General features: G+C 69.7%; 49 protein-coding genes and 2 pseudogenes. 28 read left to right on the forward strand and 23 right to left on the reverse strand.

Going from position 1 to position 55,239, the window contains the following annotated elements; translation table 11 throughout:
- A pseudogene (locus ABR571_RS18500) lies at positions 1-431 on the forward strand (hypothetical protein); the annotation flags it as partial.
- Positions 432-441: 10 nt separating this feature from the next.
- Here ABR571_RS18500 and ABR571_RS18505 read toward each other — a convergent pair.
- The gene (locus tag ABR571_RS18505; protein WP_409454684.1) at positions 442-777 is read right to left on the reverse strand and encodes a hypothetical protein; all 336 of its coding nucleotides are present in this window, start codon (positions 775-777) and stop codon (positions 442-444) included.
- 82 nt (positions 778-859) lie between these two features.
- Here ABR571_RS18505 and ABR571_RS18510 point away from each other — a divergent pair, with 82 nt between their 5' ends.
- Positions 860-1,861 carry a DUF3048 domain-containing protein gene (locus tag ABR571_RS18510; protein WP_409454685.1) on the forward strand — a complete coding sequence of 334 codons (1,002 nt, stop codon included), beginning with the start codon at positions 860-862 and terminating at the stop codon, positions 1,859-1,861.
- Here ABR571_RS18510 and ABR571_RS18515 read toward each other — a convergent pair.
- Together ABR571_RS18515 and ABR571_RS18520 are read right to left on the reverse strand one after the other, a co-directional pair.
- Positions 1,839-3,158 (reverse strand): cytochrome P450, encoded by a 1,320-nt coding sequence (locus ABR571_RS18515; protein ID WP_409454686.1) that lies wholly within the window; start codon positions 3,156-3,158, stop codon positions 1,839-1,841. The genes ABR571_RS18510 and ABR571_RS18515 overlap by 23 nt on opposite strands.
- Positions 3,155-3,472: a hypothetical protein gene (locus ABR571_RS18520; RefSeq protein WP_409454687.1), complete on the reverse strand. Its 318-nt coding sequence runs from the start codon at positions 3,470-3,472 to the stop codon at positions 3,155-3,157. Before ABR571_RS18520 ends, ABR571_RS18515 begins: the two co-directional genes overlap by 4 nt.
- Before the next feature lie 176 nt (positions 3,473-3,648).
- On the opposite strand from ABR571_RS18520, the gene ABR571_RS18525 reads away from it, so the two are divergent.
- The 6 genes from ABR571_RS18525 to ABR571_RS18550 all read left to right on the forward strand — a co-directional run bounded on the left by ABR571_RS18525 (position 3,649) and on the right by ABR571_RS18550 (position 8,875).
- The gene (locus ABR571_RS18525) at positions 3,649-4,824 is read left to right on the forward strand and encodes a sensor histidine kinase (protein ID WP_409454688.1); all 1,176 of its coding nucleotides are present in this window, start codon (positions 3,649-3,651) and stop codon (positions 4,822-4,824) included.
- Complete coding sequence (locus ABR571_RS18530; RefSeq protein WP_409454689.1) at positions 4,821-5,489, forward strand: response regulator; 669 nt, start codon at positions 4,821-4,823, stop codon at positions 5,487-5,489. The genes ABR571_RS18525 and ABR571_RS18530 overlap by 4 nt, the downstream gene beginning before the upstream one ends.
- A 240-nt stretch (positions 5,490-5,729) precedes the next feature.
- The gene (locus ABR571_RS18535; protein ID WP_409454690.1) at positions 5,730-6,728 is read left to right on the forward strand and encodes a hypothetical protein; all 999 of its coding nucleotides are present in this window, start codon (positions 5,730-5,732) and stop codon (positions 6,726-6,728) included.
- Positions 6,729-6,830: 102 nt separating this feature from the next.
- Positions 6,831-7,223: a VOC family protein gene (locus ABR571_RS18540; protein ID WP_409454691.1), complete on the forward strand. Its 393-nt coding sequence runs from the start codon at positions 6,831-6,833 to the stop codon at positions 7,221-7,223.
- Positions 7,220-8,281 (forward strand): RNA polymerase subunit sigma-70, encoded by a 1,062-nt coding sequence (locus tag ABR571_RS18545; RefSeq protein ID WP_409454730.1) that lies wholly within the window; start codon positions 7,220-7,222, stop codon positions 8,279-8,281. The genes ABR571_RS18540 and ABR571_RS18545 overlap by 4 nt, the downstream gene beginning before the upstream one ends.
- Before the next feature lie 84 nt (positions 8,282-8,365).
- Positions 8,366-8,875, forward strand: a complete 510-nt coding sequence (locus tag ABR571_RS18550) for a DUF4395 domain-containing protein (RefSeq protein ID WP_409454692.1) — start codon at positions 8,366-8,368, stop codon at positions 8,873-8,875.
- Positions 8,876-9,066: 191 nt separating this feature from the next.
- On the opposite strand, the gene ABR571_RS18555 is transcribed toward ABR571_RS18550, so the two are convergent.
- On the reverse strand, positions 9,067-10,740 hold the full coding sequence (locus tag ABR571_RS18555) for a M28 family peptidase (RefSeq protein WP_409454693.1): 1,674 nt from the start codon (positions 10,738-10,740) through the stop codon (positions 9,067-9,069).
- A gap of 195 nt (positions 10,741-10,935) precedes the next feature.
- On the opposite strand from ABR571_RS18555, the gene ABR571_RS18560 reads away from it, so the two are divergent.
- Positions 10,936-11,964 carry an alkaline phosphatase family protein gene (locus ABR571_RS18560; protein WP_409454694.1) on the forward strand — a complete coding sequence of 343 codons (1,029 nt, stop codon included), beginning with the start codon at positions 10,936-10,938 and terminating at the stop codon, positions 11,962-11,964.
- On the opposite strand, the gene ABR571_RS18565 is transcribed toward ABR571_RS18560, so the two are convergent.
- Complete coding sequence (locus ABR571_RS18565; protein WP_409454695.1) at positions 11,961-12,764, reverse strand: SAM-dependent methyltransferase; 804 nt, start codon at positions 12,762-12,764, stop codon at positions 11,961-11,963. The two genes, ABR571_RS18560 and ABR571_RS18565, sit on opposite strands and share 4 nt — an antisense overlap.
- A 23-nt stretch (positions 12,765-12,787) precedes the next feature.
- The gene (locus ABR571_RS18570) at positions 12,788-14,335 is read right to left on the reverse strand and encodes a DHA2 family efflux MFS transporter permease subunit (protein ID WP_409454696.1); all 1,548 of its coding nucleotides are present in this window, start codon (positions 14,333-14,335) and stop codon (positions 12,788-12,790) included.
- 80 nt (positions 14,336-14,415) lie between these two features.
- Here ABR571_RS18570 and ABR571_RS18575 point away from each other — a divergent pair, with 80 nt between their 5' ends.
- From ABR571_RS18575 to ABR571_RS18600, 6 genes are all read left to right on the forward strand, one after another.
- Positions 14,416-15,060 carry a TetR/AcrR family transcriptional regulator gene (locus tag ABR571_RS18575; protein WP_409454697.1) on the forward strand — a complete coding sequence of 215 codons (645 nt, stop codon included), beginning with the start codon at positions 14,416-14,418 and terminating at the stop codon, positions 15,058-15,060.
- Between the two features lie 133 nt (positions 15,061-15,193).
- On the forward strand, positions 15,194-15,718 hold the full coding sequence (locus ABR571_RS18580) for a SigE family RNA polymerase sigma factor (protein ID WP_409454698.1): 525 nt from the start codon (positions 15,194-15,196) through the stop codon (positions 15,716-15,718).
- Positions 15,711-16,148, forward strand: coding sequence for a hypothetical protein (locus ABR571_RS18585; protein ID WP_409454699.1), 438 nt, complete (start codon positions 15,711-15,713; stop codon positions 16,146-16,148). The genes ABR571_RS18580 and ABR571_RS18585 overlap by 8 nt, the downstream gene beginning before the upstream one ends.
- A 95-nt stretch (positions 16,149-16,243) precedes the next feature.
- Positions 16,244-16,612, forward strand: coding sequence for a hypothetical protein (locus tag ABR571_RS18590; RefSeq protein ID WP_409454700.1), 369 nt, complete (start codon positions 16,244-16,246; stop codon positions 16,610-16,612).
- Positions 16,613-16,668: 56 nt separating this feature from the next.
- Positions 16,669-17,274, forward strand: a complete 606-nt coding sequence (locus ABR571_RS18595) for a class F sortase (RefSeq protein WP_409454701.1) — start codon at positions 16,669-16,671, stop codon at positions 17,272-17,274.
- 52 nt (positions 17,275-17,326) lie between these two features.
- Complete coding sequence (locus ABR571_RS18600) at positions 17,327-19,174, forward strand: GMC family oxidoreductase (RefSeq protein ID WP_409454702.1); 1,848 nt, start codon at positions 17,327-17,329, stop codon at positions 19,172-19,174.
- A gap of 9 nt (positions 19,175-19,183) precedes the next feature.
- Here ABR571_RS18600 and ABR571_RS18605 read toward each other — a convergent pair.
- From ABR571_RS18605 to ABR571_RS18650, 10 genes and pseudogenes are all read right to left on the reverse strand, one after another.
- Positions 19,184-20,912 (reverse strand): annotated as a pseudogene (locus tag ABR571_RS18605) (DUF3556 domain-containing protein).
- 10 nt (positions 20,913-20,922) lie between these two features.
- Positions 20,923-21,603, reverse strand: coding sequence for a sterol desaturase family protein (locus ABR571_RS18610; protein ID WP_409454703.1), 681 nt, complete (start codon positions 21,601-21,603; stop codon positions 20,923-20,925).
- Positions 21,600-22,322 (reverse strand): FadR/GntR family transcriptional regulator, encoded by a 723-nt coding sequence (locus ABR571_RS18615; RefSeq protein WP_409454704.1) that lies wholly within the window; start codon positions 22,320-22,322, stop codon positions 21,600-21,602. The genes ABR571_RS18610 and ABR571_RS18615 overlap by 4 nt, the downstream gene beginning before the upstream one ends.
- Before the next feature lie 46 nt (positions 22,323-22,368).
- The gene (locus tag ABR571_RS18620; RefSeq protein ID WP_409454705.1) at positions 22,369-23,040 is read right to left on the reverse strand and encodes a DUF6629 family protein; all 672 of its coding nucleotides are present in this window, start codon (positions 23,038-23,040) and stop codon (positions 22,369-22,371) included.
- 48 nt (positions 23,041-23,088) lie between these two features.
- A complete protein-coding gene (locus tag ABR571_RS18625; protein WP_409454706.1) occupies positions 23,089-24,096 on the reverse strand; it encodes an alpha/beta hydrolase in 1,008 nt (335 codons plus the stop codon).
- A gap of 129 nt (positions 24,097-24,225) precedes the next feature.
- Positions 24,226-25,806 carry a TIGR03767 family metallophosphoesterase gene (locus tag ABR571_RS18630; RefSeq protein WP_409454707.1) on the reverse strand — a complete coding sequence of 527 codons (1,581 nt, stop codon included), beginning with the start codon at positions 25,804-25,806 and terminating at the stop codon, positions 24,226-24,228.
- Positions 25,803-26,798, reverse strand: coding sequence for an ABC transporter ATP-binding protein (locus ABR571_RS18635; protein WP_409454731.1), 996 nt, complete (start codon positions 26,796-26,798; stop codon positions 25,803-25,805). Before ABR571_RS18635 ends, ABR571_RS18630 begins: the two co-directional genes overlap by 4 nt.
- A 79-nt stretch (positions 26,799-26,877) precedes the next feature.
- Complete coding sequence (locus ABR571_RS18640) at positions 26,878-27,804, reverse strand: ABC transporter permease (RefSeq protein WP_409454709.1); 927 nt, start codon at positions 27,802-27,804, stop codon at positions 26,878-26,880.
- A 22-nt stretch (positions 27,805-27,826) separates the two neighbouring features.
- Positions 27,827-28,819, reverse strand: coding sequence for an ABC transporter permease (locus ABR571_RS18645; RefSeq protein ID WP_409454710.1), 993 nt, complete (start codon positions 28,817-28,819; stop codon positions 27,827-27,829).
- Positions 28,819-30,012: an ABC transporter substrate-binding protein gene (locus ABR571_RS18650; protein ID WP_409454711.1), complete on the reverse strand. Its 1,194-nt coding sequence runs from the start codon at positions 30,010-30,012 to the stop codon at positions 28,819-28,821. The genes ABR571_RS18645 and ABR571_RS18650 overlap by 1 nt, the downstream gene beginning before the upstream one ends.
- A 276-nt stretch (positions 30,013-30,288) precedes the next feature.
- Here ABR571_RS18650 and ABR571_RS18655 point away from each other — a divergent pair, with 276 nt between their 5' ends.
- From ABR571_RS18655 to ABR571_RS18680, 6 genes are all read left to right on the forward strand, one after another.
- On the forward strand, positions 30,289-30,624 hold the full coding sequence (locus ABR571_RS18655) for a DMT family transporter (RefSeq protein WP_409454712.1): 336 nt from the start codon (positions 30,289-30,291) through the stop codon (positions 30,622-30,624).
- A 50-nt stretch (positions 30,625-30,674) separates the two neighbouring features.
- Positions 30,675-32,333 carry a choline dehydrogenase gene (betA, locus tag ABR571_RS18660; RefSeq protein ID WP_409454713.1) on the forward strand — a complete coding sequence of 553 codons (1,659 nt, stop codon included), beginning with the start codon at positions 30,675-30,677 and terminating at the stop codon, positions 32,331-32,333.
- Entirely contained in the window at positions 32,330-33,811 is a 1,482-nt protein-coding gene (locus ABR571_RS18665; RefSeq protein WP_409454714.1) for an aldehyde dehydrogenase family protein, read from the forward strand. The genes betA and ABR571_RS18665 overlap by 4 nt, the downstream gene beginning before the upstream one ends.
- Before the next feature lie 82 nt (positions 33,812-33,893).
- Positions 33,894-34,940 (forward strand): glycine betaine/L-proline ABC transporter ATP-binding protein, encoded by a 1,047-nt coding sequence (locus ABR571_RS18670; protein WP_409454732.1) that lies wholly within the window; start codon positions 33,894-33,896, stop codon positions 34,938-34,940.
- Positions 34,937-36,970: an ABC transporter permease gene (locus ABR571_RS18675; protein ID WP_409454715.1), complete on the forward strand. Its 2,034-nt coding sequence runs from the start codon at positions 34,937-34,939 to the stop codon at positions 36,968-36,970. The genes ABR571_RS18670 and ABR571_RS18675 overlap by 4 nt, the downstream gene beginning before the upstream one ends.
- Positions 36,971-37,024: 54 nt before the next feature.
- Positions 37,025-38,065: an ABC transporter substrate-binding protein gene (locus ABR571_RS18680; RefSeq protein WP_409454716.1), complete on the forward strand. Its 1,041-nt coding sequence runs from the start codon at positions 37,025-37,027 to the stop codon at positions 38,063-38,065.
- 79 nt (positions 38,066-38,144) lie between these two features.
- Here ABR571_RS18680 and ABR571_RS18685 read toward each other — a convergent pair whose 3' ends face one another.
- The 4 genes from ABR571_RS18685 to ABR571_RS18700 all read right to left on the reverse strand — a co-directional run bounded on the left by ABR571_RS18685 (position 38,145) and on the right by ABR571_RS18700 (position 43,405).
- Positions 38,145-39,122, reverse strand: a complete 978-nt coding sequence (locus ABR571_RS18685; protein WP_409454717.1) for an electron transfer flavoprotein subunit alpha/FixB family protein — start codon at positions 39,120-39,122, stop codon at positions 38,145-38,147.
- On the reverse strand, positions 39,119-39,874 hold the full coding sequence (locus tag ABR571_RS18690) for an electron transfer flavoprotein subunit beta/FixA family protein (protein WP_409454718.1): 756 nt from the start codon (positions 39,872-39,874) through the stop codon (positions 39,119-39,121). Before ABR571_RS18690 ends, ABR571_RS18685 begins: the two co-directional genes overlap by 4 nt.
- Before the next feature lies 1 nt (position 39,875).
- On the reverse strand, positions 39,876-42,392 hold the full coding sequence (locus ABR571_RS18695; RefSeq protein ID WP_409454719.1) for an FAD-dependent oxidoreductase: 2,517 nt from the start codon (positions 42,390-42,392) through the stop codon (positions 39,876-39,878).
- Between the two features lie 236 nt (positions 42,393-42,628).
- A complete protein-coding gene (locus ABR571_RS18700; RefSeq protein ID WP_409454720.1) occupies positions 42,629-43,405 on the reverse strand; it encodes an IclR family transcriptional regulator in 777 nt (258 codons plus the stop codon).
- Between the two features lie 75 nt (positions 43,406-43,480).
- On the opposite strand from ABR571_RS18700, the gene purU reads away from it, so the two are divergent.
- Positions 43,481-44,338 carry a formyltetrahydrofolate deformylase gene (gene purU, locus ABR571_RS18705; protein WP_409454721.1) on the forward strand — a complete coding sequence of 286 codons (858 nt, stop codon included), beginning with the start codon at positions 43,481-43,483 and terminating at the stop codon, positions 44,336-44,338.
- Between the two features lie 29 nt (positions 44,339-44,367).
- Here purU and ABR571_RS18710 read toward each other — a convergent pair whose 3' ends face one another.
- On the reverse strand, positions 44,368-45,807 hold the full coding sequence (locus ABR571_RS18710; protein WP_409454722.1) for a trimethylamine methyltransferase family protein: 1,440 nt from the start codon (positions 45,805-45,807) through the stop codon (positions 44,368-44,370).
- Positions 45,808-45,883: 76 nt separating this feature from the next.
- Here ABR571_RS18710 and ABR571_RS18715 point away from each other — a divergent pair, with 76 nt between their 5' ends.
- The 5 genes from ABR571_RS18715 to ABR571_RS18735 are packed head-to-tail and all read left to right on the forward strand — an operon-like array spanning position 45,884 to position 50,681.
- Positions 45,884-46,645: an IclR family transcriptional regulator gene (locus ABR571_RS18715; RefSeq protein ID WP_409454723.1), complete on the forward strand. Its 762-nt coding sequence runs from the start codon at positions 45,884-45,886 to the stop codon at positions 46,643-46,645.
- A gap of 2 nt (positions 46,646-46,647) precedes the next feature.
- Positions 46,648-47,313: a corrinoid protein gene (locus ABR571_RS18720; protein WP_409454733.1), complete on the forward strand. Its 666-nt coding sequence runs from the start codon at positions 46,648-46,650 to the stop codon at positions 47,311-47,313.
- A complete protein-coding gene (locus tag ABR571_RS18725; RefSeq protein WP_409454724.1) occupies positions 47,310-48,194 on the forward strand; it encodes a dihydropteroate synthase in 885 nt (294 codons plus the stop codon). Before ABR571_RS18720 ends, ABR571_RS18725 begins: the two co-directional genes overlap by 4 nt.
- Positions 48,191-50,101, forward strand: a complete 1,911-nt coding sequence (locus ABR571_RS18730) for an ASKHA domain-containing protein (RefSeq protein ID WP_409454725.1) — start codon at positions 48,191-48,193, stop codon at positions 50,099-50,101. The genes ABR571_RS18725 and ABR571_RS18730 overlap by 4 nt, the downstream gene beginning before the upstream one ends.
- The gene (locus tag ABR571_RS18735) at positions 50,034-50,681 is read left to right on the forward strand and encodes a DUF1638 domain-containing protein (RefSeq protein WP_409454726.1); all 648 of its coding nucleotides are present in this window, start codon (positions 50,034-50,036) and stop codon (positions 50,679-50,681) included. The genes ABR571_RS18730 and ABR571_RS18735 overlap by 68 nt, the downstream gene beginning before the upstream one ends.
- Here the strand turns inward: ABR571_RS18735 and ABR571_RS18740 are convergent.
- A complete protein-coding gene (locus tag ABR571_RS18740) occupies positions 50,678-51,544 on the reverse strand; it encodes a methylenetetrahydrofolate reductase (protein ID WP_409454727.1) in 867 nt (288 codons plus the stop codon). The genes ABR571_RS18735 and ABR571_RS18740 overlap by 4 nt on opposite strands.
- Positions 51,545-51,667: 123 nt before the next feature.
- Here ABR571_RS18740 and ABR571_RS18745 point away from each other — a divergent pair, with 123 nt between their 5' ends.
- On the forward strand, positions 51,668-52,642 hold the full coding sequence (locus ABR571_RS18745; RefSeq protein ID WP_409454728.1) for an aldo/keto reductase: 975 nt from the start codon (positions 51,668-51,670) through the stop codon (positions 52,640-52,642).
- Positions 52,643-52,649: 7 nt separating this feature from the next.
- Here ABR571_RS18745 and ABR571_RS18750 read toward each other — a convergent pair.
- Positions 52,650-55,239, reverse strand: a 2,590-nt coding sequence (locus ABR571_RS18750) for a calcium-binding protein (protein WP_409454729.1), incomplete at its 5' end; no start/stop codon positions are given.

Below are 55,239 nucleotides of genomic sequence, written 5' to 3' on the forward strand. Positions count from 1 at the left end.
AGCTGGCGACGCTGGGCCCGAGTACCGACATCATGCGCTGGGTGTGGGGACTGGCCGCCCGAGCTGCCCACGAGCTGGGTGACCTGGCCGCGGAACGGGAACTCCTGGCCCCGCTCGAGCCCTACCGCCCTGGTCAACTCGGTCGTCTGTTGAGCGCGGAGCGGGATCTGTGTATCGCCCGCCTCGCCGTCGGCAGTGAGACCGACGCGCTCTTCGGAGCGGCGATCGCGGGTTTGCGCGACCGCAGCACGCCGTACCACCTGGCGCACGGCCTCCTCGACCACGCCACGGCGCTGACCGCCGATGATCGAGGCGACGAAGCGGGGCCGCTGATCGACGAGGCCCGCCGCATCGGCGAGGACCTCGGCGCTGCTCAGGTGCTCGAACGCGTCCGATCCGCGGCACCTGAGTCGCTGCCGACACCGGCGTAGCCGGCGGTCGTCAGCTCGCCGCCGAGAGTCGAGAGGCCTGCAGCAGTGGGGCGGATTGCTCCGGCGCGAGCGCGACCGGCGTCCACACGGCGAGTGCGCGCCGCGGATTGGCCGGGTCGGGAATCGTCGTCCGCGCCCCGTGCCCGTCGCGGATCTCGAACAGGTACTCCATCCGCGCGACGTCGGGCAGCTCGACGTCGAGGCGCCAGACACCGGCGGTGCGGACAAAGTCGAGCGGCTCGGCCAGCCCGATCTCCTGGGCCAGCCGGACGCCGGCGGGACGGCCGGGGCGGTCGGCCAGTTGGAAGGCCGCCGTCCGCCTGAGCGAACGCGTTTCCTGCGGCACACCCCGACCCTAGGGCCGGCGTCACAGGTGCGGGTAGCGCCGCGGCCTGACGGGTATATGCCGCGCGACGAAAGGAACGGTTGTGTCTCGATCCCGATGGACGGTGAGCGCTGGTGTGGTGGCGGGGATCCTCGCGCTGAGCGCTTGCTCCGGCAGCTCTGGCGGGACCAAGTCCACCGCCGCCGCATCCTCGAGTTCGGCGGCCCCGGCCGTCAGCCCGCTCACGGGTATGCGAGCGTCGGGCAGCCCCGTCGTCGCGGTGAAGATCGAGGACACCGCGAACGGCCGCCCGCAGGCCGGCACCGACAAAGCCGATCTCGTCTACATCGAGCAGGTGGAAGGCGGCCTGACTCGCCTGCTCGCCGTCTTCAACAGCTCATTGCCGAAGACCGTCGAACCCGTGCGCAGCGTGCGGGCGAACGATCCGGAACTGGCGTCTGAATTCGGCAACATCATTTTCGTCGCATCGGGCGGGTCCGCACGCGGCCTCGGCCCACTCCTGCGTTCCTCGCTGAGACCGGTGATCAACGACCGCAACGGTCCCGGGTTCAGCCGCGACAACAGTCGCCCGGTGCCCTACAACCTGCGCGCCGATCTCACGACGATCGCGGACAAGGTACACGGCCCGAAAGCCGCCGACATCGGTTTGAACTGGTCGGCCCGGCTCACCGCGGCGCAGACTGCGCAGACCAAGCCCGGGCCTCAGGTCGCCACCCGCGTCGGCGCAACGTCGGTCGGCTTCCGGTGGGATGCGAAGTCCGAGCGTTACGTGCGGATCATCGACGGTCGGGTTCAGAAGACAGTGGACGGCAGCGTCATCGACACGCCCAACGTGATCGTTCAGTTCTGCCACGTCCGAAACGGGGGCGGCCGCGATGCGGCCGGCAACTCCACCCGGTACACGTCGACCATCGGCCACGGCCGAGCCGTCGTGTTCCGCAACGGACGCCGCATCGAGGGCACCTGGAGCCGCCCGGCGGCCGGCGATGGCACCAAGCTGACCACGTCCGACGGCAAGCCGATCCCGTTGACGCCGGGCGGGGCCTGGTTCGCGTTGGTGGCTACTGACGCTCCGCTGTCCTGACCCGTGCCGCGGCGGCGACCGGGAACCGCTCGAACCCGTGCAGCACACGGGTCCGGCGGCGTGTCGGCGGCGCCGTCGTCGCGAGCTCCGGAAAGCGCGCGAACAACGTCTCCAGGGCGATCGCGGCTTCCAGGCGAGCCAGCTGGGCGCCGAGGCAGTAGTGGATGCCGGCCGAGAAGGCCAGGTGCAGCCGCGCCTCCGGCCGCGTCACGTCGAAGCAGTCGGGATCGGCGAAGACGTCGGGATCCCGGTTGGCCGCGGCGAGGTGCAAGATCACCCCGCGTCCGGCCTTGACGGTCTGGCCGGCCACCTCCGTCGTCCTCTGGGCGACGCGGACCGTCATTTGCACCGGCGAGTCGAAGCGCAGCACCTCCTCAACCGCGTTCGGCCACCCGTCCGCATCAGCCAGCAGCCCGGCCAGCTGATCGGGGTGCTCGAGCAGCAGCGCGACCGCGTTGCCGATGAGGTTCACCGTCGTCTCGAAGCCGGCGCCCAGCAGCAGCAGCGTGTTCACCCGCAGTTCGGTGTCGGTCAGCCGGTCGCCGTCCTCGCTGATCATCACCAGCTCACCGAGCAGGTCGTCGCCGGGCCGGCGGCGGACGTTGGCGATGTGCTCGTCGAGCATGACGCCGGCCCGGCGGATGGCGGCGTCGGCCGCCCGGAAGTCGCGCCAGGTCAGGGCCGGGTCGAGCGTCATCGCCGCGTCGTTGCCGATGCCGAGCAACTGATCGTGCTGTTCGGCCGGGATCCCCATGATCCGTGCGATGACGGTGACCGGCAGTTTGGCGGCGTAGTCGTCGACGAGGTCGAACTGGCCGCCGCGCGCCGCGACCCGGTCGAGAAGGCCGTTCGCGATCTCACGGATCGTGTCCGTGTAGCCGGCGATGGCGCGCGGCGTGAAGGCGTGAGTGACCAGGCGGCGGATGCGGTTGTGCTGCGGTGGCTCGATCGCGAGTAGCGACGGTGCGTCGACGGGTCCGAGCGCGCGCGGGTCGATCGCGGCCAGCATGACCTTGTTCAGCCACTGCGTCGGCGCGCCGCCGGGGTCGGCGCGGAACGCGTCATCGCGAAGGATGGAGTTGACGACGCCGTGCCGGGCCGTCGCCCCGACCAGGCGATTGCCGCCCAGCGGGCCGAGCGCGCGCAAGTCGGCGTAGAGGCGGGCCGGATCGTCCATGGCGGACGGGTCGGCGGCGGCGCGGGCGATCAGGTCGCCGCGGCGGGCGGCCGTGCGGATGGCGAGTCCGGGCAAGCCGTAGCGGATCCCCCAGACGACGGCCGAACGGGCCGGCGTCATGCCGCACCCGCCACCAGGTCGGCGGCCGGCTGCGTCGCGGCCGCCCGGCTGAGCGCCCGGACCAGGCCCGGGTGCGCCGCGGCCAAGGCGCGCACCGCGCCGGCCGGACCCCCGTCGGCCGTGACGACGTCCTCCACCTGCGCCTGGACGAGCGTCCGCCACCGCGTCCCCAACGCGAGCAGCACCCGCTCGGGCGAGCCGAAGATGTCGGCGTACTCGGGGCGCCAGATGACCTGACCGTCGGCGGTCCAGTTCAACTGGGCCTCGACGGCGCGGAGTGCCTCGTTGTAGCGGTGTGCGTCCTGCCAGCTCATCGCCGCCTCCTCTTCGTCCGGATTCCGTCGTCGGGAATCGTCGACCTGAACGCTAGGAGCTCAGACCGGCGGCCGCGTCCGGCCGGGGAAGGCACTTTCGTCTCCTACCTGGGGAGGACATCTCTGCCCCCCTGAGCCGGATGGCGGCCGGCCCGAATCTCCCTACAGTGAGACCTGTGATTGCGTTGCTCCGCCGCATTCAGGAACGCATCGAGGTGAGCTGCGCCCGCCTCGGGTTGAGCTACCCCTGGTGGATTCCGGCGTACTCGACGCTGGCCTGTATCGCGATCACGATCGCCGCGCTCGCCCAGCGCGGCGCCCATGCCGGCTCGCCGGTGATCATCGCGGCGCTGGTGATGACGCTGCTGCCGACGGCGATCTGGTCGGTACGCGGATGGCTGGTGCAGCCGTGGATCGAGGCCGTCGTGACGTCGGTTGCGGTGGCGCTGTACCTGACGCATCCGGTCGAGCCCGACTTCGCCCCACTGCTCTACCTGATCATCGCCGGCGAGGTCGCCGCCACGATGAAGACGTGGATCGCGATGCTGGTCGCGTCGCTGCAGATCGTGATCCTGGTCGTAGCCGCCGAGAGCGGCCATCTGCACAGCGCACCCCTGTACGTGATCGGCGTCGTCCTGGGCGCCGACGTCGGCATCGCGCTGCGGTGGCAGATGCGGGCGCTGGCCGCCGAGCGGGCCAACACGGCGATCGCGCGCGAGCAGGCGATGCTCGCCGAGCGGCAGCGCCTCGCCCGCGAGGTGCACGACGTCATCGGGCACTCGTTGAGCATCAACCTGCTGCATGTGACGGCGGCGCGGCATGCGCTGCAGCAGCACGGCGACGTCGAGGACGCGCTCGAGTCGCTGCGCGAGGCCGAACAGGTCGGCCGGACGGCGATGGGCGACCTGCGCCGCACCGTCTCGGTCTTGAGCTCGGGAGCGTCCGACCCGCAGGCCCTGCCGGGCATCGGTGACGTTCCTGCGCTCATCGAGCAGTGCCGCTCCGCCGGCCTCCACGTCCGTTACGAGACGGTCGGCCAGTGGGACGACGTGGGGGACGTGACCGGCCTCGGCGTGTTCCGCATCCTGCAGGAGTCGCTGGCCAACATCGCGAAGCACGCGCCGACGTCGTCGGCAACCGTGAACCTCGCCGCCTGTCCGGAAGGCCTGCACCTGTCGGTACGCAACACGTTGCCCGACGGCCGCCCGCGGGAGGGCAACGACGGCAGCGGGCTGCCGGGCATGGCCGCGCGGGCCGGCCAGCTGGGCGCGCAGCTGCGAGCCGGTATGGACGCCGATGACTGGCTGGTTGACCTGATCGTCCCGATTCCGACGGGCGTCGCCGCGCGATGACCTCGGACGACGCGGTCCGGGTCGTCCTGGTCGACGACCAGGAGCTGGTGCGGTCCGGGCTGCGCCGCATCCTGCGCCGGCGCGACGGCTTCGCCATTGTCGCCGAATGTGCCGACGGCGAAGAGCTGCCCGCAGCGCTGGCCGAACACGACGCTGACGTCGTCGTCATGGACCTGCGGATGAAGTCCGTCGACGGCATCGAAGCGACCCGCCGGCTGCGGGCGGCGAACGATGCACCGCCGGTGCTCGTGCTCACCACCTTCGACGACGACGAGCTGCTCTCCGGCGCCCTTCGGGCCGGAGCGGCCGGCTTCCTGCTGAAGGACTCCGGCGCCGAGGACCTGATCCGAGCGGTCCGCAAGGTTGCGTCCGGGGAGAGTTGGCTCGACCCGGCCGTGACCGCGCGGGTTCTCGCGACATATCGCAGCGCCGCGACTGCGCCCAGGGCGGCCGCGGCGATCGGCGCGCTGACCGCCCGCGAGCGTGATGTGCTCGGCGCCATCGGCCGGGGCCTGTCGAATCCCGAGATCGCCGAGGCACTCTTCATCTCCGAGCTCACGGTGAAGAGCCACATCGGGCGGATCTTCGCCAAGCTCGGGCTGCGCGATCGCGCCGCGGCCATCGTCTACGCGTTCGACCACGGGTTGGTCACACCGTCCGCGTAAAGGACGTGTGATATTTCCTGTCAGGCGGGCAAGACTCCTGGTGCCGGTAATTCACGCCTTGGGTGCGCGTTGACGCGCGCCGTGGAGGTCCTTCGAGTGTCAGCCACAGAGTCGCCTCGCCGTCCGAGGCCGCGCCGTCCCACGCCCCACCCTGGTCCGACCGACACGGCCCGCAGCTGGGCCTCCTGGCCCCGTCTCGTTCCCCGGGTTGCGGCCGCCGGTCTGGCCGCCGCATTGGCGGTGAGCACGCTTGTCGCCTCAGCCACCGTGCCGGTGTCGAAATCGACTGCTCGCCCCCGCACCCCGGCCTACCTACGGCCGACCGGCGAGCTCGTGCACCGCCACTTCGTGCCGGGACCGCTTCTTTCCGGGGACGTCGGCACGGTCGGGGTTCCGGCCGGGACACCGCACGTGCCCAAGGCGGTGAACCCGAACGTCGCGGCCCAGCAGGCGCCGGCGATCGCCCGGTTCCAGGGCACGCCCGGGACGCTCAGCCCGGCGGCCATAGCCACGCTGGCCCTGGAACACGGCTGCGCGCCCGGCGCTGCCGTGATCGCAACCGCGATCTCGATGGCCGAGTCCGGCGGCAGCCCCGGCGCCCAGGGCGACATCGGGCTGATGACCCCCGTCTGGGACTGGTCAGCCGGTCTCTGGCAGATCCGCGGCCTACGGTCGGAGCGCGGCATCGGCGCCCTGCGCGACTCGATCGCCAACCAGGACGTGAACAAGAACGCAGCCGCGATGTATGCGATCTCGCGTGGCTGCAGCGATTGGACCCCGTGGTCGACTTATACCAACGGCGCGTACCAGCCCTACCTTTCGCTGGCCCAACGCGCGGTGGAGTACGTGGTCGGCTACGTCGACGCGCACGGAGGCCACTACCCGTCCGTCCCGGCGCCCGACCCCAACGCGACGATCCCCGTGCAGAGCAGCGGGGGCGGTGCTTCGGCGGCGGCGGCGCAGGCTGGGCCCGCGCCGGAGCGGACGTCAACACCCGCGAAGCGCACCCGCTCGACGGCCGGACCTTCGGGCACGAGCACTGCGGCGCCCGGCAGAACGACCGTGGCCGCACCCGCGGCGACCTCGGGCGCCCAGCCATCGAAGTCGTCCGGTCCGGTCCCCTTGGTGCCGCTGCCGACCAAGACGACGATCGTGCCGCTGCCGACGGTGAAGCTGCCCCTGCCGTCGACGACACTGCCGGTGCCGTTGCCGACCCTGACGTTGCCCGCGCTGCCCTAGGTGCCCGGACCGGGCCGGCCGAAAGTTTTCGCCCGGACCGATACATTCCGGCAACGTTCCGAGTCATACCGGTGTAGGCAATTCCCCAACAGGAGGTACACCATGAGCGCCACGACAACGACCGGGCTCCGCGGCATCACCCTCGTCTGCGTGCCCACCCGCGAGCAGGACAAGGCTGTCGAGTTCTACGAGTCCCTCGGCTTCGAGAAGCGGGTGGACGAGCCGTTCGCCGGCGAACTCCGCTGGATCGAGGTCTACCTGCCGGAGGGTTCGACCGGCATCGCCCTCGCTCCCCCGCCGAACGCCGACGCCATCGAGTCGATGCAGACGGGCATCACGCTCAACACGTCCGACATCGACGCGACCCACGCCGAACTGAAGGCCCTCGGCATCGATGTCGACGCGGAGGTGTCGCGGATGGGTGACCCGGTGCCGCCGTTGTTCTGGTTCCGCGACACGACCGGTCACACGCTGATGGTGGTCGAGCAGCCCTGACGACCGAGCCCGATGCAGCCGGCCGCGACTTCGCGGCCCTCATCGAGCTGCACCGAGCCGAGCTGCACGCGCATTGCTATCGGATGCTCGGCTCGGTGCACGACGCCGAGGACGCGCTGCAAGAGACACTCATCCGCGCCTGGCGCGGCGCCGCCGGACTGCGCGACGGCGCCTCCGCCCGGTCGTGGCTCTACGCGATCGCCACGAATGTCTGCCTGACCGAGATGGAGCGGCGCCGCAAGCGGAGCCTGCCGCACGACTTCGGCGCAGCGTCCGAAGGCCAGGTTCCGCCCGGGCGTCCGCTCCTCGAAACCGACTGGCTCGAGCCGTACCCGTCGGCCGGGATGGCGGCCGGCAAGGCGTCACCCGAGGCGCGCTACGAACAGCTCGAGAGCATCGAGCTGGCCTTCGTCGCGGCGGTGCAGCACCTCGGCGCCAACCAACGCGCAGTGCTCATGCTGCGTGATGTGCTCGGATTCAGTGGGCAGGAGACGGCCGACATGCTGTCGACGTCGCTCGCCTCCGTGAGCAGCGCGCTGCAACGGGCGCGGACCACCCTTGCCGAGCGGGTGCCCGCAGCGACCCAGCAGGCGTCACTGCGAGCGCTCGGCTCGGGCGAAGTCGCCGCACTGGTCGACCGCTACGTGCAGGCGTGGGAGCGCAACGACGTGCCCGCCTTCGCATCGATGCTGGCCGAAGACGCGACGTTCTCGATGCCGCCGTTGAGCATCTGGTACTCGCCGCGGTCAGCGGTCGTCGAGTGGGCGGCGCGGTACTCGATCAACGGCGAATGGGGGTGGAAGGCGGTGGTGACGACCGCCAACGCGCAGCCGGCGCTGGCCTTTTATGCCTGGGACGCCGCCGCCGCGGCGTACCTGCCGTTCGCGTTGAACGTGCTGAGTGTGCGCGATGGGTTGGTCACCGACGTGACCGCCTTCATCGTGCGCGGGACGGACGCGAAGGAGGACGACGCCTACGTCCGTTTCCCCGATCAGCCCATGCACGAGCGGCTGGGCGACCTGTACCGGATCTTCGGCCTGCCCGACCGCATCAGCTGACCGTTCGACGGATTTCCGAATTCCGGCATTTACCGGCCACCTTCCGGCGTTAGAGCCGTAAGCGAACTCGACAGGCAGGAACAGATGGCCGGCATCATCGGATTTCCGAACTCCGTGAACGAGAAGGCCGCTCGCACGGTCGCGGGTGGTGTGCTCGTGCTCAGCATCGCAACGCTGCTGCTGAGCGTGACCGCCGGGACCGCTTGGCTGTGGATCGTCGCTCCGATGGCGCTGGGCTTCTACGCCCGGGTCCTGACCGGGCCGAAGCTCAGCCCGCTCGGCCAGCTGGCCACTCGGGCGGTCGCGCCGCGGCTCGGCGAACCGCGCCTGGTGGCCGGGCCGCCGAAGCGGTTCGCCCAGGCGATCGGCGCGACGGTAACGACCGCAGCGGGAGTCTTCCTCGCCGCCGGCCACCCGCTGGGCGCCCAGGTGCTGCTCGGGCTGATGGTCATCGCCGCCGGTCTGGAGTCGATTGCCGGCTATTGCATCGGCTGCAAGATTTTCGCCGGTCTCATGCGGTTCGGCGTCATCCCGGAAGAGGTGTGTGCCGCCTGCGCCGACATCTCGCTGCGGCACAAGTCGGTCAACGCGTGACATCCGTGTGAGGACTGCTGCGTTTGTGGGAAGCCTTTGGCCATGTATATCGGACTCGGAACAGTCGTCCTCATCCTGATCATCGTCGCGATCGTCCTGCTGCTGCGCCGCCGCTAGCGGTCGCCGTCGCGAGTTGTCCGCGCTATACCGGCACGCGAGCCGGCGTAGCGCGGACAACTCTTGGCGACTGACTACTTGGTCGACCCCCGTTCCGGCTCGGCCTCCCGCACCGACTTCACCGAGGCTCGTGCCGTAGCCGCCCTGGTCGCCGCTGCCTGCGAGCCGTACATGGTGGTCGTGTCGAAGGCCATGCGCAGCACCATCGTGGCGAACGCCTTGCTCATGAACGTCAACACATCGGGATCGTTGTTGGCCAGGTTGTCGCACCACCGGAACGGGTTGTCGACGCACCCGCCGTCGGTCGTTCCGATGTTTCCCTCGTAGTTCCCGGTGGACCCGCCGAACAGGTCGACCTCTTCCTGCGTCTTGCAGCAGTCCTGTCCGGTCAGCAGGCCACTGGCCGGCACACCGGCGAGATTGAACTGCTGGGCATCGGTCCCTATCGGCGAGAAGAACATGTGGTTCTTCCCGATGGAGTTGAAGTAGTTCACCGCCTCGTCGCGGGCCACCGTGGACGGCGCGTACACGTTGGCCGGGAACTGGGTGGACACTGTCCGGCCGAAGAAGTCGACCGCCGCGGGGTCGAGCACGCCGATCGTGTAGTTCGGCGTCGCCGTCACGTCGGAGTCGAGGTCGTAGCCGATTTGGCTCAGCTCGGCGGCCGAGAGGTTGTTGACGTAATATTTCGAGCCGAGCTCGCCGAGCTCCTCGCCGCCGAACCAGATGAAGCGCAGCCGGTTCGTCGGGTGAACCTTCTTCATCAGCCGCCCGATGTCGAGAATCGTCGTCGAACCCGACGCGTTGTCCAGCATGCCGGCGCCGTAGATGGCATCGAGGTGCGCGTCGACCACGACGGTGTGGTTCGGGTCGCCGCTCTTCGAGTCGGCGATGACGTTGTAGTCCTCGCGGTTCGGGTCATGGATCCCGTGGATGCTCAGGGACATCGTCGGGAGCGCAGTTCCGTTGTGGACGGCCTGCTGGTACTGGTTGTACAGATCCGCGCCGGCGGCGTACGGAATGAACGCCACGGGGATCGTCGGGATGGGGTTGAGACTTCCCGAGAGGCCCCCGGACCGGGCCGGCGTGTTGCCCTCGTTGAAGATGATGACCCCTGTCGCACCCGCCGCCTGCGCGTTCGCGACCTTCTGCGAGAAGGTGCAGGTGCCGCGCTGGATCAGCGCGATGTTGCCCGCGGTGAAGCCGCTGAAGTCCGAGGCGGCGCAGCCGCTCGTCGATCCGCCGGGCGAGGGGATGAGCGTGCTGCCGACTCCCTGCAGACTCGCGATGCTGCTGCCCATGCTCCGACCGGGATTCCATTCCGTCACGAGCTGGTAGTCGTGGGCAGTCGGAGACACCTCGCTCATCTGCGGGACGCCTTGATACGCGAAGTAGTCGAAGGTGTAGGTCTGGATGCTGACGTTGTAGCCGGCGTTGCGCATGATGTTGGCGACGTACTGGGCCGAGGCCAGATAACCAGGCTCGCCGGAGTTACGGGACGCGTGCCCGTCCGGGCCGGGGTTGGCGTCGGCGATCGCCTGGAAATCCTGCATGTAGCGCCAGAGCTCGTCCTTGCGGATGCACGGCAGCAGGGTGTCAGCGCTGTCGTTCACCCGCTTGTCGCACGCCGTGGCTGAGCCGCCGGCACTCGGCGGAGCGCCTCGGCTGGGACCGGCCGGCCCTACAGCGACGGCCAGAGCCAGTGCGGTGAGCGGGACGAGTGCTAGACGCAGTGCGCGATGGGACATGGAACCGACCTCCAAAGGGTCTGTTGGCGGCGTTGCCAAATCGGTCCAACACGACACACGCTCTCACAGCGGATTCCGATCACCAAGAGGTCATTTCCGCCCAATCGAGCGCCGGCCACGCAAGGTTCGCTGCTAGCCTCGGAAGGCTTGCGGCACCTGCGCCGGGCTGGCGCCACGTCGAGGCGAGGAGCGGTCATGCGGGCACGACCTCTGGCGATCTGGATCGCGGCATCGGCGATGGTCGGCAGCTTCGGCTACGGCATCGCGAGCAGCCCGGCGGGCACGCCCACCGCGCGGTGGGCGGGCACGCCCACCGCGCGGTTGGCGGCGAAGGCCAAGCCGGTTTCCTGCGGGCACGGGCACAGCACGTGCACCACAACGCCGGCGCCGACGAGCTCGACGGCTACGAGCAGCAGCGCGTCCACCCCGCCCCCGCCGAACGGGCACAAGGTCATGGTGATCGTCGAGGAGAACCACAGTCAGACCGAGGCGGTGACCCTCATGCCGCACCTGGCCGGGTGGGCCGACACCTACGGCAAGGCCACGGCCTACACCGCGGTGACCCACCCGTCGCTGCCCAACTACCTGGCCATCGCCGGTGGCAGCACGTTCGGCATTGCCGACGACAACGCACCCAGCTCGCACCCGATCAGCGGGGACTCGGTGTTCGATCAATCGGTCAGCGGTGCCGCGTCCGCGAAGACCTACGCCGAGGGCATGACCAGCAATTGCATGCTCAGCAACACCGGGCGGTACGCCGTCAAGCACAATCCGTGGGCGTACTTCAACGGCGCGACGCAGCGCGCGAACTGCAACACCGGCGACGTACCGCTCGGCACGACCAGCGCCGGCAACCTGCACGACGACATCGCCGCCGGCGCCCTGCCGAACACCGGCATGATGATTCCCGACCTGTGCAACGACGCCCACGACTGCCCGCTGAGCACCGCGGACGACTGGCTGGCCGCATGGGTACCGCAGCTGATGGGCGGCGTGGACTACAAGTCCGGCAACCTGACCATCGTCATCACCTTCGACGAGGACGATTCATCCGCCGGCAACAACGTCGCCTTCGTCGTCATCGATCCGCGGTTGTCCGGCAAGGTGGTGAGCAGCGCGGCCAACCACTACAGCCTCACCAGGTGGCTGGACGCCAACGTCGGCGCGCCGCTGCTGCGCAGCGCCGCCACCGCCCCCGATCTGAAGGCTGCGTTCGGGCTCTAGTCGAACCCTCGCATCGCCGCGGTGACCGTGAACGAACCCCGGTGGATCGACACGATCCCGTTTGCGATGGCCGCCGCGTAGTTGAACATGCGGGTCGGTCCGTCATCGAGCAGCCCACGCAGCGACGCCTCCCCGCCCTCAGCGGCCGCGCGGCGGGCGGCGCCGGCGAACCACTGGCGAACCCATTCGGTCTCGTCGACCCACTCGACGAGATCGAAGCCGGACGACTCGATCGTGCTCCGTAGCTGGTCCGGCGTTACCAGGTAGCTGTCCGTACCGTCGATCGACCACGGCAGCGGCGGCTGCGGTTCGGCCGCGCCGGCACGGCAGACCTCGAAGACGGCCAGCCGGCCTCCGGGACGCAGCCGCGCGGCAATCTCGGCGAAGAACGTCCGCTTGTCCGCCACGTTCATCTGGACGTGCATCGTGTACGCCGCGTCGAAGCCGGTCGGCTCGAGAGCTGCGACGTCGGTGCACTCGAAATGGACGCGGTCGTCGAGGCCAGTGTTTTCGGTCAGCTCCTGCGCGGCCTGCACGTACGCGGGCGTGATGTCGACGCCGACTACAGTGCACCGCGCGCTTCTCGCGACTTGCCGAGCCGGTCCGCCCAGCCCGCACCCCACATCAAGGACGGTCATCGCCGGTCCCAGTCCGAGGTGCGGCAGCAACCGGCCGACCGCCTCCGCCCCACCGGCGTGGAACTGATCGAACTGGTCTCGTTGCTCGTCGGTCAGGGCCGCCAGTTCACGGCCGGAGAGACGTGCTATCGAGGCGACGAGATTGACTTCGGCGTACGTCATCGGAACTCCTTGTCGATCGGGCATCACGCGGCGACGGCCGCGGGCTCGGGCACGGCCGGCCCGGCGGTAGCGCGGGACGCCCGGCCAGGCAACAGCAAGGCACCGGCCGCACCGGCCACGCACACCGCGGCCGCCACGACACAGGCGATGTGGAAGCCGCTCATGAACGACGCCTGCAGCCCGTCCAGCAGGTGTTGTCGCTGGCGGGACGTGTGGAGGACGGTGGCCAGTCCGGCCGCCACCGAGTTCTGCGACGCCGAGACGACGGGCGCGGGCAGGCCGGAGAACGATGACGTGGCCAGGTGGCTGGCGTAGAGGCTGGTGAAGATGCTGCCGAGCACCGCGACACCGAGCGTGCCGCCGAGTTCGCGCGTGGCGTCGTTGACTGCCGAGCCCACACCGGCCTTCGCCGGCGGCAGAACGCTGAGGATCGACTCGGTCGCCGGTGCGGTCGTCAAACCGAGACCGAGACCCATGAGCACCATCTGCCCGACGATCTGCTCGTAGGACATGAACGTCGGCGACAGCGCGATCCAACCGAACGACGACCCCAGCAGCAGCAGACCGGTGCTGACCACGGCGCGTGTGCCGACCCGGCCGGCGAGCACAACGCCCCCGACGGAGCCGATGGCGATGGTCATCGCGACGGGCAATATCCGCGTGCCGGTCGACAGGGCGCCGTAGCCGCGCAGGAACTGGAAGTACTGCGTGACCAGGAAGATGAATCCGAACAGCGCGAAGAACGCCACGGTGACCGACGCGCTCGCGGCCGAGAAGGCCGGCGTGCGGAACAGCGTGATGTCGATCATCGGGCGCTCGCGGCGCCGCTCCACCGCCACGAAGGCGGCGATCAGGACGGCGGCACCGGCGAAACCGAGCAGCGTCAGGGAATCGCTCCACCCCCGTCCGGATGCCTCGATGATCGTGTAGACGAGGACGCCGATGCCGGCCGAAGACAGAACGAGTCCGGGCAGATCCAAGCGCGCCTGCGACGCGTCACTGGACTCCGGTACCCACAGCCACGTCGCGACCATCGCCACCACAGCGATCGGGATGAGCGCGACGAAGACGCACGGCCAGCCGAAGTGGGCGAGCAGCAATCCGCCGCTCACCGGTCCGACGGCCACCCCGAGGCCCGTCACGGCACCCCAGACGCCGATGGCCTTCGCGCGTTCGCGCCGGTCGGGAAAGGCGTTGGCGATGATCGAGAGCGTGGTCGGGAAGATGACGGCCGCACTCGTGCCCATCACGAACCGGACCGCCACCAGGGCGGACGCCGAGTCGACCATCGCGCCGGCCGCGCTGGACACCGCGAAGCCCGCCAGCCCGAGTAGCAGCGCGGGTCGGCGCCCGAACCGGTCGCCGAGGGAGCCGGCCGTCAGCACGAGGGCCGCGAAGGCCAGGTTGTAACCGTCGACGATCCACTGCAGGTCACGCGTGGTCGCGCCCAGCTGCCGCCCGAGGTCCGGCAGGGCCACGTTGACGATGGTCGTGTCGATGTTGATCGCGAATGCGGCCAGGCAGACGGTCGCCAGGACGAGCATCCGCCGCCGTGCAGTGAGTTCAGGCATCACAGCTCCAAGTCGTGGGCAATGTGGCCAGTGGCCACATTTATTTGACGAGACTGGCACGCCAAGTGGACACTGTCAACATGATTGGGTCGGCGGGCAGTGGAGAGCGGGCCTACCACCACGGCAACTTGCGCGAGGCACTCGTCGAAGCGGGACTCCAGTTGGCCCGCACGGGCGGACCCGGCGCGGTGGTGCTGCGGGCGGCGTCGCGCGAGGCCGGCGTCTCGCACAATGCCGTCTACCGGCACTTCGCCGGCCAAGAAGACCTGCTTGCCGCCGTGGCTCAGCGCTGCATGCGGGAACTCAGCAAGCTGATGATCGCGCGAATGGACGCCGTCACCGCCCGCGGCCGCGTGGCCCGGGCGACGGCCCGGCTGGATGCAATCGGACGGGCCTACATCGACTTCGCGCGCACCGAACCCGGGTGGTTCCGCACGGCGTTCAGCTCGTCACGCGCGCACCCGCCCGTGACGCCGGCCGCGGACCCCGTGAAACCCGACGGCGGAACCGAGGATCCGCTCGCGAATCCCTACGACATCCTGGTTGCCGGCCTCGACGACCTCGTCGAGGTCGGCGTCATGACGCCGGAGAACCGGGTCGGGGCCGAATATGTTTCCTGGTCGAAGGTGCACGGCATTTCCACTTTGCTGCTCGACGGCCCTCTGCACGACCTGCCCGAGCCTGAGGTCGAGTTCGCGATCGACTCGGTTCTGAACACGCACTGACCCAGGGCCACCCGGCCGCTGACGGCGCGCGGATTCCCGTCGCCGAATATCTTGGGCCGGGATGCAACAAATGGGGTGCCGGACGCGTGCATGAAGTGTGCCTGCGCCAGCTCTCCGGCTCGAGCCGCCCCCGGTGAGCGGCCGCACCCCGTCGTGCGACGCCTTCGTCCGCGACTCGCAAGTGGCGCTCGTCCGCTACGCGATGCTTCTCTGTGGTTCGGTCGTGCTGGCCGAGGATCTCGTGCAGGACGTCCTCATCAAGGTCTACCTGCGCTGGGACCGCATCCTCGCCGGCGACGGTGACGTCCACGCGTACGTGCGCCGCGCGGTGACCAACGAATTCCTCTCCTGGCGGCGCCGGTGGAGCACCCGGCACATCCGGCTCGTGGACGCCGAGACCCTGAACGCGGTCAGCATCGATCCGTGGACGGGCACCCATGACGACGAGTTGTGGCAGCGGTTGATGCAACTCCCCGGACAGCAGCGGGCCGCCGTCGTCCTGCGCTACTACGAAGACCTGGACGACGCCGAGATCGCCGACACGCTCGGTTGCCGCCCGGGGACGGTGCGCGGTCATATCAGCCGGGGCCTGGCCGCTCTGCGGCAGGCATCCGGGACCGATGTCAGCAACGTCGAAAGGAGGCCGCCCGATGCCTGATCTCGAAGACCGACTGCGGGACCTTCTGCACGAGCGGGCCGACGCGGTGCACCCCGCGCTCACCGGCGCCACGGTCCGGTCCGCGGCCGAACGACGCCACACGCGGCTCATGCTGCCGTTGGCCGCCGCCGCGATCGTCGCCGTCCTCGCCGTGTCGTTGACCTTCGTGCTGAATCGGGGTGGCCATTCGCACCGCATCCAGCCCGGTGGCGCGACGACGGCCCCCGCGCTGTCCAGCGCGCCGATCGGTCCAAGCCCGTCGCCGAGTCTCACCTCGACGAGCCCGACTCCGACGGCGCCCCGGCGGCTGGTGACGTCGCCGACCGTGGCGCCATCCGCCGTGGTGGGACCGATCGGAGGACTGCCACAGACGTCGAACGCGCCGGGTTCGACCACCGGCACTCCGGCGAGCGCCACACCGCCGCGCTGAGCCGGACCTGAGCCGACGCGCCCCACCGCGATGCAACACCGCGGCCGCGAGCGGAGTGGAGGCGGTGAAACCGATCCCGTCTCGACAGGAGAGTCATGACTGCCCTTCGCACGCCGGCCGCCACTGCCGTCCTTCTCATCGCCGTCGCGTCCGGCGCGAGCATCGCTCTCGCCGCATCGGCGTCGGCGGACGCGCCGTCTCCCGTCGCCCCGTCGTCCCCGTTGCCCACGTCGACGGCCTCACCGCAACTTTCGCCCGGCCCCACCAACGCGCCGACTGCCACCCCGGCTTCTTCAGCTCCCGGTGGCGGCGGCCCGATCGGGTCCGCCCCGATCGAGGTGCCGGCCGGGTCCGCCCGAACGGCCACCGGGTCGACGGTCTCTTCGTGGGAGATCGACGCGCTTCTCGGGGTCGGCGGCGCGTTGATCGTGGCCGGCGGCACCGTGGCCCTGCGTCGTCCTTGAGCGGCCGCGGCCTCCTGTCGGCCGACCGGGCGCGGCACCGGACGAGGATCGGGATCGTGACCGCGCTGGTCGGCGTTGGCGTACTGACGACCGTCGGTTGGCTCGCGGTCGACAGGAGGACCGCATCGCCGGCCGTCCCGGTCGTCAACCGCGGAACGCTCGCTTCCTCGCCGCCGCAGGCCGGTCGTCGCGCTCCCGCAGCACGCACCGTTGCCCACGCCGCGACGCCGGACGCCGACGCGAAACTCGTGCTCGATCGCCTCGGCGTGGACGCGCGGATCGTCCCGGTCAGCGCTCCGCACTCCGTGATGCAGATTCCGAGCGATCCGCAGGTGGTCGGGTGGTGGCGCGACGGCGCCACCCCCGGCTCCGGCCGAGGGCACGTCGTCATCGTCGGTCACATCAACTTCTACGGACGGGCCGGCGCGCTGGCCGAGCTGCCCGACGTGCGGCCCGGCGACCCGGTCGTCGTGTCGGACGCGAGGACCGTCCGCTACCGGGTGACCGCGGTCCGGACGTACCCGAAGACGAGCGGCATCCCGGCGGCCGCCTTCTCGCCGGACGGACCCGAGGAGCTGGTGCTGATCACCTGTGGTGGGCCGTTCAACGCGCACACCGGCAACTACGAGGACAACATCGTCGCGTACGCCGACCCAGCCTGACGCCAAGGGACGCCCGGTTGGCGCGGCCACGAAGCCAGGCTAGGTTCAGCCGGTGACCGAGGCTGCGGATTTCGTCATTGTCGGAGCGGGATCGGCCGGTGCGGTCATCGCCGCTCGGCTCTCCGAGGATCCCAACACGCGAGTCGTCCTGCTCGAGGCCGGTGGGCATCCGCCGGCCGCCGAACTGATGCCGGTCGCGTGCCCGGTGTTGCAGCTGGACAAGGAGACGGACTGGATGTTCACCGCGCACGCCGGTGGCGCGGGCCGCGGTCTGGACGACGGCCGCATGATGGTGCCGCGCGGCAAGATGCTCGGCGGGTCGTCCGGCCTGAACTACCTGGCCTACGTGCGCGGCCACCCCGGCGACTTCGACGCGTGGGCCGAGGGCGGCGCAACCGGTTGGAGCTACGACGACGTCCTGCCCTACTTCCGCAAGAGTGAGGGCCTCGTCGCCAGTGAGGACATCCCGATCGACGCCGAGGCGCACGGCACCGAGGGCCCGCTCGGCGTGGCCGTCCGATCCCCCGTGATCCCCGGCGCGCACGCGTTCGTCGACGCCGCCGTCGCGTCCGGCATCCCCCTCGGCGACTACAACGGACGGGACCGGGGTGGGCCGGCCGGCCTGGTGTCGCTGCTGCAGGCCACGATCCGCGACGGCAAGCGCTCCAGCACCTATCACGCCTTCCTCGAGGGTGGCGTGGAACAGCGCCCCAACCTGACGATCGTCACCAACGCCCACGTGACGCGCATCGTCGTCGAAGGCGAGCCGGGCGCGCTGCGGGCCACCGGGGTCGAGTACCGCGCCGACGACGGCACGACCCACGTCGTCACGGCGCGGACCGAGGTCGTCCTCAGCGCCGGCGCTGTCGGCTCACCGCACCTGCTCATGCTGTCCGGCATCGGCCCGCGCGACCAGCTCGACGCCGTCGGCATCCCCTGCCGCTTCGACGCACCGGAGGTTGGTCAGCACCTCAAGGACCACTTGCAGCTCGGCCTGATGTTTCCGGCACCCGGGCTCGGCGTTTCGATGGCGAGCGTCGGGGTGGCGATGGGCCCGGATGCGCTACGCGCGCCGGCCGGCCCGTTGCCGGCCGACCCGGCCGACGACGCCGCCTTGCCGCCGGAACTGGCCGGGCTGAAGGCCGAGGCCGAGCGGCAACTGACGGAGTGGTTCACGACCGGCCGCGGCCTGGTCTCGTCCTCGCTGTACGACGCGAGCGCGTGGCTGTCGACCGGCCTGGGCGATCCGCACACGCACGACGCGCAGATCGCGCTGTTCGCGTGCGGCTACAACGCCGAGATCTGGCGCGGCTGCCTGCGGGTCGACCCCAACGAGTTCTTCGCCGACCCGGCGACCACGCTCGGGCCCCAGGCCGAGAGCATGATCGTCTTGGCCAATCCCGTGCAGCCGCACAGCGAGGGCGAGATCCGGCTGGCCAGTTCCGAGCCGTCGGCCCCACCCGACATCCGGATGAACTACTTCGGCGACCCGCACGACATGGCCGTGATGATCGCGGTGACGCGCCGGGCGCTCGACATCGTGGCCAGGCTGCAGGCCGACCACGGGGCGGGTGCGGTTCTCGTCGCACCGGCTCTGGCCGCGAAGCACAACCACGTTCCCGGTGACGAACCGAGCGACGAACTCATCGAGGATCTCGCCCGCCACTACGCATCCACGGTCTATCACCTGACGAGCACCTGCCGGATCGGGTCGGTTGTGGATCCTGAGCTGCGGGTCCTCGGTGTGGACGGTCTGCGCGTCGCCGATGCCAGCGTCATGCCCAACGTCGTCAGCGGTAACACCAACGCGGCCAGCATCATGATCGGCGAGAAGGCCGCCGAGACCATCGCCGTCGAGCACGGCGTCGCCCTGCGGGAGTTCGTCGGCAAGCGGAACTGAGCCGCCGGGTCATCCCACGGTGACGTGCACGGGGACGGTGTCGTCCCAGGGCTGCCGGGTCACCATGTCCGCGACGCGCACGTAGCCGCGCTCGAACTCGCCGGTCGCGGCGTCGACGAGCCGGTACTCCTGGCGCTGCCGGTGGATCGGCTGGGCGTCGATGAGGACGATGCGCACCTCGCCCGGCTCGAAGTGGCAACGGCGCTGGAGGGCTTCGATCAGCTGTTCGTTGTGCATGTGGCCGTCACCGAAGTTCCACCCGACGGCCGTGCTGCAGATGCGCTCGCCGTCGATCAGGATGTACTCGGCCTCGTCCAGCCCGGCCATGGCCCGGTGCGCGAGGGTGAACATCGCCCGGCCGTGGCTGTTGAACGACCGGAACGCGTACCCCATGTAGAGGTACATCTCCGCCATCTGGGGGCTGCCGTAGATCTTGGCCATCTGCGACTGCGGCATACTCGCGATCGACACGACCTCGCGCTCGATCTTCGCCGACGCCGACGGCTTCACGCACCACAGGGTGACGTCCCAGTTTCCGGCGTAGTACCGCATGCCCGGCAGGAACGAGATCTTGCGCGGGAACAGGGTGCCCATGATCACCGTGCCGGCCACGACGGCGAAGAGCAGCAGCGGCAGCGGACTGGTCATGTCGCCCGGCCCCACATGCTCGTGGCCGACGAACAGGGCGACCACGCTGAACATCATGAAGACGTTCCACTCCAGCGGTACGCCCATCGGGATCGCCGACAGGATCCCGAAGTGGAAGCAGAGCATGACGATGGCCGCCGCGGTGGTCAGCGCGCCACCGTCGCTGAACAGCAGGACGAGCGGCACCAAACCCTCGACCGCGGTGGACACATGCGCGAGCACGCGGGACGGACGGCCGGGTCGCAGATCGTCGGGGAACCGCTCGAAGAACGCGCGCTTGATCCACTTAGGCCGGAGCACCGGGTTGTTGCTCATCATCGTCGAGATCACGAACGGGAAGTGCTTGGTCAGTTTGGACGATGCGGCGCCGAGCCAGATGACTACGCACACCAGCTTGGCCGCGAGGACCATGTCGATTCCCGACTTCGCCGCGAACAGGAAGGCGACGGTGAGGCTGCCGTAGACCTCGCCGCGCGCGGCCAGGAAGATCACCTTGTCCCGGAGACCGAGTACCGCCAGCAGGCCCAGAATCGTCCAGATCTCCCACATGGGCAGGGCGCCGACGGACGACCCGATCTCGGGCATCGGGCCTGTCCCGTCCGAGCCCAGCGCGATGACGAGAGCGGCGAGCAGCGCGGCGTACAAGAGGGCGTCCACCGGCGTTCGGGTGTCGCCCTTTGTCAGCGGCACGCCCGGGCCAGGGCGGCAGCCGGATGGTCCGCGGCCGCAGCCAGTAGAGGATCGACCCCATCGGCGGCAGATACCGGTTGTTGAGCGGTCCGAAGCCGCACCCGAGCCCGACGACCTCGAACAGCATGGTGAACAGCACGACCTTCTCGAAGACGATCGGCTCGGCGTACCAGTGCCGGACGTCGCTGAAGCCGTCGATGCCACGGGTGCTCAACGCGATCAGCCAGGCGCCGAACGTGTAGAGCAGGATCTTCACCACGTAGAAGAGGTGCAGGACGACCGGCGTGCCGAACCCGACTTCGGCCCAGTGCCGGGCCATCGGCACGATCCGCTCCGCCCGCGTCCCGGTCGACCATTCCGCGTGGTCGATCACCGGCGTGGTCGGCTTCAGGAACCCCATGGGGACAGATTCAATCGCTGACCCCGTGCAGCGCGCGAGCCGTGGGCGAGGTCGGCACGGTTCCCGGATCGGGATACGTGCCGAGCAACCGGTCGGCCGTTCCCGAGGTGGTCACGGTGAACCAGTAGTGCTCGTTCTTGTAGTGATGCATGCGGTGATTCGTCCACACCGCTCGGTAGAGCCGGGTCTTCGGCCGGTAGTCGGTGTGTACAAGGTAGTGGATCCACTCGTAGACGAGGCCGATGCCGCTGGACAGCACGATGAACGTGAGGCCGAGTCCGAGGCGCGGGAACGCGAAGATGCCGATGGCCACGGTGCTGACGAACACCCAGATCAGGGCCTGCCACGGAATGAAGATCAGCGGGACGTCCCGGGGATCGCGGTGGTGCGCGCGGTGCTTGCGGGCGAGGAGCGAATCGATGGTCAGCGGCCCGATGCGCCGCGGGCGCCAGTGCAGGATGAAGACGTGCACGAGCCACTCGTACACCGGGAACACCGCGAGCATGATCGCCGGGACGAGCGCGTCGGTGTCCTGCCAGTCGCCCGCGACGCTGCGAGCGATCACCGACGCGATGAACAGGCCGCCGAGCATCCACGGTGACGGGTGCCGGACGAACTCGCGCGCCGCGTCGCCGAGTGACAGCGAGCGCCGGCGGGCGCCGGCCGCGTCGGTCAGGTTCGTGGCGGTCACTTCTTCTCCTCGGCGTTCTCGAAGGCGGCGAGCAGCGATTCGGTGGACGGGCGCAGCAGCGCCTCGGCGATCTCGCGGGCCCGTGCGGCGTGCCGGCCGGTGATGGCGTCGGCGAGCTCGCGGTAGGTCTCGTGCCGCAGCGCCTCGGCGTCCATCGCCTGGGCGAGGGCTTCGATCACCGGCTCGTACGCGGATCGGAGGTTGTTGTACATCAGCCGGATCGTGATCGAGTCGGCGCCGTCGATGACGACGTCCCAGAAGTCCAGGGCCACCCGCTGTCGGGCGACGGGGTCGGCGGCGGCCGCCAGCTCGTCGAGTACGCGGTCCAGCGCCGGCTTGAGCGACGCGTGGCCGCGCTCGGCGGCCAGCCCGGCGGCGAACGGACCGACGAGCAGGCGGGTCTCGAGGATGCTGCGGGCGACGCCGAAGTCCAGCCCGCCGCCGGCCAGCAACAGCTGGGGCAGCAGGCTGAGCCCGGCGGTGCGGCGGAAGTCGCGGACGGTGGTGGCGTCGCCGTGGCGCACATCGACCAGGCCGGCGTTCGCCAGCCGCTGCAGCGCCTGGCGCACCGAGGGACGCGAGACGCCGAGCACCTCGGCGAGGCGCCGTTCGCTCGGCAGGTTCTCGCCCGCGGCGAGCTCGCCGTTCAGGACCTCGGCCGAGAGCTGGTCGAAGACCTCGTCGGTGACGGATCGGCGCGCGATGGGTTGCAAGGGCACGTCCCGACCGTACGTCCTGGCGTGGCAGAGGTCAATGGTCAGACCACTACCGCCGTACGAGCACGACTGTGTCCCGCCCTTCGCCCGCGACCCGGCGCCGCTGGATCAGGTGGACCAGGATGAGCGCCGAGCTCAACGCGGCGTAGACGCACCACAACGACGCGAAGGCCTCGGCGTAGGCGAGGGCGACCACCGTCAGGCCGACGAGGTTGAGCAAGCCGAACGCGACCACCATCGGAAAACGCGACAACGCCGCCGTACCCACGATCGCGAGGACATAGAGCGCGGTCCACAACACGCTGTCGTCCATCCCGATGTTGTAGGACAACGCATGCTCGTGCGGCGTCACCGAGACTCCGTGCGCGGCGACGACGTACCCGAGGTGGGCCGACACGATCGCCCCGAGCACGACGAACGGGACCATGCGGCGCCGGCTGTCGTGCGGTTCGAGCAGCCACACCGCGCGCGGGAACAGGATGGGCAACAGCGGCAGCGCGATGAGGACGTAGCCGACCGCCGCCGCATGGGCCACGCCCGACGACACGTCGCCGTCAGCCCCGGCCCAGACGAAAGCCTCGATGAACTGATGCAGCGCGAAGATCGCGGGCAGAGCGGCGAGCGGCAGCTCACGTGCCGACGTCACCTGGCGCAGCGACAGCACGGCGACGGGTACCAGCACGCCGCCCGCCACCACGTCGGCCGTCGTCGAGAAGCACATGGTGCGCCGACGATAGCGGCGATCCGGCCGTGGACAACCGAGTTTGCTTCAGGCGAGCGGCTTCGTCACCTCGTCCACGAATGCGGCCGCATCGTCGAGGGCCTGGGACGCCGAGCGCGACAGCCGGTGCGCCACCTGGAAGACGTGGTACTGCCGCGGCCAGAACCTGATCCGGATGTCGCCGCCTGCGGCCTCCAGCGCCTCGGCGTAGTGCCGCGCATCGCCGGCCAGCATCTCCGACGAACTGGCCTGGATGAGGACCGGCGGCATGCCGCTGAGGTCATCGGTGGTCAACGCCAGCTCGGGATGATCGCCCGGCGTCCCCCGGTAGTAGGCCGCCATCGCCGCGCGGCCGGTGCTCGCGCCGGCGAACAAGCCGTCCCGGCCGTGCTCGCGCTCGTGGGCGATCGCCACGGCCATGGATATGTCGACGACCGGTGAGAACGCGACGATGCCGGCCGGGACCGGCAGCCCCGCGCGGATCGCTCGGGGGCCGAGTCCCAGCGCGAGGTGGCCGCCGGCCGAGTCGCCGATGACGACGATCTGCTTCGGGTCGAGACCCTGCGCGAGCAACCACGCGTAGGCCCGCAGCACGTCGTCGGCCGCCGCCGGGAAGCGGTGCTCCGGGGCGAGGCGGTAGCTGACGGAGAAGCAGGACCGTCGCGTCCGGACCGACAGCTCGGCGACCAGGCCGCGGTGCGAGCGGGTCGAGCCGGCGATGAAGGCGCCGCCGTGCACGTACAGGATCACCGACGTCGCGCGGGTGGCGACGCCGGGCGCCTCGACCCACTCGCCGCGAACCTGGCCGTCGGCCCGCCGGAACCGCACCTGCTCCACCTGCGTGGCCGGGCCGGCGCCGAGCTCGGGCCGGGTGAGCTGCCAGTCGAGCATCACGCGCAGCGCGCGGACCTCCGAACGCAGCATGCTGCCGCGCCACGCGATGCCCTGCGAATAGAGCTCCAGCGCGCGAAGGGCGCTACGCGTCCCGCTCCGACGAAGACGCTTGCGCAGGTCGGGCGGCACGGTTCGCCGTCGGGCGACGTCGGCATCAGGCATGTGAACCTCGGAGCAGTCGGGGGGGCAACTGTCCCGTCAGCGTATAAGCCGCCGGTGCGGCCGGTCGACGTCGACGCCGGCGATGACGGCCCACTCCGGCGCACCGCAGCACGCATGAGTGGGAAGTGATCACTGGGGCGGAGCGGCCCAGGGGTTGGGCAGGCGCAGCAGGACATTGCGATCCGCGGCCGTGCCGGACCGGGGATGCTGCTCGAGGGAATGGTCGCGTTCCTGCCAGTGGTTGGCCGAGAGCTCGCGGGACAACCCGGCGAGGGCGTGCGGCGAGTCGATCGATCCGTCCCATGGTGCCGGCCCGGCGTGATCGAGCATCGTCGTCGCGACGGTCAGCCCGTCGGGACCGTGCAGCAGTTCGACGAGGCGGCCCTGCTGCGGCCAGTCGATGAGCGACGGCGCCGTGACTTCCCACCACGTGCGGTGCGGCCTGACCGCGGTGTGGTGCGTGTGCCCGTTGAGCCAGAGCACGACGCTGGCATGGCCGGCGATCACCTGGTCCAGCTGGTCCGCCAGTACCCGCGGCGCCGAAGCGGGACCGGTCGCGTCGTTGACCAGCGTGTGCAACGGGTGGTGGCTGGCCAGGACGGCGTACCGACGGTCGGCGTCGGCCGCCCTGAGTTCGGAATCCAGCCACGCCAGCTGGTCGGTGTCCAACGAGCCCTGCCAGCCGCCGTGCTCGTTGACGGTGTCCACCACCAGCATGGTGACCCGCCCGTGGTCGTGGCGGTAGTACGTGGTGCCGTTCGCCCGGTTGCTCGACGTGAACCCGTGTCCGGCCGGTCGGGAGGCGGCGCCGAAGTGCGCGTCGACGAACTCCTGGCGGCTGATCAGGCGACGCCCGGGATCGGCGGTCACCGGTTGCGTCCGCACTTCGCGCATCAGCGTGGCCAGCGCAGTCGGGTCGCACCGTTCCAGCCCGACCGCCACGTGGATGATGACGTCGTTCGTCCAGTGGTCGGGGACGGCGATCGCCTTCACCGCACCGACGGCCACGGCGTCGAGGCCGCCGGCGCCCGGAATCGTCCCTTGTACGAGTCGATCATGGTTGCCGTGGACGGCCAGCCACGGCATGTCCAACCCGGCCGCCCGGAACGGAGCGCGGGCGGCGTCCGACAGGCCGGGCACCGCGGGAAAGCCGTAGCGCAGTTGCGGAAGGTCGAGCCCGGCCGTCTCCGGGTGCCAGAACCGCTCGTCGGGGGACAGCCCGCCGACGCCTTCCCATCGGGCCCGATCTCCCGAGTCGGGGCAGACGTCCCCGCCTTCGAGCAGCGCCACATACCAAGCCAGCTCGTTCGCCTGGGCGTTGTCGGTGTTGTCGCCGGTGACGATTGCCAGATCGATCGGGAAGCGCGTGACGGGACCGACCGCGGCCTCGTTCACCGCGCTGACCATCGCCTCGGCGACCTGTGCGGTCAGCAGCTCCTGCGCCCGGTAGCACCCGACCTCGTCGAGATCGTCCCGAACCGGCGAGTCGGGATCGGCCCACCGGTCGAGGAACTCCGCCCGCGCCGGGGACTGCGCATCGCAGACGTGCAGATCGGACAGGTGCGCGATCGTGATCAGCGGTGTGCCGAGGACGTCCCCTGCGGGCCCGAGGTCGGTCCGGACGACGACCTCCTCGCCCGGGCCGTGGCGCAGCGACCGGTAGCCGCGCGCCGACGCCGGCCCACCGCGGATCGTCCGCTCGGTGGTCACTCCCGGTTCGCGAGCAGGGCGGGGCGTTCGAGCAGGGCGATGGACACCCGGCTGCCCGGCGCCATGTCCCCGGCCCGGTGGGAGGAGACGTCGGCCAGCACTTCCGAGCCGTCGCTGCGCAGCAGGCGCAGCCGCGTCGTAGGACCGCGGAAGGTCGCCACGGTCACCACGGCGTCGCCGGTGTCGTCGCGCGCGACGACGATCGCCTCGGGACGGACGAGGACGGTGACGGGCTCGCCGGCGGCCGGTACCGTGCCGTCGGCCGGGATGACCTGCTGGTTCACACGCACGGTCGAGTCCGACACCGCTTCCCCGGGCAGGCGGTTCATCGTGCCGACGAATTCGGCGACGAACGCGGTCTTCGGCCGGTCGTAGAGGACCCCGGGTGCGTCGCACTGCTCGAGATGTCCCTTGCGCATGACGCCGACCCGGTCGGCCATCGACAGCGCTTCTTCCTGATCGTGGGTCACGAAGACAGTGGTGACGCCCAGCTCCAGCTGGATGCGCCGGATCTCGTCGCGCAGCTGTTCGCGCACCTTCGCGTCCAGCGCGGACAGCGGTTCGTCGAGCAGCAGCACCCGCGGCTCGACGGCCAGGGCCCGGGCCAGGGCAACGCGCTGCTGCTGCCCGCCGGACAGCTGGTGCGGGTACTTCTTGAGGTGTTCGGCCAGGCCGACGAGGTCCAGCAGTTCGGCGGCGCGGTTGCGGCGCTCCGGGCCTCCGCGGCCGCGCAAGCGTAGACCGAAGGCGACGTTGTCCTGGGCGGTCATCGTCGGGAAGAGGCTGTAGGACTGGAACACCATGCCCATGTCCCGCTTGTTGGCCGGAATGCGGGAGACATCGGCTCCGTCGATGAGCACCGATCCCGACGTCGGCTGATCGAATCCGGCGAGCAGGCGAAGCGCCGTCGTCTTGCCGCAACCCGACGGTCCGAGTAGGGCCAGCAGCTCGCCCGGCTCGATCCGCAGGTTGAAGTCGTCGAGGGCCGGCATGGAGCCGAAGGAGCGCTTGACATCGCGATACTCGACGGTGGTCCCGGCGCGTTCGGGAACGTGTTCGGCGGACAAGGTCTCAGCCCTTCTTGTCGACAGCGCGGCGCCAGTTCAGCGCGCCGATCAGGAGCAACAGCAGCTCGACGAGCAGCAGGCTGAACACCGATACGGCGGCCTGCACCTGACCGGAGGTGGTGGGCAACTGGTAGAGCCATACCGGGAACGGCTTGGTGTAGAGCAGCACCGAGGAGATCGTGAACTCCCCCATGACCAGCGCGAAGCACAGGAACGAGGCGTTGATCACCGCGGTGCGCAGGCACGGCAGCAGCACCCGGAACAGCACCGTGATCCAGCCCGCGCCGAGGTTGCGCGCGGCCTCGACCAGGGTGCTCACGTCGATGGCGCGGAGGCCGGCGTCCAGCGAGCGGAAGACGAACGGCATCGCGAGCATCACGTAGAGGAGCGACAACACGTACGGATGGCTCTCGCCGCGCAGGTACGTGACGATCGAGTACAGCGAGCTGCCCTTGTCCTTGCCCACCCAGGCGTAGACGTCGTTCACGCCCACGACCAGAACGATGGGCGGGAAGACCAGCGGGAGCAGCGTGATGACCTCCACCAGACCGCGCACCCGCGGGAAGCGAAGGTGCAGCAGCAACTGCGTCGGCAGCATCAACAGCAGCGTGACGACGATCGTGATGACCGCGATCTTGAGCGAGTACACCAGGGCCGTCTGGAAATCGACCTGGCCGTTGGTCGTGTCGAAGATCTGCTTGTACGCCGAGAAGCTGACGCCGCCATGGCGGTCCTTCAGGGTGAAGCTGACTGCGGCCACCAGCGGACCGATGAAGTAGATCGCGGCGAGAGTCAGGATGATCCAGCGCGGCACGCTGCCGGCCTCGGGCCTGCGGCGCCGCTGCCCGGGAGGCACGGGCGGCGGCGTGCCCGGCACGAGGTCGGTCGCGGCCGAGGTGGCGTAGCCGGCGAACGGCTGAGAGGACGTCACCGGAGAGCCCCCGTCGCGCGGTTCATGCGAGCCACTTCGAGGTTCTGCGCTGCAGGAGCTGGTACACGATCGTCAGCGGAAGCACGATGATGATCATGTCGAGCGCCAGCGCGGCCCCGAGGTTCTCCTGCCCGGACAACACGTTGCCCGACAGCACCGACGAGATCTGGGTCGGGGCCAAGGGGAACGACTGCCCGGCCAGCGCGTACGCCGTCGCGTAGGCGGAGAAGGAGGAGCAGAACAGGAGAAGCACGGAGCCGAGGAAGTTGGGCAGCAGGACCGGACCGGCGACGTAGCGCCAGTACTGCCAGCGGTTCGCCCCGAGGTTCTCGGCCGCCTCGCCCCACTGCGGCTTCAGGCCCTCGAGCGCCGGCGTCATCACCAGTACCATCAGCGGCACGAGGAAGTACAGGTAGACCAGCGAGATGCCGGCCATGGTGGTGAGCTGGAAGTGCAGGTCGCCCTGCAGCGAGACGTTGAAGTGATCGCGCAGGAAAGCCGTGACCACGCCCGCGTTGCCCACCGTCGCGATGAAGAGGAATGCCAGCGGGATGCCGCCGAAGTTCGCCGTCACCGCGGCGGCCGCGATGACGATCTGCCGAAGTGCGGTGCTCCGGCTCGTCACCACCGCATAGGCGAGCAGCACACCGGCGACCGCGCCCAGCACGGCGACGATGGCCGACAGTTGCACGCTGTTGACCAGCGAAGTCCGATAGATCCCCTTCAGCGAGTTCGACACGTTCGACCCGGTGAACTCGGTGTGCTTGACGTGGACGAACTGCTGGGTCACCGGGTCGCGCTTCGTCGATGCGTTGGTGGTCTTGCGGAACGCGTTGTAGAGGATGAAGCCGATCGGCACCAGGAAGAAGACCAGGACGTAGCCGAAGAAGGGCGCGAGCCCGAGCCAGGCGAAGCTGAACCGACGGTTCCGAGCGGCCGGGGCCGCGGCTCCTTCCGGCCCCGCGTCCTCGGCCGGGGTTTCCCGGCCGAGGACGCGTGATTCGGTATCCGCCACTACGCGACCGCGGCCGGCCACTTCTGGGTCACCACGGCTTTCGCGGCCGTGACCTGGGCCTGCGTCGGGGCGAACGGGGTCGGGTCCGTCACCGGGGGCACCGCGGCCAGCGCCGTCGCGTCAGCGGTCTTGGCCGTCTGCATCGCCGGCAACTCGATGGGCCGGGCGAAACCGCGCAGCCAGCCGTTCTGCCCGCCGGTCGCATCCTGGCTGTAGAGGTATTCCTCCCACAAGCGCGCCGCTGCGGGGTGCGCGGCGTTGATGCTGACGGCCTGGGCGTAGTACGCCGAGACCAGGCCGTCCGACGGGTCGACCGTCGTCCAGTCGATGCCCGACTTCTTCAGCGTGGCCGCGTTGCCCACGTTCAGGTAGTCCCAGTCGAGCACGATCGGGGTTTCGCCCGACTGCACCGTCGCCGGCGTCACCTTCGTCTTGTTGAATATGCCCTCGGAGTTCAGCTTCTTGAAGAAGTCGATGCCGGGCTGGACGTTGTCGGCCGAACCGCCGTTCGCCAGGGCGGCGGCCCAGACGGCCTCGAAGGCGGCGTTGGCGCTGGTGGGGTCCCCGTTCAGCGCGACATCGCCCTTGTAGGCCTTGTTGTCGAGGTCCTTGATCGTCTTCGGGCAGGTGCCGCCGACCTTCTTCGCGTTGCAGCCGATCGAGATGTAGCCGCCGTAGTCGCTGTACCAGAGGCCGCCGGAGTCCTTCTGCGCGTCCGGGATGGCCGACCATGTCGCGACCTTGTACGGCGCGTACAGGCCGTCCTGGGCGCCGGAGAGCGCGTAGGAGTTGCCCACATCGGCGACGTCCGGCGCACTGGACTGGCCCTTGGTCGACTTGATCGCGTTGATCTCGTCGCCGGAGGACCCGTCGGGGTTCTCACTGTTGATCTTGATCTTGTACTTGGCCGTGAAGCCGTCGATGATCGCGCCGTAACCGGCCCAGGTGCGGGGCACCGCGATGATGTTGAGCGTGCCCTCCTTCTGGGCCGCCGCGACCAGCGCGTCCATCCCGCCGCCGGCCGCCGCCGACTGCGCCGTGGCCCAGGCGACGGCGCTCTTGCTGGCTTTACCGGTGCTGGCACCGGACGTTTTCTTACTGCTGGACTTGCTCGAGCTGGAACACGCAGCCAGCGTGACGACCAGCGAGGTTGCGGCAACTGCGCCGAAGATTTTGGCTCCCGTACTTGCCACCTGACAACACCGTCCCTGTCTGCGGTCTGCTCGTGATGACGCGCACCCTAGCGCGTCCCGAGCCGGTTTTCCCGTGTTGACGTTCGGTTGGTCGAGGCACTTGTCGGCGACGCGCTCCCGGCTCTCGGGTGAACGTCCGGCCAACCCTTCCCCGGCACCAGACCAAGGGGTATGAAACCGGCGAAATCTCGCCCGGCTGGGGCGGGCGGGCCGCCCTGGTGATCAACCGGGCGGTTCGGCCGAGCCGCCGAACACAGGTGCCCTTAAGGTCCGGGCATGCGAACGGAATGGTTGTTTCTCGCCGCGGCGATCGTCACCGAGCTGATCGGCACCATCGCGCTGCGAGCGGTCAGCACCTCTCTGACGTGGTGGGCCATCGTGCTCATCGCGGTGTCCTACTCAGCCTCGTTCGCGGCCATGGCGGTCTCGCTGCGGCAGCTCAATGTCGGCGTGGTCTACGCGATCTGGTCGGCGGTCGGGATCGCCGCCATCACCCTGGCCGGCTGGCTGCTGTTCGACGAGCGGCTGAGCCTGCAGGCGATCCTCGGCCTCGCCGTGATCGTGGCCGGGGTGACCATTCTGGTGACCTCGGGAACCGTTCGGCACGGCTGACCTTCGAAGATCGCCTTCACCTGGAGCAGGACCCGGGATATCGTCCGCCCATGCCCGCCGACAGCTACGACTTCCTCATCGTCGGCGGTGGTTCCGCGGGCTGCGCCCTCGGCAACCGGCTGTCGGCCGATCCGGACAACCGGGTACTGGTTCTGGAGGCCGGCCGGGTCGACTACCGCTTCGACGTCTTCGTCCACATGCCGGCCGCCCTGCCCTTCCCCATAGGCAGCCGGTTCTACGACTGGAAGTACGAATCAGAACCCGAGCCGTACATGAACGGGCGCCGCATCTACCACGCCCGGGGCAAGGTGCTGGGCGGCTCCAGCAGCATCAACGGGATGATCTTCCAGCGGGGCAACCCCGTGGACTACGAGCGCTGGGCCACCGACGCCGGGATGGAGACCTGGAGTTACGCCCACTGCCTGCCGTACTTCCGCAAGATGGAGGACTGCACGGCCGCTGCGCCCGACGACCCGTATCGCGGGCAGGGCGGGCCGCTGACCCTGGAACGCGGCCCCGCGACGAATCCGCTGTTCCAGGCCTTCTTCGACGCCACCGTGCAGGCCGGCTACTCGCGCACCGACGACGTCAACGGGTACCGCCAGGAGGGTTTCGCCCCCTTCGACCGCAACATCAAGCGGGGCCGCCGCTGGTCGGCCGCCCGTGCCTACCTGCACCCCGTGCTCGACCGGCCCAATCTCGACCTGATCACCCGGGCCTTCACGACCCGCGTGCTGATGGACGGAACCCGGGCGACCGGCGTCGAGTACCGGCACCGCGGAACCACCCGGACGGTCCGCGCCGACACCGTCGTGCTGTGCGGCGGGGCGATCAACACCCCGCAACTGCTTCAGCTCAGCGGCATCGGCAACGCCGACGAGCTGAGGGCGCTCGGCATCGAGGTCCGGGCCGATCTGCCGGGTGTCGGGGAGCACCTCCAGGATCACCTCGAGGTCTACATCCAGCACGCCGCCACCCAGCCGGTGAGCATGCAGCGCTACATGAAGTGGCGCTACCGCCCGCTCATCGGAGCGCAATGGCTCCTGCGTCGCGGGCCCGGCGCGACCAACCATTTCGAGGGCGGCGGCTTCGCGTGCAGCAACGACGACGTCACCTATCCGAACCTGATGTTCCACTTCCTCCCGATCGCGGTGCGCTACGACGGCTCGTCCCCCGCCTCCGGCGACGGCTACCAGGTGCACATCGGGCCGATGTACTCCGACGCCCGCGGCAGCGTGAAGATCCGCAGTACTGACCCGACGGAGAAGCCGGCGCTGCGCTTCAACTACCTGTCGACCGACCAGGACCGCCGCGAGTGGGTCGAGGCGATCCGGGCGGCCCGGCACATCCTCGGCCAGCCCGCCTTCGACCCGTACAACGGCGGCGAGATCTCGCCCGGTCCCGCCGTGGAGACCGACGAGCAGATCCTCGACTGGGTGCGCAAGGACGGCGAGACCGCCCTGCACCCCTCGTGCACCGCCCGCATGGGCACCGACGCCATGTCGGTGGTCGATCCGCTGACGATGGGTGTCCACGGAATGGACGGGCTCAAGGTCGCGGACGCGTCGGCGATGCCGTACGTGACGAACGGCAACATCTACGCGCCGGTGATGATGCTGGCCGAGAAGGCGGCCGACCTCATCCTCGGCAATGCGCCGCTCGCGCCGCAGCCGGTTGACTTCTACCGCCGCCCGGCGCGGACGCCATGAGCAGCCTGTTCATCGGCGGCAGTTGGCGCGACGCCGCCGACGGGGGGACCCGCGAGATCCGCTGCCCGGCCGACGGCACCCCTGTCGCGACGGTCGCCGAGGCCACCGCCGACGACGCCCGCGCCGCCATCGCGGCGGCGCGGGCCGAGTTCGACGACGGCGAGTGGCCGCACCTGTCCGAGCACGACCGAGCCGCGACGCTGACGGCCGTGGCCGACCTGCTCGCAAGAGACAAGGCCGACTACGCCCGGGCTGAGTCGCTCGACACGGGCAAGCGGTTCGTGGAGTCCGAGTACGACATCGACGACGTGATCAAGTGCTTCCGCTACTACGCGGGCATCGGCGGGACCGACAACGGCCGCGTGGTCGACACCGGCCGTCCCGATGCGATCAGCCGGGTCGTCCACGAACCGGTCGGCGTCTGCGCCCTCATCACCCCGTGGAACTATCCCCTGCTGCAGACGTCGTGGAAGGTCGCGCCGGCGCTGCTCGCCGGCAACACCTTCGTCCTGAAGCCCAGCGAGCTCACCCCGTCCACCGCCATCATGCTGATGCGCACCTTGAGCGAGGCCGGCCTGCCCCACGGTGTCGCCAATCTCGTGCTCGGCGCCGGTGCGACGGCCGGCGCGCCGTTGACCGAGCACCCGGACGTCGACATGGTGTCCTTCACCGGCGGTGCCGCCACGGGCCGGGCGATCGCCGCCGCGGCCGCGCCGACCGTCAAACGGGTGGCGCTGGAGCTCGGCGGCAAGAATCCGAACGTCGTCTTCGCCGACGCCGACTTCGAGGCGGCCGTCGACTTCGCGCTCACCGCGGTCTTCCTCGACTCCGGCCAGGTGTGCTCCGCCGGCGCCCGGCTGGTCATCGAGGAGTCGCTGCACGACGCCTTCGTCGACGAGCTCGTCACCCGAGCGGACGCGATCAGGCTCGGCGGCCCGTTCGATGCGGCCGCCGAGACGGGCCCGCTCATCTCCGCCGAACACCGGGCCAAGGTCGAGGCGTACGTGGCGGCCGGTTTGGCCGAGGGCGCGAAACTGCGCTGTGGTGGCGAGCGGCCGGCCGATCCGGAGCTCGCCGATGGCTTCTTCTACCGGCCGACGATCCTCGACGGCTGCGACCAGTCGATGTCCGTCGTCCATGACGAGTCGTTCGGGCCGGTGCTGACGGTCGAGACGTTCCGGGACGAGCCCGACGCCGTCCGCATCGCCAATGACACGGCCTACGGGCTGGCCGGCGCGGTGTGGACACAGGACGCCGGACGGGCGCAGCGAGTGGCCCACCAACTGCGGCACGGCACCGTCTGGATCAACGACTACCACCCGTATGTGCCGCAGGCCGAGTGGGGCGGTATGGGGCAATCCGGTAACGGTCGGGAATTGGGGCCTATGGGTCTTGCGGAGTACCGCGAGACCAAGCACATTTGGCACAACATCGACCCCCGGCCTCAGTACTGGTTCGCCCGGCCGGAGAGTCGGTGAGGAGGAGCTCGTGACGGTACCGACCGAGGAGAGCGACGTGGGGACGGCGAGCGAGGCCACGCCGTCGACTGCACCGCATCCCGTGCGCGACCGGCGCGGGACCGATTCCGCTCCCGACATCTCCGTCCGCAATCTCTGGAAGGTGTTCGGCGGCAAGACGGCGAGCCGGGTCCCGACCACGCCCGAGTTGGCGTCGCTCCCGCGGGCCGAGCTGTTGAAGACGACCGGTTGCCTGGCCGCCGTCTGCGACATCAGTTTCGACGTCGCCCCCGGCGAGGTGTTCGTCGTGATGGGCCTGTCCGGCTCCGGCAAGTCGACCCTCGTCCGGTGCCTTACCCGGTTGATCGAGCCCACGGCCGGTCAGCTGTCGATCCTGGGCCAGGACATCGTCGGCTATCCGACCAAGAGCCTGCGCGCGTTGCGGCGCGAGAAGGTTTCCATGGTGTTCCAGCACTTCGGCCTGCTGCCGCATCGCCGGGTCATCGACAACGTTGCGTTCGGCCTGGAGATCCGGGGCACGAACAAGGCCGAGCGGTATCGGCGGGCCGGCGAGGTCATCGACCTGGTCGGACTGTCCGGCTACGAGAACGTGTACCCCGACCAGCTCTCGGGCGGCATGCAGCAGCGCGTCGGCCTGGGGCGCGCGTTGGCGGGCGACCCTGAGGTGTTGCTGCTCGACGAGCCCTTCTCCGCGCTCGACCCGCTGATCCGCCGCGACATGCAGCAGGAGGTCATCCGGCTGCACCACGAGGTCGGCAAGACGATGATGTTCATCACCCACGACCTGTCCGAAGCCCTCAAGCTCGGCGATCGCATCCTCATCATGCGCGACGGCCGCACGGTCCAGGTCGGTACCGGCGCCGAACTCGTCGGGGCGCCGGCCGACGACTACGTGCGCGACTTCGTCCGCGAGGTCCCGCGGGCCAACGTGCTCACCTTGCGCTGGATCATGCGCCCGCCGGAAGGCGGCGACGATCTCTCCGGCCCTGAGCTCGGCCCGGACGTGGTGGTCCGCGACGCGACGCGCGCCGTGCTGGAATCGGCGCACCCGGTGAAGGTCGTGCAAGACGGCAAGCTGCTCGGCATCGTCGGCGATCCCGAGATCCTGCAAGTAGTCGCCGGCTCATGACGGCGGCATCCAGCACCGCGTCGCCCGGGATTCGCGTGGCGGATCTCCTGCGCCGGCCGAGTCGCGGCGCGCTGGTGCTTGTCGTGCTGCTGGTCTGGGTCGTCCTCTATCTCATCTTCAAGGGGCGTAACACCCTGGCGTTGGCGCCCCCCGACCTCACCAGCCTGCACACCCGGCTGAACGACCTGAACTCCTCCGTCGGCCAGAACCGCAACAGCAACCCGTTCTTCGTCTACTTCATCAACGAGATCCAGCTCGGCGTCACCCACTTCATCACCTTCTTCCAGGACCTGCTGTCCCAGCCGTCCGGCAGCCGCCCGGCGCCGACCGTCGGCTGGTTGGGCATAGTGGCCGTGGCGACCTATCTCGCCGCCCTGTTCGGGAACTGGCGCGTCGCCGTGCTGACCGCGGTCGGTTTCCTGTTCCTCGGCCTGCAGGGCCTGTGGCAGCCCAGCATGGACACCCTCGCGCTGACCATCGCGGCAGTCCTCATCTGCCTCGCGATCGGGATCCCGCTGGGCATCCTGGCCGGCACATCGCGCGGGTTCGAGCGAATCATCACGCCCGTCCTGGACGTGATGCAGACGATGCCCACGTTCGTGTACCTGGCGCCGCTGAGCCTGCTGTTTCTCATCGGACCGGCCACCGGGGTCATCGCCATGGTCATCTACGCCATGCCGCCGGTCATCCGGCTCACCGCCCACGGCCTCCGATCCGTGCCCGGAGAGACGGTCGAAGCGGCCGACTCCCTCGGCGCCGCGCCGCGACAGAAGCTGGTCGACGTGCTGCTGCCGATGGCCAAGCGGACCGTCATCATCGGCGTCAACCAGACGATCATGGCGGCGCTCGCCATGGTGACAATCGCCGCGTTGGTCGCCGCGCCCGGCCTCGGCCAGACCGTCCTCCAGGCTCTGGAGAGCCTGGACGTCGGCACGGCCTTCAACGGCGGCCTGGCCATCGTGGTGCTGGCGGTCGTGCTGGACCGGGTGACGACGGCGGCCAGTCAGCGCGCCGAGGTGACGGGCCGCCGACCCACGAAGATGGGCAAGCGCACGCGACGCGGCCTCGCCGCGGGCGGCGCGGTCGCGGCCGGCGTCGCCGTGTACGTGTCCCACACCTATCAGCTGTACGCGATCTTCCCCGACCATCTGCGGCTGGGATCGCACCGCGTGAGCATCGACGTCGGCCCCCACATCGAGTCGTGGACGACCTCGGCGACGTCCTGGATCCAATCCACCTTCCACGTCATCACCAGCGGCTTCAAGGACTGGGTCACCTACCACGCCATCAACCCGCTGCAGAGCCTGTTGGACAACTCGCCGTGGTGGTTGACCTTCGCGGCGGTCCTGGCGCTGGCCTTCCTGATCGGTGGGATCGTCCCGGCGCTCATCGCAGCGGCGTGCCTCGGGCTCATCGTCGGGTCAGGCCTCTGGCAGGACAGCATGGACACGCTGGCGGCGACGCTCATCGCGACCGTCATCACGATGGCCATCGGCATCGTGGTGGGCGTATGGATGGGCCGCAGCAAGCGAGCGGACGGCATCATCCGGCCGTTTCTCGACGCCGCCCAGGTCATGCCGCCGTTCGTCTACCTCGTGCCGTTCCTGGCCCTGTTCGGGTCCAGCCGGTTCACCGGGATTGTGGCCGCCGTCGTCTACGCCGCGCCGGTCGCGGTGAAGATCGTCGCCGACGGGATCCGCGGCGTCTCGCCGACGACCATCGAGGCCGCCACGGCGTCCGGCTCGAACACGTGGCAGATCATCACCAAGGTGCAGTTGCCGATGTCGGTGCGCAGCTTGGCCCTGGCCACCAACCAAGGGCTGATCTACGTGTTGTCGATGGTGGTGGTCGCCGGGCTGGTGGGCGGCCAGGCCCTCGGCTTCGACGTGGTGAACGGATTCTCGCAGCTCAGCGTGTTCGGCAAGGGGCTCGCCGCCGGCGCGGCGATCGTCTGTCTCGGCATCATGCTGGACCGCACGACTCAGGCCGCGGCCCGCCGCGCCGAAGGCCGCACGCACCGGGGGCGCTAGCGCCACCACTTGTCCAACCGCCAACAGATCCACACAACGGAGAAGGAAGTTCACATGGGATCACTTTCCGAAGGGCCGCGGGCGCGCCGTGCGGTCGTGCGGCTCGCGACGCTGACCGCGGCCATCGCGAGCCTCGTCGTGCTCAGCGCATGCGGCGGCGCCAAGGTGGGTGGTGGCGGTTCGTCCAAGGCAGCCGGGTCTGCGGCGGGCAGGGGCACGTCCTCGGCCGCCCCGGTCAAGAAATCGTGCGGCACGGTCAGCCTGGCCGACAACCCGTGGGTCGGATACGAGGCCGACGTCGCGGTAATGGCCTACCTCGCCAAGACCAAGCTGCACTGCAACGTGCAGATCAAGCACATCACCGAGCAGGTGTCCTGGCAGGGCTTCGCCAGCGGCCAGGTCGACGCGATCCTCGAGAACTGGGGGCACCCGGACCTCGTGCAGAAGTACATCGATCAGCAGCACGTCGCCCAGGACCTCGGCTGGAACGGCCTGAACGGCGTCATCGGCTGGTACGTGCCGCCGTGGATGGTCCAGAAGTACCCGGACATCACCAACTGGAAGAACCTCGACAAGTACGCCAGCCTCTTCAAGACGTCCGAGTCCGGCGGGAAGGGCCAACTGCTCGACGGTGACCCGTCCTACGTCACCAACGACGCCGCGCTGGTCAAGAACCTGCACCTGAACTTCAAGGTCGTCGAGGGTGGCAGCGAGACCGCGCTGATCCAGAGCTTCCGCTCGGCGCAGCAGAACAAGAAGCCGTTGCTGGCCTACTTCTACTCGCCGCAGTGGTTCCTCAACGAGGTGCCACTGGTGAAGGTGAACCTGCCGACGTACACCGCGGGGTGCGACAGCAAGCCGTCCAAGGTCGCCTGTGACTACCCGGCGTACAAGTTGAACAAGGTCGTGTCGACGAAGTTCGCGAACTCGGGCAGCCCGGCGTTCCAGCTGATCAAGAACTTCAAGTGGACGAACGAAGGGCAGAACACCGTGTCGAAGATGATCGCGGTGAACAAGATGTCCGACGACGCGGCGGCGAAGAAGTACGTCGACGCCAACCCGACGATCGTGCAGCAGTGGCTGCAGGGCACCTGATCCGGTAGCCGGTCCTCCACGAGTTGTCCGTGCTTCCCCACGCCAGGGCGTGGGGAAGCACGGACAACTTCGGTAGGAGTTACCGGCCCAACCGCTTGTGCAGCTCTTCGTTGATGGCCGGCACGATCTCGTGCAGGTCGCCGATGACCGCGTAGTGCGCCCGGGTGACCATCGGCGCCTCCGGGTCGGTGTTGATCGCCAGAATCGTCTTCGCCGACTGGCAGCCGGCCCAGTGCTGGATCGCGCCGCTGATCCCGCACGGGATGTAGAGGTCGGGCGAGATGCGGCTGCCGGTCTGGCCGACCTGCTCGCTGTGCGGCCGCCAACCGAGGCCGGTCACGACGCGCGAGACGCCGAGCGCGCCCCCGAGCAACTCGGCGAGCTCGAGCACGCCCTTGAACCCGTCCGGGCCACCGGCGCCACGGCCGGCCCCCACCACCACGCGGGCCGCGGTGAGCGCGCTGGTGTCGTCCGCCGTCTTCTCCTCGACGCGGACCACCCTGGTCAGTAGGTCGCGGTCGGAGAGGGCGGGCGTGAAGGGGACGACCTCGGTGGTCTGCTGCGACGCCGCCGGCTCGGGGTCGCAGGCGTGGCCGGCCACGGTGATGACCGCGGGGGTGTCGCCCAGCTGCATCTCCTCCAGTGCCGCGCCGCCCACGACCTGCCGGGTGACGACGAGCGGGTCGCCGCCGTCGGCCCGGAGCACGTTCGCGGCCATCACCACGCCGAGCCGGGCGGCGACGTGCGCAGCGATTTCGCCGCCCCGCGGCGTGCCGGACGCGACGAGAAGATCCCCCGACGCGGACGTGAGCACGCCGGCGACGGCCGCCGACCAGGCGGCGCCCGAGTACGCGGCGAGCCGCTCGTCCTGCGGATGATGGGCGACGGCGATCCCCTGCTCGCTCAGCTGCGCGCGGACGCCGTCGGTCACCTCGCCGACCACCACCGCCTCGACGCTGTCACCGCGGCCCTGCGCCAGCCCGCGCGCGAACGTCAGTGCTTCGCGCGAGAACAGCGTGACGCCGTCGGCGTTCGTCTCGACCAGCACGAGGATCACGGCGACACCACCTGCAGCGAGACCAACAGGTCGACGACGGCCGGCGCGGCCGCCGCTCCGTGACCGAGGATCTCGACGGTGCCGGGCCGCGGCGGGGGGACGGTCAAGCGGACCCGACCGTTGCCCCGCGCTTGCGCCGAAGGCGCCAGCGTCTCGATCGGCGCCTTCTTGGCCTTCATCCGCCCGACGATCGACGGGTAGCGCGGGCTGACACCGCCCTCCAGAACGGCGACGACTGCCGGCAGCGGCACCTCGAACGTCTCGACGCCGTCGGGCCCGTCGCCCTGCGCGGTCAGCGTCTCGCCCGAGACCGAGCAGACCGAGATGCCGGTCAGTACCGGGCGGTCGAGGGCGTAGGCGAGGCGCACCGGCACCTGGAAGTCGCCGGTGTCGGCGGCGTCGTTGCCGAGCAGGATCACGTCGACCTCGCGGTCGCGGACGACGGCGGCGATCTCCGCGGCGATGTCGGCCGGCCCGTAGGTCTCGGGGTCGGCCTCGACGAGGATCGCGGACGAGCAGCCGATCGCCAGGGCGGTGCGCAGTTGCTCGACGCTGTCGGCCGGCCCGACGGTGAGCACCGTCGCGGTGCCGGCGGTGGACTCGGCGATCTGGGTGGCCAGCTCGACGGCGCATTCCTCGTGCGGGCTCATGGTGAAGCCCACGTGGCGGGCGTCCACCGACCTGCCGTCCGCGGTCAGCAACACCTCACCCGAGACGTCGGGAACCCTTTTGACGCACACCAGGACGTTCACGTCAGCTCCTGATCCGGGCGTTCTCGGGGTCGAACAGCGGGGTGGCGTCGGCCGAGCCGACGGTGACCGGGTAGCGCTCCTCGAAGTAGTCGACGGCCAGTTTCGCGCCGACCTGCGCCACGCTCGGCGGCAGGTAGGCCATGAGGATGTGCTGGCCCAGGGACGGCGCCGACCCGGCGGAGGTGACGTAGGCGCGGTGCCCGTGATCGTCGACCAACGCCTCGCCGTCCGGGGTGAGAACCGGCTCCCCGCCCAGCATGTAGCGCTTGGTGCCGTCGGCCGACGTGTGGTCGTCGACGGTCAGCGTGCACAGGACGGTGGCCGGCGGGTTCTCCCGCTGCTTGAGGTAGGCATCGCGACCGACGAAGTCGGCGTCCTTGACCTTCGGCCGCATCATGCCGGCCTCGACGATCGTCCGCTCGGAATCCAACTCCGCGCCGTACGCCCGGTAGCCCTTCTCGAGCCGGCCGGTGGTGCCGTACACGCCGATGCCGACCGGGACGGCGCCGTGCGGGCGCCCGACCTCCTCGATCAGCGACCACAGCGCGGCGCCCTGTTCCATCGGTACGTACAGCTCCCAGCCCAGCTCGCCGACATAGGAGATCCGCGACGCCAGAACCGACAGCGAGCCGAGCTCGAGCGAGCGGCAGGTGCTGAAGGGGAAAGCCTGGTGCGACACGTCGGTCTCGGTGATCGAGCCGAGGATGTCGCGCGCCCGCGGACCCCACAGTCCGATCGTCGTGTAGGCCGACGTCAGGTCGGTGACCGTCGCCGACCCATCGTCGGGCACGTGGTCGCTGAACCACTTGCGGTCGACGTTGCCGTGCGCGCCGCCGGTCACGACCCGGAAGCGGTCGTCGGACAGCCGCATGATCGTCAGGTCGGCCCGGAACCCGCCGCGCTCGTCGACGATCGGGGTGTACACGACCTTGCCCGGGGCGACGTTCATCTGCGCGACGGCGATGCGCTGCACGGCATCCAGCGCCCCGCGGCCGGCCACGTCGAAGATCGAGAAGGCGGACAGGTCGACGTAGCCGGCCCGCTCGCGCATGGCCAGGTGCTCGGCGTTGATGATCGGTGACCACCAGCGGGCGTCCCACTCCGCGGCGCGCGGCATCACCTGGTCGCCGTACTCGCCCAGTAACGCCTCGTTCGACGCATACCAGTGCGGCCGTTCCCAACCCGCTGTCTCGAAGAAGAAGGCGCCGGCCGCCACCTGCGCGGCGTGCATCGGCGCGCGGCGGATGCCGCGATCGCTCGCCCACTGCTCGGACGGGTGCACGATGCCGTAGGTCTTGTTGAAGGCCTCGCTCGTCCGTCGGCTGATGTGCTGCTTGGTGCGCTGGTGCGGGTAGAAGCGGGCGATGTCGCTGTGTGAGGCGTCGATCTCGGGGTTGCCGTCGGTCATCCATTCGGCCATCAGGCGCCCCACACCGGGGCCTTCCTTGATCCAGACGGCTGCCGCTGACCAGACGCCCTTCACCTCGGGGCTCTCCCCCAGGACCGGTGCGCCGTCCGGCGTGAGCGACAGCAGGCCGTTGATCGCGTACCTGATCTCGGCGTGCTCGCTGCCGAGCAGTTCGGGCATCAGCTCGAGGGCCTGTTCGAGCTGCGGGTCGAAGTCGTCCTCGGTGAACGGCAGTTCGGTCGGGCTGAGCTTCGCCTGGTCGATGGACGGGATGTCGTCGGGGTCCATCAGGATCGGGCGGTGGGCGTAGGAGCCGACCTCCATGTCGCTGCCGTGCTGCCGCTCGTAGCAGAACGTGTCCATGTCGCGGACGATCGGATACGAGATCTCGCCCGGCCGTTCGGCGAGCTCGGGCAGGGGGCCGACGCTGATCATCTGGTGGACGGCAGGAGTCAGCGGGATGTGCACGCCGGCCATGGCGGCCAGCCGCGGGCTCCAGACGCCGCAAGCAATCACGACGGTGTCGGTCGCGATGTCGCCGTCGTCGGTGTGCACAGCGGTGATCCGGCCGTGCTCGACGGTCATTGCCGTCACCTCGGCGTTGGCGACGACGGTGAGCGCGCCGAGTTCCTGCGCGCGCTCGCGCATGATCGTGCCGGCCCGCAGCGAGTCGACGACGCCCACGCTCGGCGTCCAGAAACCGCCGATGATCACCGACGGATCGACGAACGGCACCTTCTCGACCACCTGCTCGGGGGTGATCAGCTCCGACGGGATGCCCCAGGCCTTGGCCGAGGCCATCCGCCGGCGCAGCTCCTGCATCCGCTCCTCGGTGCGGGCCACCTCGATGCCGCCGGACTCGGTGAAGACGCCCATCTCCTTGTACTGCTTCATGCTGTCGAGCGTCAGATCGGTGATCTCGCGGGAGTGGTCGACCGGGAAGATGAAGTTCGACGCGTGGCCGGTTGAGCCGCCCGGGTTGGGCAGCGGGCCCTTGTCGATCTGGACGATGTCGCGCCACCCGAGCCGGGCAAGGTGCCAGACCACGCTGTTGCCGACGATTCCGGCGCCGATCACCACGACCCGAGCCGTGCGCGGAACAGACGTCATTCGCTGACCTACCTCTCGAACTGGTTTGTTGCGGATAGTACAACTAGCTGCGCTATGAGCAACAGCCGACGACACGCCGAACGCCCCGGCCCCTGCCCCGCGCTGACCGCCGTCGGCGCCGGCTCGTCTTGGTCTCTCTGCGGGCGCCGGCTATGGCGTGGCGGGGCGGAACCTTGATCGTTTCCCGCTGGGGCGTGCGCCAGCACGCTGGAACGGGAAACGATAAGGGTGCCCTGTCAGTCGTCGCCCCAGCCCAGCCGGTGCGAGATCTCCCGGGCCGCGGCGAGCAGTTCCGGCACCACGTCGCCCACGCGGGCGGCGTCGAGCCGGAACGTCGGCCCGGACACCGACAACGCCGCGATGACGTCGCCGTGGGCGTTGCGGATGGGGCCGGCGACCGCGGTGAGGCCGACCTCGAGCTCGTCCACCGCGAGGGCGTAGCCGCGCTCGCGGACTTCGGCCAGTTCCCGGCGCAACGCGGCCTTACTGGTGAGCGTCGCGTCGGTGAATGCCGTCATCGTCCCGACGGCGCGGTCGACCTCGGCCGCCGGCAGTTCGCTGAGCAGCACCTTGCCGTTGGACGCCGCATGCAGCGGGATGTGCTGGCCCACCCAGTTGTGCGGCTGCAGGGACGACGAACCGGCCACCTGGTCCACGTAGAGCGCAGATCGGCCGGAGAGCACCGCGATGTTGATGGTCTCCCCGGTGCTCGCCGCGAGCCGGCGGCAGATCGGCCGCGCCTCCTGCACCACGTCGAGGCGAGCGGTGGTCGCTCCGGCCAGCCGCAGGACGCCCATGCCGAGTCGGTACTTGCCGCGATCCTGGGCCTGCTCGACCAGCCCGCCGCGCTCGAGGGTGGTCACCAGCCGGAACGCGGTGCTCTTGTGGACGCCCAGTTGTTCGGCGATCGTGGTGACCCCGACCTCGCCGGACCGGGCGAGCAGGTCGAGGATCGCTAGGGCCCGTTCCACCGACTGCACGCCGGACACGGGCTCCGCGGTGCTGTTGCTCATCGCGCAATGCTAGCGCTGTAGCTGTTGCGTAATGCAGACTCCGTTGTGCATGGCGCAACTCGGTCAGGAGCCCAGATGCCGCATCCGGAATACGTTCTCACCATCATCTGCCCGGACCGTCCCGGAATCGTCTATTCGGTCGCGAGCTTCCTGGTCCACAGCAGCGGCAACATCCTCGAGAGCCAGCAGTTCGACGACCGCGCCGAGGACCGCTTCTTCATGCGCGTCCATTTCGAGGTCTACGACGAGGCGATGACCCTCGAGCGGCTGCGGTCGGCCTTCGCGCCGGTGGCCAACGCCGCCCAGATGACCTGGGAGATGTGGGCGGCCGACGCGAAGTACCGCACGCTGATCATGGTGGGCAAGGACGGGCACTGTCTGAACGACCTGCTCTACCGGCAGAGCATCGGCGCGCTGCCGATCGAGATCCCGGCCGTGGTGTCCAACCACCTCGACCTCGAGCCACTGGCCAAGGCGTACGGCGTGCCGTTCCACCACGTGCCGGTGACCCCGGCGACCAAGGCCGAGGCCGAGGCCGAGCTGCTCTCGCTGGTCGATTCGCTGACCATCCATCTGACCGTGCTCGCCCGCTACATGCAGATCCTGTCCGACGACACCTGCCGCGCGCTGGCCGGCCGCGCGATCAACATCCACCACTCGTTCCTGCCCGGCTTCAAGGGCGCCCGGCCGTACCACCAGGCCTTCGCCCGCGGCGTGAAGCTGATCGGCGCGACCGCCCATTACGTGAGTTCGGACCTCGACGAGGGGCCGATCATCGAGCAGGACGTCGTCCGTGTCGACCACTCCTGGACGCCGGCGCAACTCGCCGCCGCCGGCCGCGATGTCGAGAGCCTCGTCCTCGCCCGCGCCGTCCGCTGGCACGCGGAGACCCGGGTGCTGCTCAACGGCAACCGGGTCGTCGTCTTCCGCTGACCGCCGCGGCGCCGCTGACGGCACCGACCTCAGTCGCCCAGTTCGCGGCGCCGGCGGGTGACATACTCGGCCAACTCCTCGCGGATCGCGTCGTCCAGGGGCGGTTGCACGTACTCCTCCAGGGTCTTGCGATAGATCCGCTCGGCCCGGCCGTTGGCGTCCACGCCGCCGTTGCGCATCCACCGCTCGTAGTTCTCCGACGACGACAGCAGCGGCCGGTAGAAGCACGTGCGGAAGCGCTCCATGGTGTGCGAGGCACCGAGGAAGTGGCCACCGTGTCCCACCTCCACGTGCGCGCCGAACGCGAGCGAGTCGTCGTCGATCTCCAGGGGACGGAACTGCTCCCGCATCATCCGCACGAGTTCGATGTCCACGATGAACTTCTCGTAGCCGGCCACCAGACCGCCTTCGAGCCACCCAGCGGAGTGCATGACCCAGTTCGTCCCGGCCAGGAAGGTCGGCAGCATCGTCATCAGCGCCTCGTAACCGGCCTGGGCGTCGGCGACCTGGGACGAGGTGAGGGCGCCGCCGGAGCGGAACGGCAGCCCGAAGTGCCGGGCGATCTGCCCCGTGCAGAGCAGCCCGGTGGCCGACTCCGGCGTTCCGAAGGTCGGCGAGCCCGACTGCATGTCGATGTTGGACAGGAACGACCCGAAGATGACCGGGCAGCCCGGGCGGATCAGCTGCGACAGCGTGATGCCCGACAGCGCCTCGACGATCTGCTGGACGAGCGCGGCCGGAATCGTCACCGGTGACATGGCGCCCATCAGGATGAACGGGGTCAGGACGACGGGCTGGTTGGCGGCTGAGTACTCGAACTGCGCGTCGAGCATCCGGTCGTCCCACCGCAGCGGCGAGTTGCAGTTGATCAGCGAGATGCTGACCGGCGTCTGCTCGATGACGTCGCGGCCGCCGAACATGATCGCGCCCATCTCGATCGTGTCGCGGGCGTTGACGCCGGACACGACATTGCCCATGTAGATCTTGTCGGTCAGCGTCTGCAGCGCGAAGGTCATGTCGAGGTGGCGCGAGTCCAGCGGGGTGTCGTTCGGTTCGCAGATCACCCCGCCGGCCGAGTCGAGCACCGGGAATGACTGCGCGAGCTTGGTGAACGAGCGGAAGTCTTCCATCGTGGCATCCCGGCGCACGTCCCCTTGCCGGACGAACGGCGGCCCGTAGACCGCGCCGAAGGCCATCGCGTCGCCGCCGATATGGACGGAGTTGTCCGCGTTGCGGGCCGCGACATCGAACTCGCGCGGGGCCTTCGCCACCTGTTCGAGGACGAATTCCGGGTCGAGGAAGACGGTGTTCTCCTCGACGCGCTGGCCCGCCGCACGGAAGAGATCGAGCGCTCGGTCGGACATGAACTCCACCCCGACCTCGGTCATCAGCCGGCGCCAGGCGACATCCAGCTTCGCCATTGCGTCCTGCGAAAGCACCTCATACCGCGGCATGGTGTTGCGAAACATGGTCCGGTGCTCCTAGCCTCGTCGTGGGAGTGCAGTTCCACTATGTGAACCGCCACCATACGAACGAGTAGGAGCGATGAGCAACACCGGAACGCAGGCAATTGACCGCGCAGTGCAGTTGCTGACCCGCGTGGTCGAGGCCGACGAGCCCCTGACGTTCACCGAGCTCTCGGCCGACCCCGGCCTGCCCCGGTCGACGACCTCCCGCCTGCTCGCCGCCCTCGAGGCCGGAAAGCTGGTCCAGCGCGAGGAGAGCGGCGCCTTCTCCGCCGGACCGCTGTTCGCGCTCTACGCGGCTCGCCACGACCAGGGATCGCAGCTGGCCCGGCTGTCCGAGCCGGTCCTGCGGGCGGTCGTCGCCGCGATCGGCGAGACGGTGAACCTCGCCGTTCCCCATGGCGACACCGTGGTGCATGTCGCCCAGCTCGACTCGACCTACGTCCTCGGCGTCCGCGACTGGCGGCGGGTGACCGTTCCCGCGCACACGTCAGCGCTCGGCAAGGTGCTCTACGCCTACGGTGCTCTGCCGCTGCCCGAAGCGCCCCTCGAGAAGTGCACCCGGCACTCGGTGGCCACGCCGACCGCCCTGCGGCGCGAACTCGACGAGGTGCGGCGGCGCGGCTTCGCCACCACCCGGGAAGAACTAGAGGTGGGCTTGGACGCGGCGGCCGTCCCGGTGATCGGTCCGTCCGGCGACGTCATCGCCGCCTTGGGCGTCTCCGGGCCGAGCGCGCGCATGCGCGGCAGCCTCGACTCCATCGCCGGACAACTCACCACCTACGGCTCAGAACTGTCGCAACTCCTGCGACGACGGACCCCCGCGAAAGGTGTGGCATGAGCATGACGCCCGAGGAGATCCTCCAGGGTCTCTATGACGAGACGCTGGTCGGCAACGCACCTACCGTGCTCGACCTGACGCATCAGGCCCTCGACCAAGGGATGGAGCCGCAGTCGCTGCTGTTCGACGCGCTCATCCCGTCCCTCGAAGAGGTCGGGGCCCGCTTCGAACGCGGTGACTTCTTCGTTCCGGAAATGCTCATCGCCGGACGCGCCATGGCCGGCGCCATGGAGGTCCTACGGCCGCTGCTGGCCGAGACCGGCGTCGAGACCATCGGCAAGTTCGTCATGGGCACCGTCAAGGGCGACGTCCACGACATCGGCAAGAACCTGGTCAACATCATGCTCGAAGGTGCCGGCTTCGAGGTCATCGATCTGGGCGTGCAGGTGTCGCCGGAGAAGTTCATCGAGGCCATCACCACCCACAAGCCGGACATCGTCGGCTTCTCGGCGTTCCTCACGACGACCATGCCGATGTTCAAGGCGAACATGAACGCCCTCGAGAAGGCCGGGCTGCGCGAGAGCGTCGTCGTCATGGTCGGCGGCGCGCCGGTGACCCAGGAGTACGCCGACGCGGTGGGCGCCGACGGCTACGCCGCTGACGCGTCCGCGACCGTCAAGAAGGCGAAGGAACTCATCCACCGCCGCAGGGCGCTGACGCCGGCATGACGACGCTGCACGAGACGGTCCTGCGCTCAGCGACCAAAGAGGTCGTCATCGGCCACAACCGGCCGTTCTGCCTGATCGGCGAGCGGATCAACCCGACCGGCCGGCGGATCTTCCAGGAACAGCTGCGCGAGGGTGACCTCTCGGCCATCGAGCGCGACGTCGCCGCGCAGGTGGCCGGCGGCGCCCACGTCCTCGACGTCAACATGGGCGTGCCGCTGACCGACGAGGCCGACCTCCTGGCCCGCGCGATCAAGCTGGTGCAGGAGCGGACCGACCTGCCGATCTGCATCGACTCCTCCGTCGTCGAGGCGCTCGAAGCCGGGCTCGCGGCCTACGACGGCCGCGCGCTGGTCAACTCGATCACCGCCGAGGACGAGCGGATGGCGCAGATCCTGCCGCTGGTCAAGAAGTACGACGCCGCCGTCATCGCGTTGCCCAACGACGCCGACGAGATCCCGATGGAATCCGGCAAGCGGCTCGAGCTGGTGGCCAAGATCGTCGAGGTCGCGACCACCGAGTACGGCATCGCCGTGCAGGACATCGTGATCGACCCGCTGGCGATGCCGATCGGCGCGGACACCTCGGTGGTGCAGACGACCCTGGAGACGATCCGCCGCATCCGCGACGAGTTCGGGCTGAACATGAGCCTCGGCGCATCCAACGTGTCCTTCGGCATGCCGGGCCGGCACAAGCTGGGCGCGGCGTTCCTGCCGATGGCGATGGCGGCCGGCCTGACGAGCGCCATCATGGACGCCCGCAATCCCGAGATCGTCGAGGCCGTCAAGGCCGCCGACCTGCTCCTCGGTCACGACGACTGGGGGATGGCGTGGATCGCGGCACACCGCGCGAAGCAGGCCGCGGGGCAGGCCGGGGGCCAGTGACCGACCCGTCGCCGCTCGACGAGTACCGACGCGAGGGGCTGCTGCCTCCCCGCGCGACGGCCGCCGACTCACCCGCGCCGCACGACGGCACGGGGCGCGTCGACCTGCTGTTCGAACCGGCCGGCCGGACCGTGCGGGTGCCTCCCGGCGTCACCGTCTTCGACGGCGCCAGCTGGAACGGCATCGCGATCGACTCCACCTGCGGTGGCCACGGCACCTGCCGCAAGTGCAAGGTGCAGATCCTGTCCGGCGACGTCCCGGTCGGCCGGCTCGACCCGCGCGCGTTCAGCGGTGACGAACTGCGCGACGGTTGGCGGCTGGCCTGCCTCGCCCAGGCGACCCAGAACCTGCGCGTGCACGTACCGCCGCTCGTCACGCGGCCCAAGGCGGCGACGGTGGGCGTCGGCCGGCAGGTCATCCTCCGTCCGGCGGTCCAGAAACGGTACGTCGAGCTCGTCGACCCCTCGCTGGCCGACCAGCGCACCGACCTCGATCGGCTGCTCGCGGCGATGGACGACCTCGAGCTGCACCCGGATCTGCACGCGTTGCGCCGCCTGCCGGCGGTCCTCCGCGCCGCCGACTACAAGGTTACCGCGGTCGTCGTCGACGACGTGCTCATCGACGTCGAACCCGGCGACACGACCGAGCGCCTCTTCGGCATCGCCTTCGACCTGGGCACCACGACCGTCGTGGCCACGTTGCTCGATCTCGGCACCGGCACACCCGCCGCCGTCCAGTCGCGGCTCAACAAGCAGCAGCCCTTCGGCGGCGACGTCATCACCCGGATCAGCGCGACGATGATGGATCCGACCGCTCTGGCCCGGCTGGCCGAGGCGGCGCAAGAGACACTGGCCGAACTGGCTGCAGAGGTCTGCGCCGAGGCCGGCGTGGACCCCGCCGAGGTCTACGAGGTGGCGGTCGCGGGCAACGCCACGATGACCGCGCTCGTCCTGGGGATCGATCCCGAACCGCTGGGCGTGGCCCCGTTCGTCATGTCGTGTACCGCTCCGCCGGTCGTCCTGGCCCGCGAGATCGGCCTCGAGCTCCACCCGGGGTCCCGGGCCGTTTTCTTCCCGGCGCTCGGCGCGTACGTCGGCGGCGACATCGTCGCCGGCATGCTGGCCACGGGCATGGACCGGGACAAGCGGCTGCGCCTGTTCATCGACGTGGGGACGAACTGCGAGATCGTCCTCGGCGACGGCGACCGCATCCTCGCCACCGCGGCTCCGGCCGGGCCCGCGTTCGAGGGCGGCGCGATCCGTTGCGGCATGCGGGCCGGCGAAGGCGCGATCGAAACCGTCAAGCTCGGCGAGGACGTCGTGCTCGGCGTGATCGGTGACGGCGAGGCCCGCGGTCTCTGCGGTTCGGGGCTGGTCGATGCTGTCGCCGAACTCGTGCGGGTCGGCCTGGTCGACGCGTCGGGACGCTATGTTGCCGACGAGGTGGCCAAGGAGATCGCGCCCACCCTGGCCGACCGGCTCGGCTTCATCGGCCAGGAACGGATCTTCGTCCTCCAGCGTGACGGCTCCGAGCACGGGGTCTACCTCTCGCAGCGCGACATCCGGGAGCTGCAGTTCGCCAAGGCGGCGATCGCAACCGGCTGGCGGCTGCTGCTGGAGGAGTTCACCGTCGACCCCCGCGACGTGCAGCAGGTGCTGCTGGCCGGTTCGTTCGGCACCTACCTCTCCCCCGCGGCGGCGATCCGCATCGGACTCGTGCCCCGCCTGCCCGTGCTGCGGATCGTCTCGGCCGGCAACGTCGCCGGGGAGGGCGCGAAGATGGCGCTGCTGTCCCATCGCGAGCGTGCGGGTGCGCAGACGCTGCTGGAGGAGGTGAGGTATGTCGAGCTCTCCGATCGCGCCGACTTCAACGACAAGTTCGTCGACCAACTCGCATTCCCGCAGTGAGCGCATCGCGCTGATCGCGTGCGGCGCGATCGCCGAGCCCTGTGCCGCCCTCGCCGCGAGCAACGGCTGGCCGGTGGACGTGCACCCACTGCCGCCGTTGCTGCACAACCGGCCCGAGGTGATCGCGGCGCGCGTGCGGGAAACAGCCGTCGCCTTGCGGGACTCCTATGCCAGAGTCGCGGTCGGCTACGCCGACTGCGGGACGTACGGCGCGCTCGACCGCGTCTGCACCGAGCTCGGGTTGCACCGCATGGAGGGGCTGCACTGCTACGACGCCTTCGCCGGCGCGTCCCGCATCGAGCAGTTCTTCGCCGAACAGCCGGGCACGTACGTCCTCACCGACTTCCTCGTCCGGTCGTTCCGGCGCACGATCGTCCAGGAGCTCGGGCTGGACCGGTTCCCCGACCTGCGCGACACCTACTTCGCGAACTACACGCGCGTCGTGTGGCTGGCGCAGCAGCCGACCGACGAGCTTCGCACCCTGGCCGCGGCCGCCGCGGACGTCCTCCAGCTGCCGCTCACCGTCGTCGAAACGGGTCTGGGCGGACTCGAGCGTTCTCTCGCCGCGCTGGTCGGCTAGGTCGCCACACCCACCGGGCCACCGAGACGTTCCAGCAACTCGGTCCGCCATTTCTCGGTCTGGCCGACCTGGTTGAACGTGTAGACGTGCAGGCCCTCGACGATCGCTTCCGGGCCACTGAGCCCGGCCGCGGTTCGCTCGAGGAACCGCTCGGGGCTGAATCCGCCGGGCGCGGCGAGGCGGGTCATCGTGCGGCGGTGCTTCACCAGGAACTTCGTCGACTCGCCGACGCCGATCTTGGTAGCGGTCATCAGCAGCTTGGTGCGATCGACCGGTCCGGGGACGCCCACGAGAAGCGGCATGGTGACGCCGCGTTGGCGAACCCGGTTCACCCATTTGACCAGCACTGCCGGGTCGAAGGTCAGGTTGCTCACGATGTGCGTGGCGAACCGGCGCTTGTCCCACATCGCCTGCACCGTCAGGTCGTCGGCGATGGCCGGGTGCGACTCCGGATAGCCGGTTATGCCCACCTGCGGGAACGGGCTGCCGAGCGCTTTGAGGTCCTCGAGCAGGTCGAGACTGGCCGCGTACGGGCCGGCTGGTGGATCAGCATCACCGGCGGGGACGAACACCGTCCTGATCCCGCCGGCGATGAGCCGGTCACAGATCTCCTGCAGCTCGCTGCGTCCGCTGACCATCCGCGCGGCCAGGTGCGGGACGGCGTCGTAGCCGGCCGCGGCCAGCCGCTCGGCCATGTCGAGCGTGGCGCCGAGGCCCTTCGCCGGCGACGCGGTAACGGTGACGGTGAATCGAGGCGGCAGGTGCTCCCGAACGGCCTGCTCCGCGGCCGGCGTCGGCAGCACCTCGTAGCGGGCGTGCGACAGCAACCGGCGCAGAGTCACGTTCCGCTCGGTGTTGCGCATTACACAACTCGTTTCGAAATACGCACTCTGACTCGGGCAGCGTAAGACCGCCGACGGGTCGGGGACAAGACGCTGGCGCTGTCCGGTCGGCTCGGTCGGCCGAACGAATGAAAAGCTGGACGTATGAAGTACCACAAGCTCGGCACCACGGGCCTGGACGTCTCGGCGATCTGCCTCGGCTGTATGAGCTACGGCGAGCCGGATCGGGGACCGCACCCCTGGACGCTCGGCGAGGAAGCCGCCCGGCCGTTCTTCCGAGGGGCCCTCGACGCCGGGATCAACTTCTTCGACACCGCGAACACGTACTCGGCCGGTTCGAGCGAGGAGATCACCGGGCGCGCGCTGCGCGACTTCGCCAACCGCGACGAGATCGTGCTGGCCACGAAGGTATTCATGCGCGTCGACCGCGACGGCCCCAACTCCCAGGGATTGTCCCGCAAGGCGATCATGGCGAGCATCGACGCCAGCCTGCGCCGGCTGCAGACCGACTACGTCGATCTCTACCAGATCCACCGCTGGGATCCCGACGTCCCGATCGAGGAGACGCTCGAAGCTCTGCACGACGTCGTGAGGTCGGGCAAGGCGCGCTACATCGGGGCGTCGTCGATGTGGGCCTGGCAGTTCAGCAAGGCCCTGCACGTCGCCGACACGCACGGCTGGACGCGCTTCGTCACGATGCAGAACCACTACAACCTGCTCAATCGCGAGGAAGAGCGCGAGATGCTGCCGCTCTGCGCGGACGAGGGCATCGGCGTGATCCCGTGGAGTCCGCTGGCGCGCGGCCGGCTCACCCGCGGCTGGGACGAGACCACGACCCGGTCGGACTCCGACGACTTCGGCCGCACCCTCTACGTCGAAGGCGACAAGCAGATCGTCGACGCGGTCGGCGAGGTCGCCCAGGAACGCGGCGTGTCCCGGGCGCAGGTGGCGTTGGCCTGGGTACTGGCCAATCCGGTCGTCGACGCACCGATCATCGGCGCCACCAAGCCGCACCACCTGGACGACGCCGTCGCCGCCGTCGACCTCGGGCTCACCGACGACGAGTTCGAACGGTTGACCGCGCCGTACACGCCGCACGAGGTCGTCGGCTTCCAGTAACCGCCGGCTAACAGGTGAAGTGGCCGGGCGTGGTCGGATAATCAGGTCCGGAGTTGGTCTTCGAGTCGCCGGCGTAGATCAGCGACAGTTCGGTGCCTCCGGAGCTGCTGGGCGTCGACGTGTTCAGCGCTCCGTCGGCCTGGGAGAGCGCCTGCAGGAACGTGCGGAGCGTCGGACTCAGCGCGCGGTTGATCTGGTAGCCGCCGTACGCGCCCGGGCAGGCGACCTCCAGGTTGTAGGCGCCGAAGTCGTCGATCATGCGGTCGCCGATGCCCGTCGCCTGCGACTGGAACACGTCCCGGTTGAACCCGCCGTAGGCCAGGTCGCCGAACACGGTGGTGTTCGCCGTCGTGCCGCCGTTGTCGCCGGCGCCCGGGTCACTGTCGTAGGTGGCCGATCCGATCAGCGGGAACCGGGAGGCGTAGCTCTGGATGCCGAACCCGGTGAGCGTGGCCGCCGAGCAGCCTTCCGCCGCCAACATTGCATTCGGCGAGACGCTGATGGTCGGGAACATCATCGGCAGGCAGGCGCGTGCATCCGTGACCTTCAGCCCGATCGCCGCGTCGCTCCGAATCACGTCGTGGTCGTCGTTGCCGGCGCCGCCGAACAGGTTGTCGTTGCCGGGGCCACCCTGCATCGAGTCGTTGCCGCGATCGGCGAAGACGATGTCGTCGCCGCCGCGAGCCGCCAGGTCGCCGGTGATGTGCATGCCGTCGTCACCCTGCAGGAAGTCATCGCCCGGGCTGCCGTGCAGCGTGTCGTTGCCCTGGCCGCCGAACACGATGTCGTGCTGCTTGTCCTGGCCGGTGGTGGTGGGCTTGTCCCAGTTCGGCACGGCCGTAATTACGCCGTTGACGGACTCCTGGGACAGGTTGACCTGGTAGATCGTGTTGCCCGAACCCGGATACTTGAGCGTGCCGTACGGCGCGCCGCCGGTGGTCCCGATCGTGGTCGGCGCGTTGGCGAACGGCACGACGGTCACCGTGCCCCGGTTGCCGAGGACGCCGTCGTCGCCGCCGTCGCCGCACAGCACGTCGTTGCCGTATCCGCCGACGATGACGTCCTGCCCGGCATTCGGGTCGCTGGTCGGCAGGCACTCGTCGAGGCGCGGGCTGGCCCCGGTCGGGGTGTCGCCGTGGACGGCGTCGCTGCCGTCCTGCGCCATGATCACGTCGTTGCCGCTGTCACCCTCGACGTAGTCGTTGCCGTTGGAGGTGGTCTGGGTCGAGTTCTGGCCCAGCAGGGTGACGTACCGGGTTCGGACGTTGCCGAGCGAGGTGTTGGTGATGCCCCCGCTCTGCGCCGTGCCGGGTGCGCTGACGACCTTCGCCTTGCCGTAAGACGTCCGGCCCCACGTGCAGCTGTCGCTGCCCTTCGCCACACCGCCGGCCGGTGCGCACCGGTCGATGCGGGCGTTGTTGGCCGCGATCGAGTCGTCGTCGCTCGCACCCGTGCTCTGCCCGCAGAGGAAGCCGCAGACGATGTTGCCGAGCCGCTGGCCGGGGTGGGCGGGGTCGGGGGTGCCGTTGGGCGTGTCCGCAGCGACCTGGTCGTTGGTCTTGCCGGACGGCGGGGCCGGCAGGGCGATCGGGCTGGTGCCGCCGACCAGGTCGTCGTCGCCCTCGCTGCCCTGGAGCGCGTTTCGTCCCGGGCCGCCCTCGAGGTAGTCGTCGCCGCCGCCGCCGACGGCGTTGTCGTTGCCCAGCGCACCGAACATGCGGTCGTCGCCCGGACCGCCCCGCATCGTGTCGTCGCCGCCGATGGTCAGCAGGTCGAGGTCGACCTGGGTGCGGATGAACGCCGCGTCGTTGGCGTTCTTCGCCCACACGCCGGGAGTGGCGGACGTCAGGACGTGGCTGATCGTGCCGTTGCCGCCCAGCATGACGTCGGCGCCGTCACCGCCGTCCATCGTGTTGCCGAGGACGCCGGAACCGCCCAGCACCAGCAACGGATTCGCCGGCAGCGGCAGGCCGATCCCCGAGCCGCCGGACGTCCCGTCGCTGATCATCGCGGTCGTGCGGCCGGCCGGCAGGTACGTGGGCGCGCTGCCGCCGATCATGTCGTCATCACCCGCGCCGCCGGCCATCGTGTCCGAGCCGGCGCCACCTTCCAGGTAGTCGTTCCCGGCCGCGCTGCCGGCGGTGCCGTTGAGGCCGTTGGTTCCGGGCGGGCCGCCGTAGATCTCGTCGTCGCCGCGCTGACCGAAGAGCAGGTCGTCGCCGGTGCCGCCCCAGACGTGGTCGCCCGCGCCCTGGACGTCGGGCGAGCCGCATCCGGCCGGGCAGTCGAACACGTCGAGCTGGCGGATAACGGCGCGCACCAGGTTGCCGTTGGCGTGCTCAGTTGTCACCGAGTTCGGATCCGCCTTGCTGTACACCCACGGCGCCGGGCTGGTGGACGGCCCGGTCGGGCAGCCGTTGGCCAGCGTCGGCGCCCCGGTCGTCCCGCGACTGATGCACCCGTTGTCGGCCAGGACGACGTTGCCGCCCTCCTGCGGCGTGCCCGCCCCCGGAGAGGCCGTCCGTCCGTCGGCGTAGATCGTGTCGGCGCCATCGGAGACGAGGTCCGTCGTGAGCGTGTCCGGAGCCGACGTCGGC

Origin of the sequence: Jatrophihabitans sp., from assembly GCF_046262535.1 — a bacterium.
Classification (GTDB): Bacteria; Actinomycetota; Actinomycetes; order Mycobacteriales; family Jatrophihabitantaceae; genus Jatrophihabitans.

Coding starts and splice junctions, on each gene's coding strand:
- purU (WP_409454721.1), top strand. CDS start 43,481: ATGCCGCATCCGGAATACGTTCTCACCATCATCTGCCCGGACCGTCCC.
- ABR571_RS18565 (WP_409454695.1), bottom strand. CDS start 12,764: ATGACGTACGCCGAAGTCAATCTCGTCGCCTCGATAGCACGTCTCTCC.
- ABR571_RS18700 (WP_409454720.1), bottom strand. CDS start 43,405: ATGAGCAACAGCACCGCGGAGCCCGTGTCCGGCGTGCAGTCGGTGGAA.
- ABR571_RS18740 (WP_409454727.1), bottom strand. CDS start 51,544: ATGCGCAACACCGAGCGGAACGTGACTCTGCGCCGGTTGCTGTCGCAC.
- ABR571_RS18575 (WP_409454697.1), top strand. CDS start 14,416: ATGATTGGGTCGGCGGGCAGTGGAGAGCGGGCCTACCACCACGGCAAC.
- ABR571_RS18745 (WP_409454728.1), top strand. CDS start 51,668: ATGAAGTACCACAAGCTCGGCACCACGGGCCTGGACGTCTCGGCGATC.
- ABR571_RS18720 (WP_409454733.1), top strand. CDS start 46,648: ATGACGCCCGAGGAGATCCTCCAGGGTCTCTATGACGAGACGCTGGTC.
- ABR571_RS18520 (WP_409454687.1), bottom strand. CDS start 3,472: ATGAGCTGGCAGGACGCACACCGCTACAACGAGGCACTCCGCGCCGTC.
- ABR571_RS18655 (WP_409454712.1), top strand. CDS start 30,289: ATGCGAACGGAATGGTTGTTTCTCGCCGCGGCGATCGTCACCGAGCTG.
- ABR571_RS18590 (WP_409454700.1), top strand. CDS start 16,244: ATGACTGCCCTTCGCACGCCGGCCGCCACTGCCGTCCTTCTCATCGCC.
- ABR571_RS18540 (WP_409454691.1), top strand. CDS start 6,831: ATGAGCGCCACGACAACGACCGGGCTCCGCGGCATCACCCTCGTCTGC.
- ABR571_RS18635 (WP_409454731.1), bottom strand. CDS start 26,798: ATGCCGGCCCTCGACGACTTCAACCTGCGGATCGAGCCGGGCGAGCTG.
- ABR571_RS18555 (WP_409454693.1), bottom strand. CDS start 10,740: ATGTCCCATCGCGCACTGCGTCTAGCACTCGTCCCGCTCACCGCACTG.
- ABR571_RS18680 (WP_409454716.1), top strand. CDS start 37,025: ATGGGATCACTTTCCGAAGGGCCGCGGGCGCGCCGTGCGGTCGTGCGG.
- ABR571_RS18620 (WP_409454705.1), bottom strand. CDS start 23,040: ATGTGCTTCTCGACGACGGCCGACGTGGTGGCGGGCGGCGTGCTGGTA.
- ABR571_RS18550 (WP_409454692.1), top strand. CDS start 8,366: ATGGCCGGCATCATCGGATTTCCGAACTCCGTGAACGAGAAGGCCGCT.
- betA (WP_409454713.1), top strand. CDS start 30,675: ATGCCCGCCGACAGCTACGACTTCCTCATCGTCGGCGGTGGTTCCGCG.
- ABR571_RS18675 (WP_409454715.1), top strand. CDS start 34,937: ATGACGGCGGCATCCAGCACCGCGTCGCCCGGGATTCGCGTGGCGGAT.
- ABR571_RS18530 (WP_409454689.1), top strand. CDS start 4,821: ATGACCTCGGACGACGCGGTCCGGGTCGTCCTGGTCGACGACCAGGAG.
- ABR571_RS18665 (WP_409454714.1), top strand. CDS start 32,330: ATGAGCAGCCTGTTCATCGGCGGCAGTTGGCGCGACGCCGCCGACGGG.
- ABR571_RS18625 (WP_409454706.1), bottom strand. CDS start 24,096: ATGCCTGATGCCGACGTCGCCCGACGGCGAACCGTGCCGCCCGACCTG.
- ABR571_RS18585 (WP_409454699.1), top strand. CDS start 15,711: ATGCCTGATCTCGAAGACCGACTGCGGGACCTTCTGCACGAGCGGGCC.
- ABR571_RS18570 (WP_409454696.1), bottom strand. CDS start 14,335: ATGCCTGAACTCACTGCACGGCGGCGGATGCTCGTCCTGGCGACCGTC.
- ABR571_RS18710 (WP_409454722.1), bottom strand. CDS start 45,807: ATGTTTCGCAACACCATGCCGCGGTATGAGGTGCTTTCGCAGGACGCA.
- ABR571_RS18560 (WP_409454694.1), top strand. CDS start 10,936: ATGCGGGCACGACCTCTGGCGATCTGGATCGCGGCATCGGCGATGGTC.
- ABR571_RS18715 (WP_409454723.1), top strand. CDS start 45,884: ATGAGCAACACCGGAACGCAGGCAATTGACCGCGCAGTGCAGTTGCTG.
- ABR571_RS18515 (WP_409454686.1), bottom strand. CDS start 3,158: ATGACGCCGGCCCGTTCGGCCGTCGTCTGGGGGATCCGCTACGGCTTG.
- ABR571_RS18735 (WP_409454726.1), top strand. CDS start 50,034: ATGTCGAGCTCTCCGATCGCGCCGACTTCAACGACAAGTTCGTCGACC.
- ABR571_RS18695 (WP_409454719.1), bottom strand. CDS start 42,392: ATGACGTCTGTTCCGCGCACGGCTCGGGTCGTGGTGATCGGCGCCGGA.
- ABR571_RS18725 (WP_409454724.1), top strand. CDS start 47,310: ATGACGACGCTGCACGAGACGGTCCTGCGCTCAGCGACCAAAGAGGTC.